Origin of the sequence: Shewanella sp. 1CM18E (assembly GCF_023161665.1) — a bacterium.
GTDB lineage: Bacteria > Pseudomonadota > Gammaproteobacteria > Enterobacterales > Shewanellaceae > Shewanella.
This window is the reverse complement of record NZ_JALNTW010000011.1, coordinates 57,672-115,342: the sequence shown is the minus strand read 5'-3', so window position 1 is coordinate 115,342 and position 57,671 is coordinate 57,672. Positions and strand designations below refer to the sequence as shown.

The window sequence follows — 57,671 nt, the reverse complement described above, 5'->3', positions numbered from 1 at the left end:
TGTTACTGGTATTCGCCCTGGCCAATATTGTGAGCCTAAGATGACCTCTGTAGGTTCGCAAGATACTACAGGTCCTATGACTCGTGATGAGCTAAAAGATTTAGCATGTCTTGGTTTCAGCGCTGACTTAACCATGCAGTCTTTCTGTCACACTGCGGCATATCCAAAGCCTGTTGACGTAAATACTCACCACACACTTCCTGATTTCATCATGAACCGCGGCGGTGTTGCACTGCGTCCTGGTGACGGTGTAATTCACTCGTGGTTAAACCGCATGCTACTGCCTGATACTGTAGGTACAGGTGGTGACTCGCATACGCGTTTCCCTATTGGTATTTCATTCCCTGCAGGTTCTGGTCTAGTAGCATTTGCTGCTGCAACTGGCGTGATGCCACTGGATATGCCTGAGTCGGTATTAGTTCGCTTTAAAGGTGAAATGCAGCCAGGTATTACGCTACGTGATTTAGTTCATGCTATTCCGCACAAAGCGATTGAAATGGGTCTGTTGACTGTTGAGAAGAAAGGCAAGATCAACGCTTTCTCTGGTCGCGTACTTGAAATTGAAGGTCTTGAGCAGCTTAAAGTTGAGCAAGCATTCGAGCTTTCTGATGCATCGGCAGAGCGAAGCGCTGCAGGTTGTACCATTAAGTTAGGTAAAGATCCTATTATCGAATACCTAAACTCAAACATCGTTATGCTTAAGTGGATGATCAGCGAAGGTTATGGCGATCGCCGTACAATTGAGCGCCGTATCACTGCGATGCAAGAGTGGTTAGCAAACCCTGAGCTAATGGAAGCGGATAGCGATGCAGAATATGCTGAAGTTATCGAAATCGATTTGAATGAAATCAAAGAGCCAATTCTTTGTGCACCAAACGATCCAGATGATGCGATTCTACTGTCATCAGTAGTTGATACTAAGATTGACGAAGTATTCGTTGGTTCTTGTATGACTAACATCGGTCACTTCCGTGCAACAGGTAAGATGCTAGATAAGTTCGCATCAACCTTACCAACACGCCTATGGATTGCGCCGCCAACTAAGATGGACCGTGATCAGCTAACTGAAGAAGGTTACTACGCTATCTTCGGTCGTGTCGGTGCGCGTATCGAGATCCCTGGTTGTTCACTGTGTATGGGTAACCAAGCACGTGTGGCTGAAGGTGCAACCGTAGTGTCTACCTCTACGCGTAACTTCCCTAACCGTCTAGGTACAGGTGCTAACGTTTACTTGGCTTCTGCTGAGTTAGCTGCAGTTGCTGCACTACTTGGTCGTTTACCATCACCTGATGAGTATCAGACATACGCTAAAGAGTTAGATGCAACAGCAGCTGACACTTATCGTTACCTGAACTTCGATCAAATTGCATCGTACACGGCAAAAGCAGATGAAGTGATTTTCCAATCAGCAGTGTAAGCTAGATTGGAGCACTAAAAAGGCCAGCTAATCAGCTGGCCTTTTCGTTAATTCGTTATACTCTTTGCTAGAAGCTAGAACTGTGTTTGCTTGTTACTTTTCTAGCAGGACGCAGTCCGACCTAGCAGCGTAGCGTCCTAGTACCTTCTTTAAGTCTTAAGAGTGTTTGCTGTGAAGCACTTCTAGCAATTTATCTTCAAGTGCAAAGCGAGTTTCCATTGCATGACCTAAAGACGATAGGTCTTTATCTAAATGGAACAGCACTTTTTCATCATCAGCTTCGGTGTATTTGTCGTTGAAGTCTAATGCAGTGTCAGTGGTTTCACTGATCTGAGGAACTAGCTGCTGAGCGAGCGCCTGGCTTGAGTGACCATTCTTCTCGCAGGCGGCAACTACCTGATTGTAGATCTCGAAATGTCCTTCAGAAACATAGTCCATCAGTTGATCGCAAAACTGTTTGACTGAATCGAATGCAGGTAATGACTTATCAGTTACTTCATACGGCGGGATCCCAGCAATCTGGCAATAGTTGATAAGTAGGTTACGACGATTGTTTAACCACTGATCTATAAGCGTATTTGAACCGCCCCATTTTTGTTCGGCTTTCTCTAGCTTTCTTAGCATGGTTTTCCCCGATTAAAATCCGTCTCTGTACCTCTAATGTAGGGGAAGAATACGGTTTTGATCAACCATTTTTAAAGGAAATATGCGTAAATACTGAACGAGGGGTTTACTGTAAGACTTGTAAACAAAGTGCTATAAAATAAAATGCCCAGCGATAGAAATCTATCGCTGGGCGAGTAAAGTTTTTTGCGGGCTCGATGCGACGAGCTTCTTGATTGTTCTTGCTAGCGCAGACTTTTTATACCAAAGCTAACTAAGAGGTGCAACTTTTTTCTGTCACATTGCGAGCCATACAGCTTAGGTTAAGCTCTGATGTGAATCTGTTTCACGTTTTCATCTCAAGCTGTGAACTGTGATTTGTCGCCATAAAATAACCAGTCTGAATATACCAATAATGTTACCTATCTCAGAGTTGGTGGATTTAGTCGCGTTACTTGTCACATTATTTTACCGTTACAGGTTACTTTATTAACGTAAATGCTAAACTACTGACCCAAGCGGATATCACTATAAGTTTAGGAATCAAGCCAAATGGCAGAATTAAAGAATGATCGTTATTTACGTGCGTTATTAAAACAGCCTGTCGACAGAACTCCTGTCTGGATGATGCGTCAAGCTGGTCGTTATCTTCCAGAATATAAAGCCACCCGCGCTGAAGCTGGCGACTTCATGTCTCTTTGTAAGAACCAAGACTTAGCTTGTGAAGTGACCCTACAGCCACTACGTCGTTACGACTTAGATGCTGCAATCTTGTTCTCAGACATTCTTACTGTTCCTGATGCAATGGGCTTAGGCCTGTATTTTGAAGCTGGCGAAGGTCCACGTTTCGAACGTCCTACCGACACCATCGACTCAATCAAAAAGCTTTGCATTCCAGATCCAGAAGATGAACTTGGCTATGTAATGCGTGCTGTAAGCACTATCCGTCGTGAACTTAAAGGCGAAGTACCGTTAATCGGTTTCTCAGGTTCACCTTGGACTCTAGCCACTTACATGGTTGAAGGCGGTTCTAGCAAAGCGTTTGAAAAGATTAAAAAGATGGCTTACGAAGAGCCAGCTACTTTGCATATGCTACTAGACAAGCTAGCTGACTCAGTGACTTTGTACTTGAACGCGCAAGTTGCTAACGGTGCTCAGTCACTAATGATTTTCGATTCATGGGGTGGCGCGCTTTCTCACCACGCATACCGTGAATTCTCTCTACGCTACATGCAAAAGATTGTTGATGGCCTAACTCGCCATGCAGACGGTCGCCAAGTTCCAGTGACTCTGTTCACTAAAGGTGGCGGACTATGGCTAGAGTCTATGGCTGAAACTGGCTGTGATGCACTAGGTCTAGACTGGACTGTAGATATCGGTGATGCACGTCGCCGTGTAGGTCATAAAGTTGCACTACAAGGCAACATGGATCCATCAGTACTTTACGGTACACCAGAGCGTATTCATCAAGAAGTGGATCAAATTCTATCTGCTTATGGTGAAGGTACTGGCCACGTATTTAACTTGGGCCACGGTATTCACCAGCACGTTGATCCAGAGCGTGCAGGTTCGTTCATTAACTCAGTCCATGAGTTATCGGCTAAATACCACAAGTAATCGATTCGCTTAACAGCATATCGTTAACGATGAATAAAGGCTCAGTTTACTGGGCCTTTATTGTTTCTGTCATTTGAAAGCTCGGATTATTATTGGGTCTTATGCTTGCGCAACTGGTGGGGTAAATTTGTAGCCAACTCCCCATACGGTTCTGACCAGTTTTGAGGTGAGATCATTGCGAGAAAGTTTAGATCGTAAACGGTTTACATGACTATTCACAGTATGCTCATAACCTGAGTAAGAATAACCCCAAACAGCTTCTAATAACTGCATACGGCTAAATACTTGTTTAGGATGCTGGGCAAGATAAAGCAATAGATCGAACTCTCTGGCTGTGAGTTCGAGCACTTCGTTAAAGGCGATCACCTCTCGGGTATTACAATCTATGGTAATGCCTTCAAATTTTAGTGCATGCTCTTGTTTCTCTGCTAGTTTTGAGCGGCGTATTAAAGCTTTTACTCGTGCTCTAAGCTCCAACAGGCTAAAAGGTTTAACTAGATAATCGTCGGCGCCAGACTCAAGGCCCAAAACGATATCGGCTTCTGAGTTTTTAGTGCTGAGCATCATGCAAGGCAATTCGTTTCCGGCATCACGAAACTGTTGGCACAAGGTAATTGCGTCGCCATCAGGTAGCATTCTGTCCATCAAAATCAAATCTATTTTGCTATTACGCAAACATTGCTGCGCCTGTTGCAGTGTGGTGCAATGGATCACATCATGATTCATACTTTTTAGATTTAGCATTACTAGCTTGGCTAAGTCTTGCTCACCCTCAACAAGTAAGATTTGCTTATTAGCAATATGATCATTGCTTGTGCTTGCTCCGTTCATGCTTAGCTCCCAAAGGCGAGTCCTTGCCAACAAGACCCGCCAATAGAAACATTTATTGCGTACTATTTTTAATCTACATTAGTTAATACTTATTCGGTGCGGCTTATTTTGATAAGTAGTGTTGGATTATCAAAGCGATGTGAAGCATTGAGTACTGAGTCACTTAGGCCGTCATCGCTGCTAATAACTCCCGGGTGAGCGTGCACTTTATCTGTGTCATCTCGGGCTGCATTAAATCCTTCTCCACCGTCAGCGGGACCTGGGATCGTGCCTTTGGCTTCGCTATTGGCTTCTGTACCTGCATCATAGGTTATCACTCTAAATACCATAGACTCATCAACGGCTAAACTGCTTAAGTCATAACCGGTAAAGCCGGCAAAGGCATCGTTAGTATTAACCAACATTGTCACTACAGATAAGTCAGCAACAGAATTTGAGTCAAGACTTAAGCTTATCTCTTCACTCGCCCCAGGCATTAAAATGCCTGCGCCACTAACAAGTTCTGTCACTCCGGTTTCGTCAGTTAAGCCACTAGCATCACCTGATTCCGCTAAGGTTTCTAGTGCCAAGCTTGCGCTTTCACCGCTGCTCCAAAGCACGCTATCAGCCTCGTGCGTGACAACCGCGATTGGCGACATGGGTTGGTTAGCTGTTAGGTTTGTAACGCTAATAGTGTAGTCCTGCATTGTTGGCGTTACTGCAGGTGGAGTAACTGGGGCTGGGCTTGTGTGATCGTTATCAGAACAGCCACCCAGTAATAACGCACCTACACTTAGTGCAGCGAGACTACTTGTTTTGAATCTTAGTTTGGAGATATTCATGGTTAACCTCCTACTTCACGGTAACTGTGACGCGAGCAACAGGATTTAACCAGCGATGCACTCGACTATCAAGGTCGCTCATGCCGCCTTGTAAATCGGTGTCACCTAGCACGCCTGGGTGGATATGCACTTTATCATTACTGCTCATGTCCATTACGCCAGTAGCGTTCATACCGCCATCACCTCCAGGGGCTGCTGGGATCCCGGGAACGCCTGACATGCCTCCGCCATTAACGATTTCATCATTGGCTTCGGTGCCTGCATCATAAGCATTCAGCGTAAAGGTATAGCTACCCGCTTCAGTTGGGATTTTCCAAGCATCTAGGCCAACAAAGGCGTCATTAGTTGGTAGTACCATGGCTGTGATTGATAGGTGGGTCATCTCCCCTGAATCTAGCATGATGGCATCAATTTTAGCGCTTGGTGCTAACAGTCCGCCTGCTGGATTGGTCACTGTAACGCCATTTGCACCCATAACAGCGGCATCTAAATCGCCGATATCACCACCTTCTGCCATTTTTTGTAGGGCACTAGTTGCCATTTCACCCACTTGAAAAAGATGACTATCTGCATCGTGTGCAGCAATTAATAGCGGGGTGAAATGGTTACCGTGGGTGAGATTAGTAATGCTTATTTCCAACTCTGCAGCAGACGCTGGTAGGCTAATAACACTGCTTAGAATGAGTAATTTGGTGACTTGATTTAGTTTCATAATATTGCTCCTTTGCTTTGTATGGTTTTAGTGTGGCAAAGGGTTATCACTGGAATATCGCCTAATTATCACAAAATTCTAACAATTGGTTTTTTACTGTTATGAAGGGCTTTGGTTGAGTCTTAATGTAAATCTTTACAATATTTTTGAGTAAGCGTGGCTAGGTTGTCGCTTTTATAAACGGCTGTTTAAAAGGTAGGTGTTATCTGTTGCAAAATGGGGTACTTTGCTAGCGCAAACCAAGTAGTAGCCAGAGTTTGGCTGGTTTTGAATTAGAGAAGTTGTCCTAAGATGCAAATTGGAAAAAAAATTGTATTGGTTACCTTCGGTGTCTGTGTCCCTTTGCTTGTTGCTGTTTTCTTAACAGGCATAACCTGGTTACGTGGTGAGATAGAAGTTGTTCGAACCAACGCTATCGAAAAATATATAATAAGCATTGAATCACAAATAACCAACGACTTAGATCACTTTCAGTTGACTATTGATTCTACTGAGTACAGCGCTGCGACTACATTGTCTAATCAAGTGTGGAGCAGTGGTGAGCTATTTAACGACACTCAAGTATTTTTACAAACAGGCAATCACTTAAGTCGAATAGATGGAAGTGAGCTTAAAAAGAACAACCCTTTTACCTATCTAAGCCCACGAAGTATCAAAAGGGGGATCTATTTTTCTCCTTCACTGGGACAGGCATTTTTTATTGCAACTAAGTCTGGTCAGCATTTAGGGGAGGAATTAATTTTTACTTCTCAGTTAACTGCTGAGTACTTCGAGTCACTTGGGTTAATTAACTTTGTGACCAATATTGAAGTTCTACAAGGCGCTCCAACGAGCAATTTATATAAATTCGGCGATGCAACGATTGCAGAGCTCAATTTACCTGCCTCACTCGGTACAGCCCCTGCACACTTGAAAGTGTCATTTTCTAATCCATTAATTTTGAAAATGGAGCAGGAGTACACACTGTTGAGTCTCGCTATATTCTTGCTGTTTATTATTTTGCAAATAGCAGGCTTATTTTGGCTGCGTTTAGGCCTAGTAAAACCATTTAAGAAATTAACCGCAGAGTTTGCCAGTTTAGATCCAAAGTCAGCTGAGCTTGTGCAAATACATAACCAAGGGGTGAAACAATTTACCCCGTTAACCAGCGGCATTAATAACTTTTTACAAGACATTTATCAGCATGAGCATCATTCCAAGATCACGTTAGCCGCAATTTCAGAAGCGGTAATACTGACAGATATTAACGCTAATGTTACCTATATCAATGCGTATGCAGAGCGTTTATTACAATGCGCTAATCAGCAAGCTATTGGTAAAAGTCCCGATGTGCTTTTGGGTATTAACCAAGGAATAACGCAGAGAGTGACAGGCTTTATGCAAAGTGGTGATCTTGCACAAAAGTCCCTGCCATTAACGATTAGCTCAAGTCCGTCGAAATTGATGAGTGGCACACTGAGTAACTTAACTAGCCATTCAGGGCAGGTTGTAGGTGCCGTTTTAGTGATAAAAGATACCACTCGAGAAATGCTATTGGTGCGCCAGCTCAAGCGAAGTGTGCATTTTGATAGAGTCACAGGTCTGCTAAATCGAACCGCTTTTGAAGAACGTTTGCCTAGCTATATCGAAGGGACAAAATCACTGGCAGCTGTGTATTTAGATCTTGAGCAGTTTAAATTGATTAATGAATCTTTAGGCTTTGCTGTTGGTGACAAAATGCTGTGCCAAGTGGCAAAAGCGTTAGAAGCTTGTCTCAGTCAAAATGAGCTATTGGGGCGTTTGGGAGGGGACGAATTTTGTTTTGTCATAAAAGATACCTCAGCACTAGAGATCGCTAAGTTAACCAAGCGAATTATTGCCAGTATTCATAGCCAAGTCATCACAGACAAAGGAACCAGTTATCGAGTTGGAGTGAGTGTTGGCGTGGCGCTCGCGCGTTTACGTGATATTGATGATGTTTGCGAACTGCTAAAAGATGCCAATGTTGCTTGTTTGGCAGCAAAGAAGAAGGGCAGCAATCAAATACATTTTTATGACAGTCGTGATAGAGAGCTTAGTTCCCAACGTAATGCACCGGCTTGGGCTTTGCGTATTGTACAGGCTATCGAAAATAACGAGCTGATCCTGTACTACCAAAAAATCAAACGGCTTTCTTCCCATAGTCACCGTCAACGAATGGAAATTTTGTTGCGGATCCAAGACGCCTCTGGGCGGGTATTACCGCCAGCACAATTTATTGCTGCTGCCGAGCGATTCAAGTTGATTGTAGAGGTGGATAAAGAGGTTATCCGAAAAGCCTTTTTATGGCTGTCGTTAAACGAGCAGGTCTGGAACGACCACTGTTTATCGATTAATTTGTCTGGCAATAGTCTTGGTGCTGAGGGCATGGTTAATTATATCTTGCAGCAACAAGCCCGTTTTGGCATACCAAGTAGCTGTGTGTGTTTTGAAATTACCGAAACCAGTGCAATTCAAAATCATAGCCGAGCGATGAAAATGTTATTTGAACTGCGTAAGCGTGGTTTTGCATTCGCTCTTGACGACTTTGGTAGTGGCTTTGCCTCTTACGGCTATTTAAAAGAGATGCCAGTAGACTACGTAAAAATAGACGGCTGCTTTGTGAAGCACTTGGCGAGTAACGCCAAAGATTACGCTATCGTAAAGTCGGTCAGTGATGTTTGCCGAGTGATGGGGATTGAGACAGTGGCAGAATTTGTTGAAAACCAAGAGATTATCGACAAACTTGAAATTATCGGGGTTAATTATGCCCAAGGTTACGGCATTGGTCGGCCTCAGCCTCTCAATAGTTATAAATACGAGGTATTGTTAGAGCAGTCGATTGCCTAAATTTGCGCTTGAGTGATTAATATGTGAGGTTGATGGTTATCCATAATTAACCGAGCGTAGATCACCATGCCGTATACTAATCAGCTCCTCAATGATGAACTAGTAAGTAAGTTAACTGGTAAGGTCATTGTTATTACTGGCGCGTCTGAAGGCATTGGTCGCGCATTAGCTTTGGCCTTAGCACTGTTTGATTGTCACTTAGTGATAAGTGCGCGTAATCTTGAGCGACTTAATAGTTTAGCGGCAGAGTTGACGCTATTGGGGAATCCACCGCTAGTGCATGTCGCTGATGTGGCCGTTCAAAGTCAATGTTGCGGCTTAATTAAGGCCTGTATCGACAAGTTTTCAAAGTTAGATATCTTAATCAATAACGCGGGTATGACCATGTGGTCGCGCTTTGATGAACTAGAAGACTTAAGCGTTTTATCGCAAATTATGCAGGTTAATTATTTAGGTCCAGCCTATCTTACCCATGCAGCCATTCCTTATCTTAAGCAAACCCAAGGGCAAATCGTTGCTGTTGCCTCGTTAGCAGGAATGACAGGTGTGCCAACACGTTCTGGCTATGCGGCCTCTAAGCACGCCATGATTGGCTTTTTTGATTCCCTGCGGATTGAACTCAGCGATGACAAGGTTGCGGTAACGGTTATTTGCCCAGACTTTGTTGTCAGTGAAATCCATAAACGTGCGCTTGATGAGCAGGGTAAACCTTTGGGCGATACACCAATGCAAGAAAGTAAGATTATGACCGCAGAGCAGTGCGCAAATATGATGCTACCGGTAATTGCTAAGCGGCAGCGTTTGTTAGTGACTTCGTTACGAGGGCGAGTTGGGCGTTGGTTTAAGATTATCGCCCCCAGCTTAATTGATAAGATAGCACGTAGGGCGATAGATTCTGGTAGTTAATTCAAGGCTAACTAACTGTTTTACTTATTAAGGTGTTTAACTATGGCTTCAGCCGCTTCGTTTTTTGTGGCTTTGTCGGCAGCGGGTTCTATGTGTGCAGCGGCGTTATGACCTGTCATATCTTCGGCGATATGCAGCCAATCTGGGTGCCAGTAAAAAGAGGAACCTGACAGTGTGTCCCAGTTATGTACACCAGATGTTTCGCCTTGGTAGATAAGATCGCTTACTGAATATTTCATTGTCTAACCCCAGTTTGTTAAGTTTAATTCTTGGCAATGTATCGATTCACTCTGCTTAATATTTCTCTTTCTAATTTACGTGGATCTATTGCTGCTGGATTTAGCATGCACTTTCAAGTCACGCTTTTGTGCTGCATAGATCACAAAAATGCCGATTAGTTGATATTGGTTTGCAAGCTGACTGCGGGAGTAGGGGCTATCAACAGAGAATAAGCGAAGCCACCGGTTCTGCAGTTTGGCGTATGAGTATTTAGGGAGGGAGCGACATAGCAGACATAAAAAAGCCCTGAATTAACAGGGCTCTTAGATTCACTCGCTAATGAAGAGGCTATTAACCTTCGCCGTTTTCACGAGCTATCGCACGGTAAGCGATGTCAGTTCTAAAGTAGACATCATCCCAGTGAATTGCATCAACTAAGCTATAGGCTGCTTGCTGTGCTTCGGTCACTGTATTACCTAGTGCTGTTGCGCATAATACGCGGCCGCCGTTCGTCACTACGTGACCGTCTTGCATACTAGTACCCGCATGGAACACTTTAGCGTCGTGATTACCAAGAGACAGACCATCAATCACATCGTGCTTGCGGTATGCATCAGGGTAGCCGCCTGCAGCAAGTACTACACCTACAGCAGCGCGTGCATCAAACTCAGCGGTCACTTGATCAAGCTCGCCGCGGGTCGATGCTAGGCAAAGCTCCACCAGATCAGATTTAAGACGCATCATAATGGGTTGAGTTTCTGGGTCGCCAAAGCGGCAGTTGTACTCAAGTACTTTGGCGCTGCCATCCGGTGCAATCATCAAGCCTGCGTATAAGAAACCTGTGTAAACATTACCTTCAGCTGCCATGCCATCAACAGTTGGGCGAATCACATGCTCAATAGTCCAGTCGTGAACCGCTTGGGTAACAACTGGCGCTGGAGAGTACGCGCCCATACCGCCAGTGTTTGGACCATGATCGCCGTTATCACGGGCTTTATGATCTTGGCTGGTGGCCATTGCTAGAATATTCTTACCGTCTACCATCACAATGAAGCTGGCTTCTTCGCCAGTAAGGAACTCTTCGACAACCACGCGAGAGCCCGCTTCACCAAACTTGTTGCCCGCCAGCATATCTTCAATCGCAGCATCAGCTTCACTTTGATCTGCGGCGATGATCACGCCTTTACCTGCCGCGAGGCCGTCAGCCTTAATCACGATAGGGAAACCCGTTAAGCCAGTCACTTGCTTAACATAGGCTTTAGCTGGCTCAATCTCAGTAAAGTTTGAGTAAGCTGCCGTTGGAATATCGTGACGAGCTAAAAAGTCTTTAGTGAAAGCTTTAGAAGACTCTAACTGCGCAGCACCTTTGGTTGGACCAAAGATAGGCAGGCCTGCTTCATTAAAGGCATCAACTACGCCTAGCGCCAATGGCACTTCTGGGCCAACAATGGTGATAGCCACTTTTTGCTCTTCGGCAAATGCCACTAACGCTGAGATCTCTTCAACATTAATCGCCACGTTTTCAAGCTTTGGCTCTAGTGCAGTGCCAGCGTTACCTGGTGCTACAAAAACAGTTTCAACTTGCGTTGATTGTGCAGCCTTCCACGCCAATGCATGTTCGCGACCGCCGCCGCCAATAATCAATACTTTCATTTTTTAATCCTTAATCGCTTCTTCATCGGTCCTTGAACTGCATCAAACATACTCATGTATTGGCATACATTCCGTGTGTTTTCTTTGTTCAATAACCGATGACTTTGCGCTAAACGTTAAAAATCAATTTTTAGAAGCTTGAGGTAAGATTCCTAAGGACCTAAAACCTAAAGCTTCATATAAATTAATGACGGAAGTGACGCATACCGGTAAATACCATTGCCATGCCGTGCTCGTCTGCCGCTGCGATGATCTCTTCATCGCGGATAGAGCCGCCTGGCTGGATGATACAACTGATGCCAGCAGCTGCGGCAGCGTCGATACCATCGCGGAATGGGAAGAATGCATCTGATGCCATGACTGAGTCTTGAACTTCTAGACCTTCGTCAGCGGCTTTAATGCCAGCAACTTTAGCACTGTAGACGCGGCTCATTTGGCCTGCGCCGACACCGATAGTCATGCTGTTCTTGGCGTAAACAATCGCGTTTGATTTAACAAACTTGGCTACTTTCCAGCAGAACATTAAGTCTTTCATCTCTTCAGCTGTTGGCTGACGCTTAGAAACTACTTTAACGTCATTAAGGCCAACCATGCCTTGGTCGCGATCTTGCAGCAATAAGCCACCGTTTACGCGCTTGTAATCTAGGCTGGTGGTCTTAGCTGCCCACTCACCACATTCAAGTAAGCGTACGTTAGCTTTAGCGGCAACAATATCACGTGCTGCTTGGCTCACTTTCGGGGCAATGATCACTTCAACAAACTGACGCTCAACAATCGCGCTTGCTGTTGCTGCATCTAGTTCGCCGTTAAAGGCGATGATGCCACCGAACGCTGATGTTGGGTCAGTTTGGAATGCACGGTTATAAGCTTCAAGCAGGTTTTCACCAATTGCTACACCACATGGGTTAGCGTGCTTAACAATCACACATGCTGGCTCGTCGAACTCTTTTACGCACTCTAGTGCAGAGTCTGTATCGGCAATGTTGTTGTATGAAAGTGCTTTACCTTGCAGCTGAACTGCAGTAGCAACTGAGGCTTCATCAAGGTTGGTATCAACGTAGAAAGCGGCTGTTTGATGGCTATTTTCGCCATAGCGCAGATCTTGCTTTTTAACTAGCTGAGTGTTGTAAGTGCGTGGGAACTTAGAATCTGCATGACACTCATCTTTGCTGTGAGCTGGCACTTTAGTGCCGAAGTAGTTAGCAATCATGCCATCGTATGCAGCAGTGTGCTCAAATGCGGCTATCGCTAAATCAAAGCGAGTTTCAAGAGTGGTGCTACCTTCGTTCGCTTGCATCTCGGCAATGACGCGGCCGTAGTCGTTAGCGTTAACGATGATAGTGGTGTCTTTGTGGTTTTTAGCAGTAGAGCGAACCATAGTTGGGCCGCCGATATCGATGTTCTCGATAGCGTCTGCAAGCGTGCAGCCTTCTTGAGCTACAGTTGCCGCGAATGGGTACAAGTTAACCGCTACCAAGTCGATAGGCTTGATATTGTTTTGTTCCATTACGATTTCGTCGATACCGCGACGCGCTAAAATGCCGCCATGCACTTTAGGGTGCAGGGTTTTAACGCGGCCATCCATGATCTCTGGGTGACCAGTATAATCTGACACTTCAATGACAGGCACACCATTATCAGCCAGAAGGCGTGCGGTGCCACCAGTAGAAAGTAGTTCAACACCTTGAGCATGCAACGCTTGTGCAAACTCTAGGATTCCGGTTTTATCTGAAACGCTTAACAGCGCGCGACGAATAGGTCTGGCATTATTCATTGTAGGTACAGGGTCCAGTAGTTATTTTTAAGGATCTTTCGGAAAACAGAACAGTCTCAAACGATAAATGCCTACACTGCTTTCCAAAAGTCCCTCAATTTTTATACCCATCGTCACAGCGCGCGTATTTTATCGTAAATTTACCTCCGGCGGTGTTTTTTTCTGCGCGATTTCACAATACGTTCTACCGAACAAGCTTTCTTTATTATATAGGTGCAGAATAAGCCTTGACCTTGGATACAACTCCAAGGTTTATACTTTAGCGACTGAAGTGAATAAGCCGGTGTTTTTTGGGTTTATTCATCTCTGATTTTTTTAATAGGTTTTGCAGCGAAAGTTGTATTGGTTATCGACCTTGATTGCCAAATAGGTTTGGAGCTAAGCATGTATCGAATTGGTGAACTTGCACAGTTATGTGAAGTAAAGGCTGACACGCTGCGCTTTTATGAAAAGCATGGTTTGCTTGCGCCATCATCGCGCACTGAGTCGGGTTACCGTATTTATACCGAGGCGGATGCCGAACGCTTGCGTTTTATTCTGCGCGCCAAAGCGGTGGGGTTTACCCTTGCCGAGATCACCGAGCTGTTATCGATTGAGCTGGATAAATCCAATTGGGCCTGCGCCGATGTAAAAGGCATGGTCGATGACAAACTGGCTAACGTTGAAGCAAAAATCGCTGAGTTAAACCATTTTCAGTTGTCGCTGCAAAGATTGTCTCAAGCTTGCTGCGGTGGCCCAGAAAGTGCGGAGCATTGCTCGATTCTTGAGGCATTAGAATCCAATACCGACAGCATCCGTTGTGAAAACGATAAGCATAGTCATGACGAACGGCAGTTCACCAAAAACTGCAACGATAAATCACATACTTAAAAATACACGTGAGAAGTAGTTATGTTATTAGAGAACTTTATTGAGCTGTTTCTAGAGTCAGCTCCATGGTTACTATTGGGTTTGGTGTTAGCAGGCATGTTGAAGATGTTCGTGCCTATGGCTTGGATGCAGAAGCAACTGGGTGGGCATGGTTTTAAAACCACAGTTAAAGCTGCTGTGCTAGGCGCGCCGCTGCCATTATGTTCTTGCGGTGTCATTCCCGCTGCCGTTGGTTTGCGCCGCAGTGGCGCCTCTAAAGCGGCAACCACTTCATTTTTAGTGTCGACGCCTGAAACCGGCGTTGATTCAGTCACGGTTTCTTACGTATTGCTAGGGCCATTTATGGCGATTGTTAGACCGATTGCCGCGGTAACCAGTGCTATCGTTGCAGGTCTGTTAGTTGGTCGTGATGACGATGATGAACAAGCTGCGAGTCAGTCCGCAGAATCTAACGCCAAAGCTGCACCAGCAGCCTCTTGCTGTAGCAGTAAAAAGGTTGAGCCTAAAGCTGAAGCTGTGAGCTCATGCTGCAGTAGCAAAAAAGCCGAGCCAAGAGTTGCAGCGGTGACTTCTTGTTGCAGCAGTAAAAAAGCACTTGAAACTGTTGCACCTAAAGCTGAAAAATCTAAAGCCGAAAAGTCTTCGTGCTGCTCAACTAAAGCGTCTAAGGTAGCAACTGTAACTGCAGAAAAGTCATCTTGCTGTAGCAGCAAAAAAACCGCTACAGCGACTCAAGCTCGCAGCCATAACCACAGCGATAGCGAAGCGGGCAGTTGCTGTGAGTCGACTAAAGATATTGCTACTGAGTTGAAAGGTACCTCAGTTATTAGTCGTATAGGTAAAGGCTTACATTACGCGGCAACGGACTTAGTGCGTGATACAACGATCTGGTTGCTAATCGGTTTATTCTTCGCGGCATTAGTACAAACCTATGTGCCAGCCGACTTTATGGCTAAATGGGGCGATGGCATTTTAGCTATGTTAGTGATGGTGCTGATCTCTGTGCCTATGTATATCTGCGCCACGGCATCAACGCCAATTGCAGCAGGTTTACTATTAGCGGGTGTGTCACCAGGTGCGGTATTAGTGTTTATGCTAGCGGGTCCAGCAACCAACATCGCCACCTTAGGCGTGGTAACTAAGGAACTTGGTAAACGCGCTCTATATGGCTACTTAGGTGGCGTGTTAGGTGTGGCGTTAGTGTCTGGCATCTTGGTTAACTACCTAGTGGATACCTTTGGCTTCGTGGTAATGCCACAAATTGGTGAGCAGCATGAGCTATTACCAGCAGGTATCGTTTACACCTCTGGAGTGATCCTGGCGATACTAATGGCGAAAGTGTTCTTAGATAAGCTACCTAAAAACTGGTGGCGCCGAGATTGCTGCTCTTAAATGCTTTAACAATAGTTTTATCTGCATTATAAAGAGGCGCTCATTGAGCGCCTCTTTGTTTTTTAGCGCTAAACCGTGTTAGAAAGAAAGCATCGGGATAAATAGTGTTGAAGAGAAGCTGGATTGCAAAAGAGTACTGAACAAAATGCTGTGGTGATCTTCGATGGCGCTTGCAATCTATGTGATGGCGCGGTCAGCGTCATTACAAGGCATGATCCTCATAAGGTATTTGAACTGGTGGCGTTGCAATCGAACCAAGGGAAAGCGCTGTTAAGCCAATATCAATTAACGGATGTGGCAATGGATAGCGTGATCTTGATAAAGCAGGAACAGTGCTATTTACGTAGCGATGCCGTTATTGAAATTGTAAAACGACTCCAGGGCTGGCCTTGTTTACTAAGACATACAGCTTTACTTCCAAGGGGATTGCGCAACGCGATCTATAACTTTATTGCCAAACACCGTTATCGTTTGTTTGGTCAAAAAGCAATTTGTCAGCTACCTAAGAAGTAATGACCTCAAGCTTTCTTAAAAGCTGCCTTATTTCAAGCGTACTTCAAGCTCTGTTTAACCAGCCATCTCGGCTTTTACTCAAGTAGTAGCACAAGCTGTGCAACCAAGTTTGTGCATTGTTTGTTGAAAATCCCCACTATTTACTGTGCCAAAATGGGGCAAAAAGACTTTATCGGTAAAACAGGGTTAAATTGCTATAACGGCAAATTCAGCTATTTTTAGGCGCAAAACAATAATGCCTTAAGTTTTGTACGGTTTTTGGTTGTGCCATATTGTCTAAAACTAAACTTAAAACCTAGCAAATCAATGCTAGGTTACGTAGGAGTTAATTGCTTTCATCGCTCTTCCCCCCTTATTTCAAGCGCTTCTCTGCTCTTTTTGAGTGCTGTAAAGCCTCAAGTCTATTCATCTATTTAACATCTTAAAGTCGTTGCGAGTGAGACATAATGTCTTTTCTTGTTGAGACATAAAGTCCTTTTTGTTCTAGGTTGGCTTTTGTGGTTTTAAGTTCTGATTTTGTGCGCAAATTGCCTGTTTATTGGTTTTTTATTCTTTTATTTGCTCTCTGGTTCGCTGCTTATTCTGTTCCGTTTTTTGTGTGATTTGGATCATGTGTAATAAATTGTTCGTTTAGCTGACTTTGGGGATAATCTTTTCGCGTTAATAAGTCTGCTTCAGCCTTATAAATTTGAGTCTTTTATTTTACGTCAGTAAAAATATAGATCTGTTATCCAAGGCTGCAGGCTCATTTAACAAAAACCAAAACTACGTGCCGAAGATGAGATAGTCGGTCAGTGTAGCAATACTAATTGTGTGAGGGTGATATGGACAGACGACAGTTTTTTAAACTGTGTGCCTGCGGAGCGACCACATCGGCAATATCAGCGTTGGGATTAATGCCCGGCACTGCGATGGCTGCGCCTCGTGAGTATAAGTTGTTGAAAGCAAAAGAAACCCGCAATAACTGCTGTTATTGCTCAGTGGGTTGTGGCTTGTTGATGTACAGCCATGGCAGCAACGGTAAAAACGCCGAAAAAGCGATTTTCCACATTGAAGGCGACGCAGACCATCCGGTTAACCGCGGCGCACTATGTCCTAAAGGTGCCGGTCTAGTTGACTATGTAAATAGCCCTAACCGTAACCATTTCCCAGAAGTACGCGAGCCAGGCTCTAACGAGTGGAAGCGTATTAGCTGGAATGAGGCATTCAGCCGTATCGCCCGTTTGATGAAAGACGACCGCGATGAAAACTTTATTGAAAAAAATAGTGATGGCACCACAGTAAACCGTTGGTTGAGTACCGGCATGATGACTTCATCTGCACAGCCAAACGAAGGTGGTTTTATTACTCACAAGTTTGCTCGTTCTCTTGGCCTAGTAGCCATCGACACTATTGCGCGTAACTGACACTCCCCAACGGTAGCAAGTCTTGCTCCAACATTTGGGCGCGGTGCCATGACCAACCACTGGATCGATATTAAGAACTCAAATGTCGTGGTGATCATGGGCGGTAATGCCGCTGAAGCACATCCTGTCGGTTTCGGTTGGGTAACGGAAGCTATGGAACACAATAACGCCAAGCTGGTGGTTGTGGATCCACGCTTTAACCGCAGTGCAGCATTAGCTGACTGCTATGCACCACTTCGTAGTGGTACTGATATCGCATTCCTTTTAGGTCTATGTCGATACCTCATTGAGACTAAACAAGTTAACTACGAGTATGTAAAAGCGTACACCAACGCGAGTTACATCATTCGTGAAGATTTCGAATTCAATGAAGGCCTATTTAGTGGTTTTGATGACAAGAGCCGTACTTACGATAAAGACTCTTGGTACTACGAATTAGATGAAGATGGTTATGCCAAAGTTGATGAAACCTATGAGCACCCACGTTGTGTGTGGAACTTATTAAAGCATCACGTTGACCGTTACGACTTTGAAACAGTAAGCAATATTACCGGTACGCCAGTTGAAGATTATGAAAAAGTTTGTGCGCTAATTGGTAGCACACACGTTCATGATAAAGCGGCGACTTTCATGTATGCATTGGGCTGGACCCACCACACTAAAGGCGCACAGAACATCCGTTCTATGGCATTAGTGCAGTTGCTACTGGGTAATATCGGCGTATTGGGTGGTGGTGTTAACGCACTACGTGGTCACTCAAACGTACAGGGCGCAACCGATATGGGTCTGCTATGTCAGAACCTACCAGGTTACTTAAAGCTACCAAATGATAACGATACAGATTTAAGCACATATCTAAATAACTATACGCCTAAGGCGTTGCGTCCGGGCCAAACCAACTACTGGTCTAACTATCCTAAGTTCTTTATCTCACAGATGAAGAGTTTCTGGGGCGAGCACGCAACTGCGGCCAATAGCTTTGGTTATGACTGGTTACCTAAGTGGGACTTACAGTACGACTTCACCAAGCACATCGACATGATGTACAAGGGCCAAGTGAACGGTTACTTCGTGCAAGGGGTTAACGCGATTAACTCTATGCCAAACCGTAACAAGACTTTAGCTGCATTATGCAAGCTGAAGTACCTAGTGGTGATGGATCCGTTAGCGACAGAAACCTCAGTATTCTGGCAAAAAGCCGGTGAGTTTAACGACGTACAACCAAGCGAAATTCAAACGCAAGTGTTCCGTCTACCGACAACACTATTTGCTGAAGAAGAAGGCTGTATTGTTAACTCAGGTCGCTGGATGCAGTGGCACTGGAAGGGCGCGAATCCACCGGGCGAGTCTAAGCCTGATGCCGAAATTTTATCAGGCATCTTAATGAAGCTGCGCGAGCTGTATAAAGCTGAAGGTGGCGTGCTACCAGAGCCGATAGAAGCGGTGAACTGGGCAGGCTACCACAACCCATACTTCCCACACGGTGAAGAAGTGGCAAAAGAGCTTAACGGTATCGATCTTAAAACCGGTAAGCAGCTTGATAGCTTTAGCCAGCTAAAAGATGACGGTAGTACGTCATGTGGTTGCTGGATCTACTCTGGTAGCTGGACCGAAGCCGGCAACATGATGGCGCGTCGTGATAACTCTGATACGTCAGGCAAGGGTATCACTCCAGGTTGGGCGTTCTCTTGGCCGCAAAACCGCCGCGTACTTTACAACCGCGCATCTTGTGATGTTAACGGTAAGCCTTGGGATCCAAAACGCATGATCGTTGAGTGGAACCACGGCAAATGGCACGGCATCGACGTGGGTGACTTCAATATGACGTTACCACCAAAAGAGTCTGCGCATCCGTTCATTATGCAGCCTGAGGGTGTGGGTCGTTTCTTCTCGCTAAAGCTATTAGCAGAAGGTCCGTTCCCAGAGCATTACGAGCCGATGGAATCGCCAATTGGTACTAACCCATTACACCCTAATGTGGTCAGTAACCCGGCGGTACGTTTGTTAGAGGGCGTGGAAGATACGCTAGGTTCACATACGGAATTCCCATATGTGTGTACCACTTACTCGTTAACTGAGCACTTTAACTTCTGGACGATTCATTGTCGTTTAGCAGCGATTTCTATGCCTGAAACTTTCGTTGAATTAGACGAAATTTTAGCGGCGAAGAAAGGCATTGCGAATGGTGATTGGGTCAAGGTGAGCTCTAAGCGCGGTAGCTTGTTAACTAAAGCATTAGTGACTAAGCGTCTGCAGCCACTGAAAGTTCATGGCCAGATGGTGCACACCGTAGGTCTACCTCGTCATGGTGGCCACAACGCACTCACACGTAGAAGTTATAGCTGTAACGTACTGACCACAGAAGTGGGCGATGCGAATACCCAGGTACCTGAATTTAAGGCGTTCCTAGTGGATATCGCTAAGGCTGAGGGAGTTTAATCATGTCTGCTCAAGATATCATTTTAAGCTCTGGCACATCAGAGCTCACTCCTGCGGCGCAGGTACGACGTAAGTTAAGTAAGGTGGCTAAGTTATTCGACGCCACTAAGTGTAATGGCTGTAAAGCGTGTCAGGTTTCGTGTTCTGAATGGAACGATCTGCGTGCACCAGTGGGTAGCTTCCAAGGTTCTTACCAGAACCCAATGGACCTGTCTTCTGAGTGTTGGACGCTGATGAAGTACCAAGAAGTTGAGCGAGATAACAAGCTAAATTGGCGTTTCGCCCATAGCGCATGTATGCACTGTGACGATCCAGCCTGTTTAACCGCTTGTTCGACTAAAGGTGCCATTGTGCAGCGTGCAAACGGTGTGGTGGATTTTGACTCTGATAAGTGTACGGGTTGTGGCTACTGCGTGTCGGCTTGTCCGTTCGATGTACCAAGACTCGACCCTATCGATCAAAAGGCCTACAAGTGCACCATGTGTTCAGACCGTATTCAAGTGGGCCAAGAGCCAGCTTGTGTTAAGTCTTGTATTACAGGCGCACTGAAGTACGGCACCCGTGAAGACATGCTGTTTATTGCCGACTTACGAATTAAAGAACTGCGTAAGCGTGGCTATGTTAATGCCGGCCTATACAACCCTGAAGGTGTGGGTGGTACAGGCATGATCATGATTTTGCATGACATTAATAAGCCGCAAGACTATGGCTTACCAGCGGATCCGAAAACGAGTGTGCCAGTTAAGTTATGGCAAGACGTGGTTAAACCATTGGGTGCGGCGGGCATCATGGCAACAGTTGCTGTTGCTTGCTTACACCGCATTACAGTGGGTCGTAACCTTGTTGAAGAGGACGAGCCAGCTGCGTTCGACCACACTCACTCAGATAAGTCAGATAAGGAGTAACGCTCATGCATAAGCAGAATATGATTTTGCGCCATAAGTTGTTCGACCGCATCTGTCACTGGTTTGTGGTTGCAGCAGGTTTGGTGACATTCCTAACTGGTTTTGCTTTCTTCTTCCCATCATTTCAATGGTTGGGAGCGATTGCAGGTACGCCACAAATGGCGCGCTTTGTTCACCCTATTGCCGGCTTGCTGATGTGCCTGCCGCTAATGTTGATGTTGGTGCGCTATTACCACCATAACAAGTGGGAAAAGAACGACCTAACATGGATGTTAGCTATCAAGGACGTGATGTTCGAAAACGAGGACAAAATCCCTGCAATCGGCCATTACAACCCAGGTCAAAAAGTGCTGTTCCGTACCTTCGTGGTGACCTCAATCGCATTGACGATTACCGGCATCATGATGTGGCAGCCTTACTTTGCCCCTTACTTTGATGCAATTGCTATTCAGTGGGCCATTTTAATCCACGCAATCTGCGCCGTGATCATGTTGATCTTCGTGATTGTGCACTTTTGGATGGCAACGTGGGTAGAAGGATCGGTTGCCGGCATGTTGTACGGCTATGTGTCGCGGGCTTGGTGCAAGAAGCATCACCCTAACATGCTAAACGATCCTGAATTAAAGACTAATAAGTAGGAAAAACACTAATTATGAGCACAGCAATACTCGACGCTGAAAAGATCCCTGGTCAGTCATTGGACATTAAAACCGTGATCGCAGCTGACCCAAAAGCCGTTTATCAATTTCGCGCTAAGCGACTTGCAGAGCTCGCCGAAGAATCTGGATTAACAGAATACTTTGGTTTGCTTGAGCAGTTAGTTGGCGCCCAAGAAAAGGTAGCGGCACTTTACGGTGAGGCGGCAAAGAGCTGCTTTGGCCCTAAGCCAGAGTTAGATCTCAACCAAGCTCAGCCTATGGCGCAGCAGCATTTTGAGTGGGGCAATTATTGGCAGTCGGTATTGCTGGAACTTGTTAGTGAGCTTATGCCTAAAGTCAGTACTGACTTGCATGTAGTGCTAAAGGAACTAGCCAAAGCGGAAGCTGATGTACTGCAAGGTTACGCCAAGTCGATGTTAGGTGGTCACTTTGCTGAAGTGCCAGCACAGTACAGCCTGTTTATTTGGGCATCGTTATCTGTTTACTGGTCACATTGGGCAGTGGATGTTGCCCAAACTTTGGCTGATAAAGGTGAGGCGCATAAGCGTTTATGCCCAGTGTGTGGCAGTCACCCAGTGGGTAGCGTTATCAAGGAAGAACCACGTGTTGGCCTGCGTTACTTGCATTGCAGCTTGTGTGAAACCGAGTGGCATGAAGTGCGCGCCGAGTGCACCTCATGCGGCGAGAGCAAGGGCGTGTTCTTGTGGGCTGAAACCGAAACTAATGCCGCTATTCGGGTAGAAAGCTGCGACACCTGTAAGGGGTATACCAAGATGTTCTTTACCGACATCAACCCAAGACTGGAAGTGGCAGCCGACGACTTGGCGACCTTGGTGATGGACAGCCATTTGGTTGAGCAAGGATACAGCGCAACCACGGTGAACCCATTGCTACTTGCTCATGAGCAAGAGCCTATGGAGTCCGAGCCTCAGCTTAAAGTCGGTGATATTCATTAGCCAGCTTTAACCACGTAAGTCGAACAAGAGCCGCATTGCGCTGCGGCTCTTTTATTAACCTAAATATCTAACATCATTGAACTAACTAGACGAAGACCTATGACTCAAGCTATCAACTCCACTCAAGCTCTTTACCGTTGTTTACCTGCAATGGACAGCTTGCTGCTGATACCTCAAGTGATAGGTTTTATTGACCAGCAGGGTAAATCTTGGATTAAATCCTTATTGACGCAAATGCTTGACGATGCACGTCAGCAAATCACCAACAGTCAAAGCTTACCAAACTGGTGCTTAGATTCCGCGAATATTACAACCGAGTTAGCCAGCCGTATTAGCAAAGCCCAGCGTCAAAGCATGACCCCTGTTATTAATTTAACAGGCACCATATTGCACACCAACCTCGGGAGATCGCAGATGTGTGAAGCGGCGATTGATGCGGTCACTCAAGTGATGCGCAGTCCTGTGCCGCTTGAGTTTGATATGGGCCAAGGTAAACGTGGTCACCGCGACAGTGCAATATCCGCACTAATTAATGAGCTAACGGGAGCTGACAGTTGCTGCATCGTTAACAACAACGCCGCCGCAGTTTTATTGATGCTGGCCGCAACCTCTGCCGGTAAAGAGGTGATAGTTTCTCGCGGTGAGCTGGTGGAGATTGGCGGCGCGTTTCGGATCCCAGACATTATGGCTCAAGCCGGTTGCAAGCTGGTGGAAGTGGGTTGTACTAACCGCACTCATCTTAAAGATTACGCCGCCGCGATTACTGAAAACACTGCGGCAATTATGAAGGTGCATACCAGTAATTATCATATTAGTGGTTTTACTAAGGTCACCGAAGAGGCTGAGCTTGCGGCTTTATGTAAAGGCAAAGGTATCGCACTGATCTCCGATCTTGGCAGCGGCGCGCTCACCGACTTGTCGCGCTTTGGTTTATCAAAAGAACCCATGCCGCAGCAGATGCTAAAAGATGGCGTTAATCTGGTGAGTTTTTCTGGCGACAAGCTGCTCGGCGGGCCGCAAGCCGGCTTAGTGGTGGGCGATCGCGAACTGATTGCTAAGCTACAAGCACATCCACTAAAGCGTGCACTGCGCTGCGATAAAATGACGCTAGCCGCACTTGAAGCGACCTTGATGCAGTACCGTAATCCACAAACGCTAGATAGCCAATTACCTATTTTTAGAAAGCTCTCCCGTCCTTTGGTTGAACTTGAACAGCTTGCACAAACACTGCAGCAATTAGCTGATAGCGTCAATGGCAGCCTATTTGATGTAACAATTCAAGCTTGCCAAACCCAAGTAGGCAGCGGCTCGCAACCTGATGTACTGCTTGATTCTGTGGCGCTGTGTCTTGCTGTTAATACTAACGCTAGCAAACAGAAGCACTCGCCAAGCGTGTTGCAGCTGGATAAGCATTTTAAAGCCGCCAGCATGCCAATTATTGGCCGCATTACTGCTAATCAGTTGTGGCTAGACTTGCGCGGCGCTGACAGTGACAGCCAGTTAATCGAAGTCCTGACAACAAGCCTGCTCGACTTTGAGCAAGTGCCTAGTCAAACGCCTGCAACAAGCCTGGAGGCCGTATCATGATTATTGTTACCGCAGGTCATGTGGATCACGGCAAAACCAGCCTCATTCAAGCACTAACAGGTACTGATGCCGACCGATTACCGGAAGAAAAAAAGCGCGGCATGACTATCGAGCTGGGTTACGCCTTTATGGATTTAGCCGGCGGCGAGCGTCTAGCCTTTGTTGATGTGCCGGGTCACAGCAAGTTTATTAATACCATGTTGGCAGGGGTGAGCTGCGCCAAACATGCGCTATTGATTATCGCTTGTGATGATGGGGTGATGCCGCAAACCCATGAGCATTTAGCTATTTTACAACTGCTTAATCTTGAACACTTAATTGTGGTGCTCACCAAGCAAGATAAAGTCGACAGTGAACGCGTTGAGATGGTTAAGCTTGAGGTGAGTGAGCTACTGGCAACACATCAAAGGCAAACTGATATCTATGTGGTCTCGGCGCAAACTGGCTTTGGTATTAGTGAGTTAAACGATGCGATTACTCAGCTTGCGCAAATGCAAATAACCAAGCTTAAACAGACTCGCGAGCAAGCCAGTTTTCGCATGGCAATCGACCGAGCTTTTAGCGTAAAAGGCGCGGGTCTTGTAGTCACAGGTACTGTGATTAGCGGTCACGTCAGCCAAGGGCAAAACCTGTATCTATCGGGTCAGCGAAAACCGGTCAAAGTCAGAACGCTACATAGCCAAGGTCGAGTAAGTGATAACGCCCATCATTGTCAGCGGGTGGCTCTCAACATCACTGGCGTAGATGCGCATCGCGGCGCTGAGCGCGGTGACTGGTTAACCGAGCTTGATCATGTCGTAGCAACAATCGAAGCGCCAAAAGTCATTTGTGGTGTTTTTGAATCTGTATTGCCATTTAAGCACTGGCAAAGCGTGCAAGTGCATCTTGGTAATCGCCACACCACGGCGCGCTTAGGTTTGCTGCAAAACCTTACTGACGGCAGCGCTTTAGTTGAGCTGCAATGTGAGCAGGCACTTGGTTGTGTCGAGCAAGATAGGATCATTGTGCGTGACAGTGCCGCCAAAACCACATTAGGGGCGCTGCGGGTATTAGATCTGAATCCGCCAACTCGCGCTAAGCGCAGTGATGAGCGTTTAGCTTACTTAGAAAAGCTTAAACAGTGTGACTCGCTAACGGCGAGTTTAAAGGCGCAAATAAACCATCACTGCGTGTCAAAGTCGGCTTTTATGTGGGCCAATCAGTTAACTGAGCAAGCCGCCTGTTTGACAGATGAGCAGCTGATAAACCTTGATGGTTATCTGTTATCAAGTGCATTGCAGCAGCAGATTGAAGCGCAACTACTGGCTCTTATCGCCGATTATCATCAGCAATCTCCTGAGCTATTAGGTTTGAGTATTAACCGCCTGCAGCGCATGACTCACAACCACTATCCATTGCCAGTGCTCTTGAAACTCACCGATGGGCTTAGAGAACAAAAGCTACTGCAGAGCACCCGCGGTTTATTGCACCTACCACGCCACAATTTAGCGTTGTCAGATGTTGAGCAGCTTTTGTGGTCGCAAATAAAGCAGCAACTAATTAGCGCTAAAGGGCCGTTATGGTCGTCAGATTTAGCAACTGAATTAAACCTAGATCTGACAGTTGTTCGCGGCCTGTGCCGTAAGCTTATTCAGCTGGGTTATCTGTCAGCGATTATTAAAGACCGCTTTATGCTAACCGAAAGTCTGTATTTCTACGCCGATGTTATTCGTAATCAAATCAACACCAGTGGTGAGATCAAAACTGCTGATTTCAACTCAATTATTAAGCTTGGCCGCAAAGCCAGTATTCAGTTGTTGGAGTTTTATGACCGCAGTGGATTAACGTGGCGCAAGAAGAAAGACAATTCGAGAGTAATTAGAGATGGCAGCATATTTATATCGAGTGATTTGGCGGAAGAACATAGGAGTTGAACCTACCCGGGACTGCTGGCAGCCCCACCTGGATTTGAAATCCAGACGTTTCACCGGAAACGACGTTCTTCCGTATCACTTGCGGCGAATAATAGGTAATTGTTTTTAGCTAAACAATATCATTGGCTTGTTAACTTTATTAACTGTGAGTGCAAATACTATTTATCGGCAATAACGGTGAAGAGTGGGACATTATTTACCAAATAGTTGCAGCATAGCTCAAGGGATGTGGTGTTTTTATAAATGATATTAATCGACTTATATGTTTGGTAAATGTGACTCCTATTTACATCTATCCATATTGGCAATATTAACGCCCCTAGTGTGGTCTTATTTAATAGAAGAGATGGAACAGCTTTATGACGGAACTTGTATGTGGCTTAAATAATATTACTGAGCAAGCTTCAGTGACGTGTTTTCGTAATGACAGAGAGCAGTCATTAATAGAGACGGTGGCGAAAGAGGTCAGAGTCGCACTGATTTACAATGGTATTTCTCATGTAGTGATGATGGCGTGCCCAACCGCATTAAAAGAGTTTGCTATTGGATTTAGCTTGTCAGAATCGATTATTGAAAGCGTACGTGATATCCGTTCGATTGAAATTGAAACCATAGCCAGTGGTGTATTGGTACATATTGAGGTGTCGCAGCGTTGTTTTATGCAGCTCAAACAGCATAGACGTAGTCTTGCAGGGCGCACTGGTTGTGGTCTTTGCGGCATAGAGCAGATAGAGCAAACGCTTAAACCGATTGTAAAAGTCACAGACACTGCAAGATTCAACCTAAACAGCTTGAAGTTGGCTTTATCTAACCTGCATAAGCATCAAAATGCATTTAATTTGACCGGTGCCACACATGCTGCTGCCATGTTGTCGGCAGAAGGTGATATTATGTGCTGCTTCGAAGATGTGGGGCGTCATGTCGCACTCGATAAATTAATTGGTCATATCAATATCGATAACCAGACTCGTCATTCTGCGTTGTTATTAACCAGTCGAGCCAGTTTTGAGATGGTGCAAAAAGCCGCCATTTCAAATATTAGTATTATATTTGCAATTTCTTCAGCAACTTCGTTAGCGATTGATATCGCGCATAAATCAAATATTACTTTGGTTGGGTTTTGCCGTGAAAATAGGGTGACAATATATACCCATCCTGAAAGGTTGTATTTATGTAATGAAACGCAAGCTAATGTTGAAAATAATAACTTAGCAGTGATCTAGTTAAGGCCTTATTTTCACTATTGGCGTGTGTTTTGGTTTTAGCATTTAATTTAAGCGTAATAAAATAAGTGTTTAGAGAGATTACTTGGCTTAACTTGGTTTCGTTTAACTTAGTTTCGTTTTACTGGGTTTAGCTTAGTAATAAGTCTAGTGCTTAGCTTAAACGCTTAAATTAAGTGTTTCATATTACTTGGTAAGTTTTAAATATGTGGTTAACGTTTAAAAATCAGTTTTTTATTAAATTCTGGTCGCCTTTTGCTGCCGTTATTGCGGCGGGTATATTGTCGACTTATTTCTTTGGCCTTACCGGCTCTTTGTGGGCGGTAACTGGCGAATTTACTCGCTGGGGCGGCCATGTACTGCAGTGGTTTGGGGCTGAGCCGGAAACTTGGCAGTACTTTAAGATTATCGGCCTTAATGGCACGCCGCTAGATCGTGTCGGCGGCGTGATGATCTTAGGCATGTTTGGTGGCTGTATGGCTGCGGTGCTGTGGGCGAATAATTTAAAGCTGCGTATGCCAAGCTCGAAAAAGCGCATTGCTCAAGCATTGATTGGCGGCATGATTGCAGGCTTTGGTGCGCGTCTTGCTATGGGGTGTAACTTGGCGGCTTTCTTTACCGGTATTCCGCAGTTTACCTTGCATGCGTGGATCTTTGCTTTTGCCGCTGCCGCAGGTACTTACATTGGCGCTAAGATCACTTTGTTACCGTTTTTCCGTTCAACTGCCACGCTAAAAGCAGGCGGACTGAAGAAAATTGCTAAGCCTAATCCGAACCAAGTGCAAAACCGTTTTCGCCTAGGCTGGCTGGTGTTTGCCGCTATGGTCGCGCTGTCGCTGTATATCATGCAAAGCTCTACCAAGCTTGGCATTGCCATGTTAATGGGGATTATCTTTGGTTTATTGATTGAACGTGCGCAGATCTGTTTTACTTCAGCGTTTAGAGATATGTGGATCACTGGCCGTACCCATATGGCTAAGGCGATTATCTTAGGTATGGCGGTGAGTGTTATTGGTATCTATAGCTATGTGCAGCTAGGTATGACGCCTAAAACCTTATGGGCTGGCCCAAATGCAGTGATTGGTGGTTTGCTGTTTGGTATCGGTATCGTTATCGCGGGTGGTTGTGAAACCGGCTGGATGTACCGCGCATTAGAAGGTCAAGTGCACTTTTGGTGGGTGGGTATTGGTAATATCGTTGGTGCAACCATATTAGCTTATTACTGGGACGTGGTGGCTGAACCATTAGCGACTAGCTGGGATAAGGTAAACCTGCTAGATGTATTTGGGCCGCTTGGTGGCTTAGCGGTGACTTATCTATTGCTGGGCTTATCTTTTGTGCTGATTTTAATCTGGGAGCAGCGCTTTTTTAATAAGCAGAAGCGTGACCAGCAACAACTCGCGGCAAAGCTTGCCGAATTAAAAGTTGCTCCAGCGGCTACAGCAACACAAGCTTAAAGACCTGTTATTAGAAGTAACGAATTGATTTATATGTTTTGTATTCGGCTCAAGCGATTTGAGCCAATTTATTGCTGAGGAGCAGTTTATGCCAGCATCTATCGTACCTGATTACAATTTAGAGATTTACGGTGAGCCTTGTCCATACCCAGCGGTTGCCACGCTTGAAGCGATGCAATCATTGAAAGCGGGTGAAGTATTGGAAGTGATTACCGACTGCTCGCAATCGATTAACAACATTCCTAATGATGCAAAGAACCATGGCTACGAGGTTTTAGACATCAGCCAGCAAGGCGTGATGCTGCGTTATTTGCTTAAGAAGTAGTTGAAAAATAGTTAAACAGCTTTGTCACGAGTGGTTTGGGTAATCGATTAATAACATTATTTTTTCAAGCGATGCAAAGAACCATGGCTACGAGGTTTTAGATATTAGCCAACAGGGCGTGATGCTGCGTTATTTGCTTAAGAAGTAGCTAAAGAAATAAGTTAAAAGCTAAGCCCAAATGATGCTGCTAATTATTAAGAGCTACACGGCTATGAGGTTTTAGATATCAGCCAGCAAGGCGTGATGCTGCGTTATTTGCTAAAGAAATAAGCTTGTTTACGAGCAATAAAAAGGCACTCAATGAGTGCCTTTTTGCTGAGTCGCGTTTAGCGAGTCAGTAGCGAGTATGTCGTGTTTGTTTACTCTGGAAGTTCTGCGTTGTGGTAAACGTTTTGCACGTCATCACAATCTTCAAGTGCCGCTAGGAACTTCTCGAACTGCTCAATTTCTTCAGCATCAGTAATTGCTGTCATTGTTTGCGGAACGAATGTGATCTCTTCCATCACATAGTCAGTGTCTTCTGGTAGCTCAGCTGCTAATGCAGTTTTGACTTTGAAGAACTCTGTGTGCGGTGCGTAAACGCTGATCATGCCATCTTCTAGTTCAACGTCAGATACATCAACGTCAGCCATCATTAGCATTTCTAGAATTGCATCTTCGTCGTCGCCAGCGAATACGAATACCGCTTGGTGATCGAACATGTGACCAACAGTACCTGGGCCACCTAGCTTAGCATCGTTTTTAACGAATGCTTGGCGAACTTCAGTGAAAGTACGTTTTACGTTGTCAGTTAAGCAGTCAGCAATAACCATACAGCCGCCAGGACCAAAGCCTTCATAACGCGCAGTTTCGTAGTCTTCACCACCACCGCCTTTGGCTTTTTCAATTGCACGTTCAATAACGTGTGCTGGTACTTGGTCTTTCTTGGCTTTGGCAATCATGGTGCGAAGTGCAAGGTTGCCATCAGGATCGAAGCCACCGTTCTTGGCGCAAACGTACAACTCTTTCCCGTAACGAGAATAAAGTCTAGTTTTTTGCCCAGCAGTTTTCGCCATGGATTCTTTTTTGTTTTGGTATGCTCTACCCATCTTGATCTTTCTCACTAAGCTTAAAAAATTGCCAGCAATGTTAGCAGCTTTATCGAAACAAATCAGGTGCAGGCCTTTAAAAATGCTAATCGCAGCGATTAATTTTGTTTTATATCTGCATCTAATGCTCTAAACCATAGCGAGTTAGGCTTTTTGTCAGCCATTTGTCTAACCGTTAGTGTCTACTCTTGAAAGGATTCCACTAGCGCATCAATGGTTTTTTTGATTAACAGCGGCGGTGTACGGCCAAAATCATGCAAGGCATACACACTGTTTAGTGGGCATTGATGACTGGCGATGAGTTCAACGAGTGAGGGCTGCTGCTTAAATACAAAATCAGGTAATAAGGCCACACCTAAGCCTGCTTTTGCTAATGACAGCACAGCAGATGAAGTATCGGCAAAGCGATTAGCACTAAAGCTTAGGGTGAGGGCTGCCTCTGTTTTATTGGCTTTAGTTTGTAGTTGGTGCTCGATATTTTGTCCCTGCCAAGAGTTAGCGATGTAATCTAATTCTTGCCATTGCTCGGCGGCTATTTGTTGTTGATGCTGCGCAATAAAAGCGGGGCTGGCGCAAAGCACATCGCGAAACTCGCCGACTTTGCGCTGGATTAAATTGCTCGATGCTAACTTACCGACTCGCACCGCGAGGTCGATATCTTGTCCAAGCAGATCAATACGGCGATCTTGCACCTGAATACTCGGCCTAATCATAGGGTTGCCTTGGCATAGCTTGCCAATAGTTGGCGCAATAAAGTCGTCAACTAAAGCGTGGGGGGAGCTGATTGTAATTGGTCCCGCTAGCTTGTCGGCACTTTCTCTAGCTTGCTGCCACGCTAGGTTAGAGATATTGGCTAATTCACCGCAGCGCTGGTAAAAATCTTTACCTGCAGGAGTAAGTTGTTGTTTACGAGTGGTTCTATGCAATAGCTGCACACCCACCGCTAGCTCTAGTGATTTTAAATGGTGACTGACCACAGATTTAGACAGACTGAGTTTATCGGCTGCAGCGCTTATCGAGCCGCTATCGACGATTTGTTTAAATATGGCCATATGTCGCAGATGATCCATATTGCTTTCCTTATCTGTGATCTGATGATTATCTAGTTTAATTGTTCTGTTTAGTCGAACACTTATTGCAGTTTTACCTAGGTTATCAATGCTAATTGTCGCTGTAAACTGATGGCATAAATTGATAACTAATACAGGTTCACACTATGTCTCAGAAATTACTCGATGCGGTAAAGCTTGCCAGCGCCACTTGGATGCAAGGTTTTAATACTCAAAATGCAGCACTGTGCGCGGCACAATATGCTGCCGATGCACCAATGCTAGCTCGTCCTTTTGGCGAGTTTGTAGGCCGCGAAGCGATTCAAGCATTTTGGCAAAACTTGATTGAGCAAGGCTATTGCGATGTTGAATACACTAGCCCTGAATTTAAAGTGCTAGATGAAAAATCGGTATTGCTGACAACTGCTTGGAAAATGAATAAAGCCCATGGCGTAGTCCACAAAGAAATTTGGGTGCTGCAAGATGATGGTACGGCTAAGCTGGTGGATGATGAGTTTGAAGTCCTAGGTTAGGCGGCATAGCTGCTGTTATACCCACTATATCAACAAGCAAATATTGATATGTATAAGTTCAAGTAAGCGAACTTGCTTGAGCTTATATCAATCAGTAAATCGATTTAGTTACAGCCTATTATTTCTGCATATTAACGCTCAAGTCACTATCGTTTTTTACCGCACGCCACTCGCTTAATTTTTCATTAATTTGCGATTTCCCCTTAGCCATTAATATTGGCTTTTTTTGGGTTGTTTCCCTTGTTAGTTGTTGTTAATAAAACTGTTTTTCTAAAGAGTGCTTTCGGGTGCTAATTAATTGAATCTTAATTTGTTTTTAGGCTGTTTTTGTTTTTTTATTTATGTGAACCATACCTCTAAAGAAGTATGTTGGTGAGAATTTAGTCACATAAAAGCCCTAGTTGAAACTTTAAGGTAATGACGGGGGAGTAAAAGGTCACGACTTAATAAAAATTATGGAGTGATGATGAGAAAATTTAATAAATGCAGTGTGGCGTTAATCGTCGCAACCGCTTTCGGTCTAGCAGCCTGTAGCGATGGCAAAGATGGTAGTGACGGTGAAGATGGCACCAGCCCGCTACCGCCAGTAGTTGAAGTGACTGAAACCACCAATGTTGAAATGCTCAGTCATACCTTGGAAGAGGGCGCTGTGCGCTTCGAATTTGAAGTCACTAACGAGGAAGGTTTGTTAGTTAGCGGACTCGAAAAGGTGAGTGCTGAAGTGGCAGCGCTAACCGATAAAGGTATTGCTCGTAGTCGTCCAGACTTTGAGGGCACTATTGTCGGTGGCAGTGCCTCGGATGAAACCGAAGGTGCAAGCCTGACGATGACTGAAGATGGTCGTTATGAGTTCTTAGCGCCGATGCCTGCGGTGAATTCGGGTACTGAAAGTATCATTCGTATTGCAGTGGGCGGTAGCGAAAAAATCGCTAAATCTGCTTATATCGTGGTTGATAAATCTGAAGGTTTACACACTACTTCAACGGCAACTTGTCATGGTTGTCATGTCGATTACGCCGCATCTAATCTAAAACATCCAAGCTACACCGCAATTAACACTGACGGTGAAACCGATCTCGTGGCCGGTTGTATGGTGTGTCACGGTAATGTGGTCCGTGATGAAGGTGGTTATGCCCGCAACTCAATGCAAAAAATTGGTCATATCAATCACCAGAAGTTTGAAAAAGACTTTGATGCTGCTAACTGTTATACCTGTCACGCAGAGCCTATCACTAAAGTGAATAGCATGAGTACTTGTACTGACTGCCATGACGCTGCTGGCGTCGGTACAACGGCTGTCGCGATGACATACACTGGCTTTAGCGAGTCTGATGATGTGCGTCTATTCCATAAAAAAGTTGCTGAAAAAGCGACAGTACGCGATGAGCATTCATCGACGATTTCTGCGCCATACATGAGCGCAGATGCGGGTTACTGTACCGATATCGCCTTGTTTAAAGGTGAAGAGCAACTGAATCTTGAGACCTTACTTGCCGATGGCACTGTGTCTTATCTTGGCGCATACCTACATGGCTATGATAACGGTTCAATTGTTGGCCGTGCGGCACGTACTGCAACGACCACATTTGATGCTAACGGCACCGCAGCGGTATGTTTCGCAACGCTAGATGCGACTTTCCCAGAGTTAATGGCAAGCTCGCGCATTACCTTTAACTTTGGTGAAGACGCGAGTTATGACGGTGTCACCTTGCATGGTTACTCTGACATGATGTCAGGTACGCTATATGAGCGTCGCCATAGCGTCACCATGGATAGCTGTAGCACTTGTCACAACAACGAAACCAACTACCACAAAAATGGCAGCTACGCTGATGGCGGTTTAGGTTGTGTTGCTTGTCATAACAACGGTCAAGATCGTAGCTCTAAAAACTCTGCACCTGGCTTTGGCCCTATGGTTCATAGCATGCACTGGGGCGTAGGTAGCTCAGCAATTACTGGCGAGCCAAACTCGGCGACTCAGCTTAATGCTGAAAACTGCGTTGCATGTCATGCCGAAGGTATCGACTTAAATGCGGTACCTAATCAGTACATGCTATCGAAAGCCTTTAATGGTGGCACTGCTGGTGTGGCTTCAAGCCCAGTAACGGCTAACTGTTTTGCATGTCACGATAGTGACCAAGCGCTTAACCACATGAAGTCGAATGGCGGCGAAATCAATACTCCGGTTGATCATACTGGCGATTGGTTCAGCCAAGGCACTTCAGAGTCGTGCGCAACTTGTCACGCAGAAGGTCGCTCATACGGTATTGAAAAGTACCACGTGTTTGACCGTAAAGAATAAAAAGTAACGGTTAGCTGCTCCCTGCAACTGGCTAGCCGGCCACTTTTTTAGGGCTCCATATTGGGGCCCTTTTTTAGTTACTGATCAAAATCAGGTCGCTGGATAAAGTCTGGCACATCTAACACTCTATTTTGCCAATTAGCGAAAAGCGCTTCATAGAGAAACTCAATAAACACCCGGTAACGGCGTGGTAAATAAACCCGCTGTGGCATGCTCATAGTCACTAAGCTTTGCTTCATAGGAAAGTCATTTAAGACGGTGACCAGCTCTTGTTTCTCTAGGGCATTATGGGCAATGACCATAGGGATTGCTGCGATCCCAAGGCCTTCAATGGCTGCCTCACGCATTAAGGTAATGTTGTTGGTTTCTAGTCGAGACTCGGGCTCTATTGTTATCCATTGCTGGCCATTAAATAGCGTCCAACTGCCGTCGATATGGGGTGAGCCAAGACGAATACATTGATGTGCGCTCAGTTGTTCTGGCGTAGCGGGTTTACCGTATTTTTCGATATATTTGGGGCTCGCCATTAAGATTTTAGGCGTATTAATTAAGGCGTAAGTTTGCAAGCGGTCATCGGTTTGCTCGGTGATCTGAAACAGCATGTCTATGCCTTCACCAATCACATCCACTTGTCGATTCGTTAGCTCTGCTTCAATGGTGATATCTGGATACAGCGCCAAAAATCTCGCAAAGATCCGTCCGAAATACAGCTGACCCATTTCGATAGGGCAGACAATTTTTAAGTGCCCCTTAATGGTTTGCTGCCTAGCACTGAGCTGGTCTTCGGCATTGGTTAAGTCCACTAAAATGCGATTAACTTTATGGTAGTAATCCGCGCCAGCTTCTGTGAGTTTGAGTGCACGAGTCGTGCGATAGAGTAACTGTACGCCGGCATCAGCTTCGAGTTCAGCTACCTTACGGCTTACGGTGGCTTTGGTCAGACCTAAAGCATTAGCAGCCTTAGTGAAGCTACCTTGTTCGACCACTTGAACAAACATTTGGATGCGGTTGAGATCTATCATTGTTACACCTGTGAAACAGTGGGTAATATTTTAGCTATCTAATAACTATGTTGAGACAGTAGTAAACTATGACTCACTAATCAAGGAGTCATTCATGTCAAAAACTAAGTTATATTTCGGGATTCCTGTACTTATTATTGCGTTAGTCGCTGGCGGTTATTACTGGTGGACTCAAGTACGTAATTTTGAATCTACCGATAACGCCTATGTAGAAGCCGATATTTCTCATATTAGCGTTAAAGTCCCGGGCTATGTAACGGCCACATTTGTTACAGATAATCAGCATGTTGAGCAAGGCCAGCTATTGGCTCAACTCGAAGATAGTCAGTTTGCGGCCAAGGTTGCGCAAAGCCAAGCATCATTGTCTAGCGCTAAAGCACAGGGTCAAACATTGCATGCGCAAGTTGATTTGCAACAGGCGTTAATTTCACAAGCTAAAGCCAGTGTCGTGGCAGCAGAAGCAGAGCAAGTTCGTAGCCAGCAGCAATTAAGCCGCGCATCAAAGTTAAAAGTGAAAAACTATAGCTCGCAAGATGCGGTTGATGAAGCGCAAGCTGGGTTTGAGTCCGCTAGCGCCCATGTTGATGAAGCTAAAGCGGCGCTCGTTGCTAAGCAGCGTGAGCTTAAAGTGCTAACGGCGCAATTAGTTGAAGCAGATTCTAGCGTTGAGCAAGCCAAAGCTGGCTTAGCTTTGGCGCAAATTCAACTCGCTGATACCAAAATTACCGCGCCGTTTAGCGGCATTATTGGTAAACGTGGTGCTCAGCAAGGCCAATATGTACAGCCAGGGCAAGCCATTTACAGCTTAGTGCCAGATGAAGCTGTGTGGATCACTGCCAACTTTAAAGAAACCCAAATTGCCCAAATGCATGCAGGGCAATCGGTGGCGATAGAGCTCGATGCGTTTTCCGGTAAGCATTTTACTGGCGTTATCGACAGTTTAGCACCAGCATCTGGGGCCAAATTCAGCCTATTGCCAGCAGAAAATGCCACAGGCAACTTTACTAAGATTGTACAAAGGATCCCGGTGCGTATTCGTTTAGATAGCGACTCTGCCACGCAACTTGAGCATGGCAGAATTGTTCCAGGGCTGAGTGCTTTGGTGAAGGTGGATACTGCGAGTGATGTACTGAGCACGGATGTTGTTGCTAACAGAGCGCAATACTAATGTCTGCGGCTAAAGCTGAAACCTTGCATCCATTTGAGCAAGTTGAGCCTGGCAGTCGCCGCGCTTGGATAGCTGTTTTTGGCGGGCTTATCGGCGCATTTATGGCGATTTTGGATATCCAAATCACCAATGCCTCGATGAAAGAGATCCAAGGCGGCTTAGGGGCAACACTAGAGGAAGGCTCTTGGATCGCGACTGCTTATCTCGTCGCAGAGATGATTGCCATTCCACTATCAGGCTGGCTCAGTAAAGGGCTAGATATTCGTCGCTATATGCTATGGAATTGCGCGATATTTATCTTGGCGTCACTGCTTTGCTCGGTCGCTTGGAACCTTGAGTCTATGATCGCCTTTAGGGCGATGCAGGGCTTTTTTGGTGGCGCACTTATTCCTATGGCCTTTAGGCTGATTTTAGAGTACTTACCCGACAGTAAACGCGCGGTAGGCATGGCGCTTTTTGGCATTACCGCGACTTTTGCGCCATCAATAGGCCCAACATTAGGTGGTTGGCTCACCGAGCAATTTAGTTGGCACTATCTGTTTTACATCAATGTGCCACCTGGGCTCGTGGTGATGTCGATGCTAGCTTACGGCTTAGTTAAAAAGCCAATTAATTGGCCAGAGCTTAAAAATGTTGATGTGACCAGCGTGGTGACTATGGCTCTTGGCATGGGCTGCCTAGAAGTGGTGCTTGAAGAGGGTAATCGTAAAGACTGGTTTGGCTCAGATCTTATCCGTAACTTAGCGATTGTAGCGGCGGTAAATATTGCGATTTTCGTTTATCTACAATTTAAGAAAAAAGATCCATTGGTCAACTTACGATTACTGGCAAATCGCGACTTTAGCTTATCGACCATAGCTTATTTTTTACTGGGCTTAGCGCTGTTTTCATCGATTTATATGGTGCCGCTTTACCTGTCGCAAATTCAAAATTACAACTCATTAGAAATTGGCGAAGTGTTAATGTGGCTCGGCTTTCCACAGTTATTGATTTTGCCGTTTATGCCCAAGCTAATGCAGCGTTTTGATAATCGTTATTTAGCCGGCTTTGGCTTTTTTATGTTTGGCGTGAGTTATTACATGAACTGCCATATGACAGCAGACTTTGCCGGTCCGCAATTGATTGCTTCTATGGTTGTTAGAGCCATTGGCCAGCCGTTTATTATGGTGCCAATCGGCATGTTGGCAACCTCGAGACTGCTAAAGTCTGAAAATGCGTCAGCGTCGACAGTGCTAAATGTGGTGCGTAACCTCGGCGGCGCAGTGGGTATCGCTTTAGTGTCGACTTTGACCGACAACTTAGGTCGAGTGCATTTGGCGCAGATTAAAGAAACCTTACCGGCAGTGAGCCCACTTGCTAATGGATATTTACAGCAAACTGCGGGCATGTTGCAGGCGGCGGGATCTGATCCAATAACCGCGAGCCAACAAGCATCAGCTTTGCTTGGGCAAACCATGCAGCAACAAGCTATGGTGCAGGCCTATAACGATGTGTTCTTTATTATGGCAGCTTTGCTGATGGTGGCAGTGGTGTCTGTGTTATCGATACGCAAACCTATCGCTCAAGCGCCAGCAAGTCACTAATTGATAAAGCCCCTAATTAATAAAGTTGCTAAATCTAAATTCAAATTACTCTACTGAGTTTACGATTTAGCGCCTGTTTTTATCATACTGAAGTGCTAGACTGCTGCTCTACTAAGTTGTTTTGGAGTGTTTCCTATGCTGTGGAAATCCCTGTCTTTTTCTGAACTTTCATTGAATGAGTTGTACGATCTACTGAAGCTGAGGGTGGACGTGTTTGTGGTCGAGCAAAACTGCCCCTATCCAGAGCTTGATAATAAAGATCGTCACGCTCAAACTCAGCATCTTTTAGGCATCGATGAGCAAGGTGTTATTCAAGCGTATGCACGCGTGTTAGCGCCAGGAGTGAGTTATCCTGATGCCAGTATTGGCCGCGTTATTGTGGCTGAAGCGGTGCGTGGTGGTGGCGTAGCGCATACCTTGATGCAAAAGGCGATAGCGATTTCTAACAAGCGCTGGCCTGAGCATAATATTCAGCTAGGCGGGCAAGAGCACCTTAAAGGTTTTTACCAACAGCAGGGATTTGAACCTGTGTCTGAGATGTACTTAGAAGACGGTATTCCGCACATTGATATGCTGCGAGTGAACACAGTAGAAGCTTAATCTTGGCTGATATGCTGGCTGAATTGATATAGCGCTATGAAGGAGTGAGTCGTGCTTAACTATATTGAACCTGTATTTCGTCCACCATCGGAGTGGAAGTCTCTGATCCTGCAAGTCACTAATGGTTGCAGCTGGAATCAATGTAGCTTTTGCGACATGTACACCGAGCCACAAAAACGCTTTCGAGCACAAAAGGCCGATAAGATAGAGCAAGATCTTTTGGCGCTGGCTAACTCTAAAGCGCATATCAGCCGAGTATTTTTGGCTGATGGTGATGCGATGACCTTGCCTTTTGCACGCTTAGAAGCTATCTGTTTGTTGATAAAACAATACCTACCTAACGTGACTCGTATTAGCAGTTATTGCTTACCACGTAACATCAATAACAAAACGCCACAGCAGCTGCAGCGCTTAAGAGAGCTAGGGCTAAGCTTGCTTTATATCGGTTGTGAAAGTGGCGATGACGAAGTGCTTACACGGATTAAAAAAGGTGAAACCTACGCCTCTTCTTTAGCGGCGCTGCAAAAAATTAAAGCCGCGGGTATTAAGGCTTCAGTAATGATATTAAATGGTTTAGGTGGCGTTGAGCTATCTAAGCAGCATGCTGAAAACTCTGCCAAATTAATGAATGCAGCCCAGCCAGAATACTTGTCGACCTTAGTGGTGACTCTGCCTTTAGGCACCGAGTGTATGGACGCCTCTTTTGACGGTCATTTTCAGTTACCGAATCAAGCGCAGTTATTTACTGAGATGCATATCTTGCTGAGCCATCTAGAGCTAGGTAAAACCGTGTTTCGCTCAGATCACGCATCTAATTATTTAGTACTTAAAGGCATACTAGGTAAAGACAAAGCTAGCCTAGTCGCCCAAGTTGAAGCGGCAATGACAACACCGGAGCGTATTGCTTTACGCCAAGAGTGGCAAAGAGGATTATAGCTAATTAGCAAAAGAGCAGCCTTAGCTGCTCTTTTTTGAATGAGGCGGATTGATTTACAGATGCTCTTGAATTTGGACCTGTTTAACAGGGCAAGGGATCTCGATATTCGCCTGCTTTAAAGCTTTAAAAAGTTCTGCATTAGTTTGGTACTTATCTTGGAAGTAGCTTTCGGTTGGTACCCAATAGCGAATACCAATCTCAATACCGATACTATTGAAATCATTAATACCCACTTGGGCTTTATCGCCCTCAAATACTCTTGGGCTATCGGCGAGCACTTTAGCGAGCATGGCGATGACTTCTTCAGTATTTGCCTGATAACTGATATTAAACTTGGTCTCAACTAACTTGTTGGCAAAAGAGTTATGCAAGATTTCGCCAACTATGTGCTTGTTAGGGATATTAATCTCTTCGCCTTCTTCGTTAGTTAATACTGTCATCCCCAAGTGGATATCTTTAACCAGCCCACCTACGCCTTTAATCTCGATAGTATTGCCGACAATAAAAGGGCGAGTAACAATAATGGTAATACCTGCGGCGTAATTAGCCAGCATGCCTTGTAGGGCTAAACCGGCACCTAATGATGCGGCACCAATTGCAGCAACCATAGGGGTGACGCTAATACCTAATTTACCTAGTGCAATGACCCCGACCATTACAATAATGAGTATACGAACAAAGTTACTGGTGAAGTTACTTAGGGTGATATCTATTTCATGCTTTTCAAAAATGCGGGTAACAAGGTTGGCCACCTTAGACGCTATCCATAGGCCAATTAAGAAGATAATAATGGCACCAAGAATACTAAAACTATACTGCACTAAAAATTCAGTTATAGCGGTATAGGCATTCTGTAACTGCGCTATTTCTTGGTCTAATCCTTGCTCTTCCATTTTTGTATCCCTTATGACAACGTCTGCTAATTAGATTACTGAATAAACAGGATTTTGTAACTTAGAATTTATATATGTATAGCGAAAGACTTGATTCATTAATGACTGAAAAACCTTTGCGTGAAGAGGATCAAGCTTTGCCGCGAAGTTTACTGTAGCTATTTCAATAATAGGTTATTCTTTCTGCTAATTCTAATTTGTCGAGTCCAATTATGAGAGCACTTATTTTCGCTTTATGTAGCCTGTTTACCACATCTGTTTTGGCTAATACTTATCAGGTTGGCGATCAAATCACTGATATCAATTTGCAAGATCAGCACGAAGCGGTTTACAACGTTGATAGCAGCACCACTAAAGTGCTCTTTAGCCGCAGTATGGATGGCGGAACCTTGATTCAAGAAGCGCTAGAAGCGGAACCTGAATTAGTCAGCGACACTGGATTAATTTATGTGGCAGACATCAGTGGTATGCCGTCTTTGATTGCACGTTTTGTTGCATTACCTCAGTTTAAAAAGTTTCCTTACCGAGTCGCACTAGACAATGAAGGTGAGCAAACTAAGCCGTTACCTGCAGAAAAAGATCAGGCGACTTTGATTGAGCTAAACAATAACCAAATCACTAAGATTACATTCTTTGCAACGACAACTGATTTACTTGCTGCATTGAAATAGTAGGCTAAAAACATCTAAAAAGGGCGCTTAGCGCCCTTTTTTATTGCCTTAAAAATGGCAACTTAGCTGGAGTGACCTTTTAAAATATCGTAGATCTCTTCTTTTAAATGTAGCTTTTTCACTTTTAGTTCATGCACTTCAGATGTGTAATCGCTAGCGTTACTCTTTTCCAGGTTTTTTATCTCCTCATCGAGTTCATTATGCTTGTTAAACTTCTTTTGGAAGTGTGCGTCAGATGTTTTTAATTGGCTGATAAGTTCTCGGTACTCTGGAAACATGCAGGCGTCCTTTTGGCTGTTTTGGTGCGGATTAATCATTTACTTCACTTTTAAACTAGCGCGATTATTGAGCGTTAAATGTGATGCTGATCGAATAATGAGCGATTAAGTTGTTAACTTTTTAGAAGGGGATTTGTCAGCGTTTTTAAGGTGAAAAATGTGGCTGGTAAACAAGAAAAACGCAGCAAATAGTGAGTACCATTTCTAAGCCTTTTGGCTAGCTAAGTTGTTGCTAATATTCTATATAATTATTATCAATACACATTGAATTTAGCTTTGTAAAGGTGGGGGCTTTAAGCTGGCAGTATCAGTTGTAACTGCTATATTTTAGCTCTGTTGATTTGATGTGTTGGTAACTAGATTACGACATTTCATTGACTCTTGGCTGGAAAAGTGTGATCTAGTTAACCTTTTATGGGTGGCGACTAGGTTAAAGTCGCTTTAATCCGATTATTAATATCAAAAATGAAAGGGGTTTTCACGATGTCTGATGTATTTCATTTAGGCTTAACTAAAGAGATGTTAGATGGTGCTAGCTTAGCGATCGTGCCAGGTGATCCTGAACGCGTTAAGCGTATTGCCGAGTTAATGGAAAATGCGACCTTTTTAGCAAGTCACCGTGAATATACCAGTTATTTGGCTTATATCGACGGCAAACCCGTAGTTGTGTGTTCAACCGGCATTGGTGGTCCATCTACCTCTATTGCAATTGAAGAACTGGCTCAACTTGGTGTGCGTACTTTCTTACGTGTTGGTACAACAGGGGCAATTCAACCACATGTGAATGTGGGTGATGTTATCGTTACTCAAGCCTCTGTGCGTTTAGATGGCGCGAGCTTGCACTTTGCACCAATGGAATACCCAGCGGTAGCCAACTTTGATTGTACTACAGCTATGGTTGCAGCAAGTCGTGAAGCGGGCCTTGAGCCTCACATCGGTATTACGGCATCGTCAGATACCTTCTACCCAGGCCAAGAGCGTTATGACACAGTATCTGGCCGCGTAACGCGTCAGTTCAAAGGCTCAATGCAAGAATGGCAGGACTTAGGCGTGCTTAACTACGAGATGGAATCTTCAACGCTATTTACCATGTGTGCTTCACAAGGTTGGCGTGCAGCATGTGTTGCGGGCGTGATTGTAAACCGTACTCAGCAAGAGATCCCTGATGAAGCTACCATGAAGAAAACCGAAGTGAGTGCGGTTTCTATCGTGGTTGCAGCAGCAAAGAAACTATTGGCTTAACTTTTGGCTTAGCTTTGGGTTGAGCTTATTGGCTTAGTTTTACCCACAAAAAAGGCGCTTTCAGCGCCTTTTTTAATGCTTAATTGCTTGCTCAAATTTAGAAATGGTACTTAGCAATCACAGAGTAAGTGTTTTGATCTATGCCATTAACACCATATTTGTTTTGCCAGTAATCATACTCGATACCAACAAACAGCTTGTTCTTTTGGTGCTCACCTAACACAACCGCGCCTAAGTCATACTTGAGCTGTGGGTTGAAATGGAAGTTGCTCTCATAGGCAGCTTCGTCAGTGGCAAATACCCAATCGATATAACCATCAAGTACGATGTTTGAGTTGCCAACTGGAAAGTCCATTCTAAACGACGGTGATAACTGCCAGCCATCACTGATGTTTTCACTACCAGAAGCATGACGACGGTAAGTATTTAGCTGGAAGTAGCTGAAATAAGGTACGTTAATATCCATACCAATACCGTATAAAAAGCTCTTAACTGGGCCTTCGCCTTCTTCTAACGCTAGCGCTAGTGATAAGTCAGTTACAGGGCCAAAGCCAATTTGCTTACCTAAAATCTTGCCAGCACTTAAGCGGGTCGAGATCTCGCCGTAGGTCGTATCGTCTTTGCCGCCATTTGCTCCATTAAAAAATATAACATCTTGGAAAGCGAACCAGTCGCCATATTTCCAGTCACCTGCAGTTTCAAAAGTCAGCGTGGTTTGCTTGTCAGAAGGAGCTAAATCGTAATTCTCACCATGTAGAGCGGTAACACTAACGTCCCACCAATTAACCAAGTTATCGGCCATTGCAGCAGGGCTAGCGAGTAAAGCTAGACATAGAAGTTTGTTGTTCATCATAACGCCTTTATTTTTATTGAGGTCGAAGATCTAGGTATATAAACCCCTGCTAAAGCATGGGTTTTATTCGCGGGGAATATAGGCGTTTTGCTGACAATGTTCAAAGAGTTTGTGAGTGTTTTTTCTTTAATCAAATTTTCTACCGCTTAACCCTATGAAGCAAAAGGCTTTAGTTATTTTTATTTGCTTGTTCATTATCCCTTTTAGCAAACGTTGTTAATCACTCTTACTGACTTTTACTCTTGATTATGCCCATGTTAGTGTGGGCGCAGTAAACCTGCTGGATGGTTTTTGTTACAGTTTGGGGTGGAAGATGTTGACATAATATGTCGTATTATTCAGCTGCAACTGATATAGTCGTTGTAGATTTTCCATTTTCAGGGGGAAATATGGAGTTTTCAAATCCTATTCTAATCTGGGCATGTATAGGCATCTTGCTTATGCTGGCTGAGATCATTTTACCCGGTGGTATAGTGATCTTTTTAGGTGCGGCTTGCTTAATCGTTGCTGGCGCTTTGACTATAGGTTTAGTTGAAGGAATAACTCAAAGTCTAACGCTTTGGTTTATCGCATCTATGGTTCTTCTACTGGCGTTTCGTCAGGTCACGCAAAAGTTAGTCGGCGGCGATGCCCATGTCGATAACACTGATGAAGAGTTAGATATTTACAATCAACTCGCCATCGTCAAACAAACCATAGGTCCAGCGCAACAGTTGGGGCGTATTGAATTTCAAGGCAGTGAATGGCCTGCTTTAGGAGATGGTAGCGAGATTGCTGCTGGCTCTCAGGTGAGGATTATTTGCCGCGACAACATCGCCTTAGTGGTCGAGCCGATTACGGCTGATAGTGAGCACTTTTCGCCTAAAAGCCATTGATTTAAAAAGGAAGGAATCTATTTATGTTCGGAATTACACTGTTTGTTCTGTTTGTGTTTTTTATTCTCTACAAATTACTGCTTATTGTGCCTATGCGTGAGGTCAATGTGATTGAGCGCCTTGGTAAATTTCGCACCGTATTACAGCCAGGTTTTCACTTTCTAATTCCATTTTTCGACCGCGTTGCTTATAAGCATGAGATCCGTGAACAAGTACTTGATGTACCGCCACAAAGCTGTATTTCAAAAGATAACACTCAGCTAGAAGTTGACGGTTTAGTCTATCTAAAAGTGATGGATGGCAAGCTTGCCAGTTACGGTATTGAAGATTATCGCCGCGCGGCAGTGAATCTGGCGCAAACCACCATGCGATCTGAAATTGGTAAGCTAAGTCTTAGCCAAACCTTCTCTGAGCGAGACAGTCTTAACGAGTCTATTGTGCGTGAAATTGATAAAGCCTCTGATCCTTGGGGCATTAAAGTACTGCGCTACGAGATTAAAAACATTACCCCATCACGTAAAGTTATTCATACCCTTGAAAAGCAAATGGAAGCTGAGCGTAGCAAGCGTGCAGAAATTACCTTAGCGAATGCTGAAAAGGCGGCCATGATTAACCTTTCTGAAGGTGAGCGCCAAGAGGCTATCAACCTGTCTGAAGGTGAAAAGCAGCGTCGAATTAACGAGGCAAAAGGTACCGCACAGGAAATTGCGATAATTGCTCGGGCAAAGGCTGAGGGTATGGAGCTGGTATCTGCTGCACTAGCAAAAGATGGCGGCAACGAAGCGATGAATATGCAGCTTAAAGAGCAGTTTATTGCGCAAGTCGGTAAAATCTTAGGTGAAGCTGATGTGTCGGTAGTACCTGCAGAGCTGGCTAAAATCGAAGGTTTTTTTGAAGGCATGGAGCAGGTTACTAGCGCAGTAACAGCCAACTCAGCAAAAGGAGCACGCTAATGATTGCAGGCATTAATACCGATATGATCGTCATGGCCATTTGGGGCTTAATTTTTGCTATCTTTGTGATTAAGCTGTTTCAGTCGATTCGCTTAGTTCCAACAAAATCAGCTTACATTGTCGAGCGTTTAGGTAAGTACCACTCAACCTTAGATGCAGGTTTTCATGCATTAGTACCATTCGTTGATAAAGTGGCTTACATCCACGACCTAAAAGAGGAAACCATTGATGTGCCGCCACAGGAGTGTTTCTCTTGTGATGAAGTCAATGTTGAAGTTGACGGGGTTATCTATATCTCTGTGGTTGATCCGGTTAAAGCAAGTTACGGGGTAACTGATTACCGCTATGCAGCTATTCAGTTGGCACAAACCACAACGCGAAGCGTGATTGGTACGCTAGATTTGGACCGTACCTTTGAAGAGCGTGATGTGATCAGCGCGAAAGTGGTTGAAGTGCTAGATCAAGCCGGTGCTATGTGGGGCATTCGTGTACACCGTTACGAGATTAAAAACATTACCCCACCAGAAACGGTTAAAAACGCCATGGAAATGCAAGTAAATGCCGAGCGTGAACGCCGTGCATTACTGGCAAAAAGTGAAGGTGACAAACAGAGCAAAATTAACCGCTCTGAAGGTATTAAAACCGAAACCATTAACCACTCTGAAGGTGAAATGCAGCGCCGTATCAACGAGGCTGAAGGTAAAGGTGAAGAGATCTTAACGATTGCTCGAGCGACCGCTGAGTCGATTGAGCGTATGGCTACCGTAATTGCCGCACCGGGCGGTAAAAATGTAGTGCGTATGCAGTTGGGTGCGCAATATCTCAAGCAGCTTGATGGTGTTAGCAGTGGCCAAAGCAAAGTTATTTTGCCTGGTAACATGATGGACTTTGACCATTGGATGAACAGCATAGGTTTGGAAGAAACACCAAAACCAAAGTAAATGCGCGATACAGTTTTGTCGCCATGTTTGTTTAGCAAGTGCTATAGCTAACGAAAAAACGAAAGTGTTAGTCCTCTATGGGATTAACACTTTTTTTGGTATTAGTTAAGCTAGAGATAATGGCGGACAGCAAATGATACCAATTGATATTAAAGGTAGGCATATGGCATTTAATGATAAGTTCCGCCTGAGCAGTCATGCGGTGATTATTGAGCAAGGTGAGACAGAGCCCAAAGTGCTATTGCTTAAAGCGACTTATGGTCATTGTGACTGGGGTCTACCGGGTGGAGCTTTGGAGCCTGGGGAAACTATTCATGAGGCCTTGCTGCGTGAATGTTTAGAAGAGCTTGGTGCAGCGGTTACAGTTAACTACCTTAGCGGTGTTTGTTATCATCAAGCCTATGATTCACAAGCGTTTATCTTTAAATGTGAGTTGGCCGAAGCTGCAAATATTACCCTGAGTGATGAGCACAGCGAGTACCGTTTTATACCTGTGTCTAGCCTTAGCGCTGTGCAAAAACAGCGAATCGAAGATTGTCTAAATTATAGTGGCGTGGTGAAAAGCCGTAAGTTTTAGTTATAGACCACTTACGGCATTTGTAGTGTGGCGTTTTAGCTTGTTATTGAAGCTAGTTTTTTTAAGGCAAGTACTTCAAGTAAGCGTCTAAAGTTAGCATTGGAAATAAGTACTTTGCACTTATATCACCTTGAGAGTGTGATTATTCTGCTGCACTAACTTTTGGTGCAATGCCTGATATTTCTCGCCAATTATAAGTAACTCATCAAAAGCTGCTGGCTTGCTAATTAAAAAGCCCTGAGCGTAATCACACATCATAAAGCAGAGTTCATCTAGCTGCTTTTGAGTTTCAACCCCCTCTGCAATCACCTGTATACCTAACGCATGTGCCATCTCAATGGTCGCGATGATCAGCTCTTTACTCTTATCATCCTTATTCATGTCGTTAATGAAGCTGCGATCGATCTTAAGGATTTTAAATGGGTAAGTGCGCAAGTAACTCAGTGATGAGTAGCCAGTACCAAAGTCATCCATAGAGATACAAAAGCCGGCTTTACTCAATTGCATTAAGGCATCTAAGGTATAAGCATGGCCACTCAGCAGCACTCCTTCAGTGATTTCTAGCTCTAAATCTGCCGGTTTCATACCTGCTTCTGCGACTTTGTCTTTAATTGATTGTACTAGGTTTGGATTTCTAAACTGTCTAGGTGATAAGTTAATTGCCACCCTAAAGTTGTCATTAAATGTTTGCTGCCAAGTGCGTGCCGCTTCAAGTGAGCGCTGCAAAATAAAATCACCCATAGGTTCGATGACACCTGTTTGCTCAGCAATAGGAATAAACTCTGCCGGTGACACACTGCCCAATGTCGGGTTATCCCAGCGCAGGAGTGCCTCGGCTCCCATAATGGTGCCGTCACGAATGTCGAGCTGAATTTGGTAATGTACCGTTAGCTCATTGCGAGCTAAAGCGCCATGGATCTGCTCCTCAATGGCTAGGCGGCGAGATACTTCTTTGTTCATTGCATGGGTGAAGTATGAATAGGTATTTCGGCCAATACTCTTAGTGTGGTACATGGCTGAGTCAGCGTTGCGCAGCAGCTCTGATGGGGTTTTACCGTCATTGGGGTAAATCGCAATACCAATGCTGGCAGTCAAAATTAGCTGGCGATTATCAATGTAAAATGGCTTTCTAAAGCCTGCAATAAGGTTTTCAGCCAAAGGCTGGGCATCATTGGCGCTAGAGAGCCCATCGAGCAAAATAATAAATTCGTCGCCACCTAAGCGGCCAACAGTGTCTTCGGCGCGAGTGGCTTTGAGCAATCGCTCTGATGCGGTGATAAGCAGTTGGTCTCCGGCTTCATGACCGAGTGAGTCATTAATCTTCTTGAAATCGTCCAGGTCTAAAAAGATCACAGCAATCATCTGCTCGTTGCGTTCACTGGCCTCAACCAGTTGTTCAAGTCTCTTTAGTGCCAAGAATCGGTTTGGTAGATCGGTGAGGGTATCGTAGTGAGCTTGATGGCGAATAAGTGCCTCAGCTTCTAAACGTTCGCTGTTATCGTAAAAAGAGATCACTGCGCCTTTATGTTGCTCACCTAAGTCCAGAGGTTGTGACTTATATTCAACAGGAAAGCTACTACCGTCTGCGCGCCAAAATGTGTCTTCTTTAATATCCTGAATGGTAAGGTCGATACAGCTTTGAGCGGCATTTTGATCGATGATTTGTCGCATATTGACATTAAGCAGGTCGGCTGGGGTGCTATAACCCAATAACTGAGCACATTGCGGGTTGGCATAGATACAGGTACCGGAACTATCTACGGCGTAAACCGCTACGGCTGCCGAGTCTAAAATAGCTGATAAAAGTTGGCCGTTTTCTTGTGGTTGCTGCTGTTTTGAGGAGCGCGATAACTCGTTACTAAGGTGTTGGCTTAATTGTTGGACGTTGACTTCGAGCTTACCTAATGGATCCTGGTCGTGAGCAGATTCTGTTTTATGGTTTTGCGACTTTAAAAAGCTATTGGCTATGTGAGTACTGAGTTGAGAGACTCGACTCGATTGTTGGCGGAACCTCAGCCAAATACCCGCGGCAATAACTATGTTAGCCACTAGAAATGATGGAATAATCAATTCAAGCGCAGGCTGCTGCTGAAATAAGTTTAACGTCCAGCATATGCCAGTAACTATTGATGCGATAAGCATAACTAGGCATAAATGAGTAAGAGTTATTGGGGGCTTTTTATTTGCTTGCATAGCTTTGCTCCTAGAATGCCTGTGTACAACTAACGATGAATAATCGTTGCAAGCTGCGGTGGCGTTTAGAGCGACTAGATTGGTAGCGAATGGACCAGGTAACCCAAGGAGTGCTTACGCGAGAGATAAAGCTGAGAGGGGCGTTGAAATAAGTCATGTTTAGTCCTTTAAGCACGCAGAAAATCAAATCCGTTGATTACCTATTGTGTTTAAGTATAGGACTTTAAAAGCGAAATAGTAAATCATGCGAACGTATACAAAACATCCGTTTGAATCATAAGTATTTTTCATTGGAAAAATGTGTTTCGCTAGTTAGACTCTAGGCGGAAATTATATCGACACGCCTTTATAAATTGAGTTAATGAGCAAAATATGACTATTGAAAGAATCGAAACCGCAGCCCGCATGAGTCGCATTGTTAAGCATAACGGCACTATCTATTTATGTGGCCAGGTGGCAAAAGATGCCGAGCAAGACATCACTGAGCAAACGCGCACTATGCTGGAAAAAGTTGATGCTTTGCTAGAGCAAGCTGGTAGCGATAGAGAGCATATCTTGTCGGCAACGATATACATAAAAGACATGCAATACTTTGCAGAGATGAACGCAGTTTGGGATGCTTGGGTGCCAGCGGGTTTTGCACCAGCTCGTGCTTGTGTTGAAGCTAAGATGGCCCGTGAAGCCTTGTTGGTAGAGATTTCAGTGGTTGCTGCAGAAAAAGCGTAATAGCTAAGTGATTGCCAAGGCGACGTGTCGCTTTGGCAATAGCATGATTTTCACCATCGCGATCTCGCATATTCTATCCTGAGCTTCTCTGCATCTGTTATACTGCCCGCCTGATTTTTTGGAGGCAATAATGGACGTATCTTCTTTACTCGACGGCCTAAATGATAAGCAGCGCGAAGCTGTTGGTGCACCGCAATCTAGCATGTTAGTGCTAGCGGGCGCAGGTAGTGGCAAAACGCGGGTGTTAACCCACAGAATTGCTTGGTTAATGCAGGTTGAACAGCAAAGCCCTTATGCCATTTTAGCGGTAACCTTTACCAATAAAGCGGCCAAGGAGATGCGCGAGCGCGTTGAAAAAGTGGCTGGTGGCAATATGAGCCGCATGTGGATTGGTACTTTCCACGGCTTAGCTCATCGATTACTGCGCACCCATTACAAAGATGCCAATCTACCTGAAAGCTTCCAAATTTTAGATTCAGACGATCAGTTGCGTCTAATCAAACGTATTTTAAAAAGCCTTAACTTGGACGAGAAGCAATATCCGCCAAGACAAGCACAAGGCTATATCAATGGTAAGAAAGACTTAGGTCTGCGTCCATCGCACATCGATGCTGGCGGCTTTCCGATTGAACAAAACCTGCTAAAGATTTATCAAATCTATCAAGACTCGTGCGATCGCGCAGGCTTGGTCGATTTTGCTGAAATTCTGCTAAGAGCCCATGAACTGTGGCTTAACAAGCCGCATATTTTGGATCACTACCAAGACAGATTTAAACATATCTTGGTAGACGAATTCCAAGATACCAACGCCATCCAATATGCTTGGATCCGCGTGCTTGCGGGCTCAACGGCCAATGTGATGATTGTTGGTGATGACGATCAGTCTATTTATGGTTGGCGAGGCGCCCAGGTTGAGAACTTACATAAGTTTTTAGCTGACTTCCCTGCAGCACAAACCATTCGACTAGAACAAAACTACCGTTCTAGTGGCAATATCCTAAATGCCTCGAACGAGTTGATTGCCAATAACCCAGATCGTATGGGTAAAAAGCTATGGACCGACGATAAAGACGGTGAGCCAATTGGTCTGTACTGCGCCTTTAACGAAATGGACGAAGCACGCTTTATCGTTGGCCGTATCACTGACTGGCAAGACGAAGGTGGCAAGTTAGAAGATTGTGCTATTTTATATCGCTCTAACGCGCAGTCTCGTGTTTTGGAAGAGGCATTATTACATAAAGGTATCGCCTATCGAATTTATGGCGGCTTGCGCTTCTTCGAACGCCAAGAGATTAAAGATGCAATGGGTTATTTGCGTCTGATTAATAACAAGAATGATGATGCCGCCTTTGAGCGTGTGGTGAATACCCCAACTCGTGGTATTGGCGACCGCACCTTAGAGATTATTCGTACCACAGCGCGCCAACAGGAGATGACCTTGTGGGAAGCGAGTGTTCGCTTACTTGAAGAGAAAGTCCTCGCAGGCCGTGCAGCAAACGCTGTACGTGGCTTTATGGACTTGATTATTGCCATGCGTATGGACACTGACGAGCAATCTCTGCATCGCATGACAGATCATGTGATCCAAACCTCAGGGCTAAAGGCCATGTATGAAGCGGAGAAAAGTGAGAAAGCGCGTGCTCGTGTAGAAAACTTAGAAGAGTTAGTAACGGCTGCGCGTAGTTTTGTTATGCCAGAAGATCTTGAAGATATGGGCGAGCTAAATGCTTTCTTGTCTCATGCAGCATTAGAAGCGGGTGAAGGTCAAGCGGATGAGTTTACCGATGCGGTGCAGCTAATGACATTGCACTCGGCCAAAGGTCTAGAGTTCCCTATGGTGTTTATGGCGGGGGTAGAAGAAGGATTATTCCCAAGCCAAATGGCCATTGATGAAGGTGACCGCCTCGATGAAGAGCGCCGTCTTTGTTATGTGGGGATGACCCGCGCCATGCAAAAGCTCTATATCACCTATGCTGAATCACGCCGTATCTATGGTCGTGAAAGCTTTGCCAGACCATCGCGTTTTGTTAAGGAAATTCCAGAGCAATACGTACAAGAGATCCGCATGCGTACCCAAGTTTCAGCGCCTGCAGTGAGCACTCGCTTTGGTAAGCAAGATGATGCCTTTAATGATTCAGGCTTTAAGATTGGCCAACGTGTGATGCATCCTAAGTTTGGTGAAGGCACTGTGACTAACTATGAGGGCAGCGGTGCGCAGGCGCGTATTCAAGTTAACTTCTTGGATGTTGGTAGTAAGTGGTTAGTGATCGCTTACGCCCGTTTAGAGTCATTGTAAATCCTGGTTAGAAATTAAGGCTGAGCGTAGACTCAGCCTTATTTTTAGCCGATAACAGCGGTAGCAATTTTATTTATCTCAATACTGGTTGAATACTGTTACAGCTCAGTCATAATGCGGTTACAAAACTAAAGGCCGAAGACGTTGTAGGAGAGCCTGAACATGAATTTAAGGGATAAACTAGACGTTTATATGCGACTTGCGCGTATGGACCGTCCCATTGGTACCTTGTTATTGATGTGGCCATGTTTAATGGCACTGACCTTTGCTGCTGGTGGTTTACCAGATCTTAAAGTGTTTATTATCTTTGTGATTGGTGTTTTCTCAATGCGCGCCTGTGGCTGTATTATTAACGACTATGCCGATAGAAATCTTGACGCCCACGTTGAACGCACTAAATCTCGGCCGTTAGCCAGCGGTGAAATCTCCAGTAAAGAAGCTTTATTACTGTTCCTGGTTGTCGCTTTATTTTCATTTGGCCTAGTGCTGATGCTAAATCCTGTGGTGGTGCAGCTATCTGTTGTTGGCATCATTCTTACGATTATTTATCCCTTCACCAAGCGTTATACCAACATGCCGCAGATGTTTTTGGGCACGGTATGGAGCTGGTCTATCCCCATGGCTTATGCGGCGCAAACAGGTACGGTACCTACTGAAGCATGGTGGTTATTTGCAGCTAACTGGTGCTGGACGGTAGCGTACGACACGATGTACGCCATGGTTGATCGCGATGATGATTTAAAAATCGGTATTAAGTCGACCGCTATTTTATTTGGCCGTTTCGATCGTCACATCATTGGTGCATTTCAATTAGCAGCCTTAAGCTGTTTGATTGTTGCGGGTATGGTGGCTGGGCGGGGCGAAATTTATGCCTTAGGTATTTTGTCCTTTATCGGTTTTGGTTTGTACCAACAAAAGCTGATATTTGCTCGAGAGCGTGCAGATTGTTTTACAGCCTTTTTAAACAATAACTGGGCGGGTTTTGTATTGTATGCCGCACTGACTTTAGACTATCTCATTTTAGGTTAGTTATTGTTATTACAGTTAGTTAAGCGCCTCCAAGTGCACGCATTTGGAGGCGTTTTTTATGGCTGATTACAAAGTAATACATCGTTTATCTCAATAGCCTCGCAAAAATCCTGACTATACTTAATTTGAACAAAGATGTTAGGCACTGTAATGAAGGATCATTGCAGTGACATATTCATAGAGTAAGTTTATTTAAAAGCGCGAGCCGGTAGGGCTTTGCACCCATATGCAACAAATGGATTTGGTCGCTGCGGAGGGATTTATGTCATCTTGGATCACAGCGTATGAAGCCGGACAATGGGCTGATTACGAGTTAGCTTTACTGCTAATAGCGGCAGTTATTTTAGTGTTTTGGTTGTTGTTTTCTTACTTTAAACCGCAAGGCTTTGTTGCTTGGTCGCTGGCGGTTATTAGTTGTGTGGCATTAAGTGGCTTATGTCTTGCTAGCCGAGTAGATGCGCTGCAGCTCAACTCATTACTGACCAAAGGCCGCAATATCGAAGTGCTTAACGGCAACTATCGCTATGGTGAGTATCATTTTCCTCATAACTCGGCACATGGTGTCGACTTTCGTGAAATCCACATTGGCCAGCGTATGTTAAAGCTGTATCACAGCGGTTATTTACAGCACAATCGCTGCTATCGCCATTTTTATAACAGCAATCACTTTAACGACAATGTCGAGCTAAGGTTATATATACATTGGTATGAGCACGAGCTGACATATAAAAGCGCTAAAGTGCTGATTAGAACCCCCTGTATTTTAAAAATTGAGCAGAAAGGCATTAGCTAGCGGCCTTTATGTTTGTCGCTAGTCTCTAGTAGTTGCTTTGGTTGTTGATGCCTTTATTTATAATCTTTTTATATAGATGGCTGAAAACACTATGGCTAGTTAATGCATCAACTAGCTAAATACTAGCCCATCAACTGATTAGAAAATTGCTTTGCTAAAAGCTGCCGTCTACATGGCGCATTGTTTTATTGCTCTGCGAGCTTATCGCCTTGGGCAGGCTCTTACCTTGCTTATGATTAAATAACCAATCCATGCCATGAACCGCTGTGGTAGCAAAGGCCGTAGCATGATGGGCTTCGTTTATCACTAGCAGTTTAGTGTGTAAGGTTTGTTGCGGCTGAGGCTTTGCGGCTTTATCGAGTAAGGCTTTAAAGCGTTTAGCATCTGCTACCATATCAAACTCTGAATCGCCGCCCTTTCTATTGTGCTCCAGTGCACCAATGCCAACAAAAATATTCGCATTTAGCTTAGTCAGAGCATCACTATTGCTCTCTAACTGAGAGAGTAAGGTTTGCTGTTGCCACCAAAATGATGGACTGCCTAGCAAGTAATTGCGAAATAACTCAGGTTGTTTTAATAGAATATAGCCACCTAAAAGCCCGCCAAGAGAGTTACCCACATAAGTGCGTTGTTCGCTATCCGTCCGGTAGTTTTGCTCAACATAAGGAATGACTCTGTGTTTTAAAAACCTAATGTACCGGTCTGCGCCGCCAGTAACCTTGTTCCAACTATTATCGACCGTCGGTGTGTAATCTCGTACGCGGCTGGTGTCACCTTGCATACCTAGCTCCCACGAGATCCCCACAATAATTGCAGGTGCCATCTGTTTGGCATTCATTGGAAAGCGAGTTACACCAGACATAATTTGAAAGGTATACATAGCGTCAGTAAGGTAAATAACTGGGTAGTCAATGTCGCGATTTTTTGATGATTTATAACCTTTAGGTAGCTTGATATAAAGCTTATATGTGCGCTCTTTGTCTTGAATTTTAACCGTATGGCTACGAGGAATATTAAACGGACTATTGTGCATGACCGTAGCATCGATATTTTGCTGGTTTGCCATGCTTGTCGCAGGAAAAAAGCAGGCCAATAACAGGCTGCAAAACATTATTTTAATGAGTGTGGTGCTGCAGTTTTGATGTGACATTCTTGGCTCGACTTATCCATAAGTAGTGCAGATATATTAACCTACTCTAAGTATTCATTCCCATACATTCATTGATGAAAAAATCAGTTCTTTTAATCAGTTGTATGAGGTTTTATTGGTTCACTAAGTACATATGAATTGTTTGTATATTAGCCGCAACACTTGTTTTGTTATCAAGGCGTCACAATATCTGTAGTTACATTAGTTTAACAAGTCTCAAGGATCAGAGAATGCGCCGCAGTGTTAAATATCGATTACTGTTTCTACTTAGTGCCATAGTGGTTTATTGCGCAGGCTTTCAGTGGTTACCTGAATCAATGGAAGGAGCCAATGCATTAGCGCTAACCATTGCGGCAGCAGCGAGTTATTTTGTCATGCTGCCAGCTATGTATGCTTACTGCATCATTTATGTAGGCCAGCAGCACTGGTGGAAGATGCTCCTAGTGTTTAGTTTGAGCAGCTTGATGGCTCGCTTTAGCTTTCCGGCTGAACTCGCCAGTTATTTTGAGTTTATTGCTTGGTTGCGTTATCCGATTATCGCAGTACTCTTGATAATCGAGTTAGTGTTGGTGGTCAGTATTGTAAAAGCGCTATGGCAGGCTCGCAGTTTGAAGGGCGATCCGCGTTTGCACATTGTTGATAAGTATCAGGATGAAAAGAAGCGAACGTTGGCTTTGGTTCTGGCATCCGAACCTGCTAGTTGGTATTACGCTATTCCTTGGTTTTCACGCCACCACTGCTGTAATTTAGCCAATCTTAATCTGTATTCAGCCAAAGTGTGGCACTGGTTATTACTGCTTACGGCAACAGTGATGTTGTCCGCATTAAGCTATGTTCTTATAGCTACTTGGAGTGAGCTGCTGGCACTTATCGTGTCGAGCATCCTTGCTTATAGCTTGGTGTTTGTGACAGCGAATTACCGTGTTTCACGTCACTTCTCTGTTTACAGTCAAGACAATAAGCTAGTGCTTAATAACTCTATGTGGGGTTTTGTGGCGGTAAAATTCGATGATATAGAGTCAGTACAACATGGTGACTGGACTAATACGAGAATTCACACCAACACTAAGGTTCAACTCAGTAATAAGGCTGAAAGCGCTATTAAAAAACACACGAAATCTGCTGGTAAGCCTGAATCGGAATTCCTCCAATTTGGTAGAGGAAAAGCAGCCAATATATTACTGACATTTAAACAACCACAAACCTACTTTGGTGGGTTAGGGCAATTACCAGAACAGATTGAACAGGTTTACCTAGTGGTCGATAAACCGATAGAACTAATACAGTCCTTACAACCCTTGCTGAGTGAGTCAGGGCAGTTAGATAGTGAGTTAACTTTAGATACGGAGGTTAGCTCGGAGCAACAAGCCTTAAATAAGGTGAGCTAGTGGCAAGTAGAACCGCATGCCTAATTGATAAATAAGCAGAGCGTTGGCTCTGCTTATTTTTGTGTAAAACGATGATATTAAACTAGATGCAAAGCTTAAGCTTTTACCAATTTCTCTAAATCAGCTGGGCGGTAGTAAACCGATTTTAGTACCTTGCCTTGGCGAACCACTTTACCCGCCATATCAACGTCTTTTGCGCATTTGGCAATAATGAACTCGCCCTTAGTGCTACCCACAATTTCAACGCCTTGTTTAGCGTAGAACTCGATAGTCTCGTTAAGCTCTTGCTCGTTACGGCATACCTTGCTCATATTGCTTGAGTGCACTTCATCCCAACAAGTAATAAAGTCAATTTCGCGGTTTTTTGCTACATGTAATAGCAAGTCGATAACGTAGCTAATTTCAATTCTGTCAGTGACTTGAGTTGCACCTAAATGTACTAGACGACCCATTAATACATAGACTGAGTCAACAATGGCATCAGCTTGCTCAACACGGCTATCAGCTTCTGCAAGTTCAGTTAGCTCTTCAATTGCCAGTGAAGTGTGCAGCGTATCGGCTTTATCATCCAAGCTGCTGATATCTTCAATCGGCAGATCGAACGTTGCACGGAACTGTCGAATGTCGCGATATAAGTGATCGTATAGTGGTTGATCCAAAGCGGATAATTTCATGACAAGTATGCCTTTGCTGCTAAATAGAGTTAATTGCCCGCCATACTAAAGAAACAGTCCGTGAAATAAAAGCCTCAGGTTTATTTGGTAGCGACAAATTATCCCGCCAACTAAGTATTAGGCTGAATTAGCTTAGCTATGCCGCTTAAGTTTGCTAATCACTGCTTTAGAGCGTCTGCTGACCGCTTTACAAACCAAGATGGGCGTCGATTTCGCCGTCAAGTTGTTCAATAAGCTGCTGACTCCGATGATGGCTAACTTCAAGCTCAACCCAACCATCGCTGCCCATTATTTCAAGCTGGAATACCCGAATGTGGTGTTGAGTTGCTTGGCTGTCAGAATTCACTACTCCTTTGAGTTTGAAAATGCCCAGCCGGGTGTTTAAGCGACTAATAGTAAAGTGATGCATTTTACTCTCTAAAAATGTGATTATTTGATTAGGAGTAACATAAGGGCTCTCTGTGCGAAAGCACTCTTAAGTAAAAGCACTCCCAAGCAATAGCAATTAGCTAAGTTAGAGCTTTGCCGATTAGCCTGCAATTGGATAGGTTTTGTTGCTTTTTTGTTCCAAAAACACTTGGCTATGAATTTTTATCACTGGTAATTGCTGGTTGATTAAATGTGTATTAATTGAATATTAAGTTGTTATTGGTTGCTAGTGGTGAATGTCTAATCACTTATGTCTGTGTGTCGTTAAAACGGGCAGCTTGCGCAGTCATGGCTTGGCTAGATCTTGTTGTTAACTTTATGTAAGGATGTTGTTCCAGCTTGGCACGAATAGGCAGTTTAATAGCGCTGTTAATTTGCAAAGA

50 protein-coding genes and 1 tRNA gene (1 of these 51 only partly in view) are annotated in these 57,671 nt (G+C 44.6%); 33 read left to right on the top strand and 18 right to left on the bottom strand.

The genetic code is table 11. The features are described 5' to 3' along the window. A protein-coding gene (gene acnB / locus MSG37_RS14855; RefSeq protein WP_248471432.1) for a bifunctional aconitate hydratase 2/2-methylisocitrate dehydratase crosses the window boundary here: on the top strand, positions 1–1,417 show its 3' portion. It extends 1,181 nt beyond the left edge of the window; the window shows 1,417 of its 2,598 coding nt (coding positions 1,182–2,598); its start codon lies beyond the left edge, outside the window; its stop codon occupies positions 1,415–1,417. Between the two features lie 156 nt (positions 1,418–1,573). Here the strand turns inward: acnB and rsd are convergent, their stop codons facing one another. After that, the gene (gene rsd, locus MSG37_RS14850) at positions 1,574–2,041 is read right to left on the bottom strand and encodes a sigma D regulator (RefSeq protein ID WP_248471431.1); all 468 of its coding nucleotides are present in this window, start codon (positions 2,039–2,041) and stop codon (positions 1,574–1,576) included. A 531-nt stretch (positions 2,042–2,572) separates the two neighbouring features. Here rsd and hemE point away from each other — a divergent pair. Next, a complete protein-coding gene (gene hemE, locus MSG37_RS14845; protein WP_248471430.1) occupies positions 2,573–3,637 on the top strand; it encodes a uroporphyrinogen decarboxylase in 1,065 nt (354 codons plus the stop codon). A gap of 99 nt (positions 3,638–3,736) precedes the next feature. Here hemE and MSG37_RS14840 read toward each other — a convergent pair whose 3' ends face one another. From MSG37_RS14840 to MSG37_RS14830, 3 genes are all read right to left on the bottom strand, one after another. Beyond that, entirely contained in the window at positions 3,737–4,468 is a 732-nt protein-coding gene (locus MSG37_RS14840; RefSeq protein ID WP_248471429.1) for a response regulator transcription factor, read from the bottom strand. 89 nt (positions 4,469–4,557) lie between these two features. Then, positions 4,558–5,289, bottom strand: coding sequence for a spondin domain-containing protein (locus tag MSG37_RS14835; RefSeq protein ID WP_248471428.1), 732 nt, complete (start codon positions 5,287–5,289; stop codon positions 4,558–4,560). A gap of 10 nt (positions 5,290–5,299) precedes the next feature. After that, a complete protein-coding gene (locus MSG37_RS14830; protein ID WP_248471427.1) occupies positions 5,300–6,001 on the bottom strand; it encodes a spondin domain-containing protein in 702 nt (233 codons plus the stop codon). Positions 6,002–6,292: 291 nt separating this feature from the next. Here MSG37_RS14830 and MSG37_RS14825 point away from each other — a divergent pair, with 291 nt between their 5' ends. Beyond that, on the top strand, positions 6,293–8,848 hold the full coding sequence (locus MSG37_RS14825) for an EAL domain-containing protein (protein ID WP_248471426.1): 2,556 nt from the start codon (positions 6,293–6,295) through the stop codon (positions 8,846–8,848). A 66-nt stretch (positions 8,849–8,914) separates the two neighbouring features. Then, positions 8,915–9,754: an SDR family oxidoreductase gene (locus MSG37_RS14820; protein ID WP_248471425.1), complete on the top strand. Its 840-nt coding sequence runs from the start codon at positions 8,915–8,917 to the stop codon at positions 9,752–9,754. Positions 9,755–9,774: 20 nt separating this feature from the next. Here MSG37_RS14820 and MSG37_RS14815 read toward each other — a convergent pair whose 3' ends face one another. From MSG37_RS14815 to purH, 3 genes are all read right to left on the bottom strand, one after another. Beyond that, entirely contained in the window at positions 9,775–9,993 is a 219-nt protein-coding gene (locus tag MSG37_RS14815; protein WP_220782029.1) for a hypothetical protein, read from the bottom strand. Between the two features lie 331 nt (positions 9,994–10,324). After that, a complete protein-coding gene (gene purD, locus MSG37_RS14810) occupies positions 10,325–11,626 on the bottom strand; it encodes a phosphoribosylamine--glycine ligase (RefSeq protein WP_248471424.1) in 1,302 nt (433 codons plus the stop codon). Between the two features lie 184 nt (positions 11,627–11,810). Further along, entirely contained in the window at positions 11,811–13,400 is a 1,590-nt protein-coding gene (gene purH / locus MSG37_RS14805; RefSeq protein ID WP_248471423.1) for a bifunctional phosphoribosylaminoimidazolecarboxamide formyltransferase/IMP cyclohydrolase, read from the bottom strand. Between the two features lie 384 nt (positions 13,401–13,784). On the opposite strand from purH, the gene zntR reads away from it, so the two are divergent. The 9 genes from zntR (at position 13,785) to selB (ending at position 26,040) form a co-directional block, all read left to right on the top strand. Beyond that, the gene (gene zntR / locus MSG37_RS14800; protein ID WP_248471422.1) at positions 13,785–14,270 is read left to right on the top strand and encodes a Zn(2+)-responsive transcriptional regulator; all 486 of its coding nucleotides are present in this window, start codon (positions 13,785–13,787) and stop codon (positions 14,268–14,270) included. 21 nt (positions 14,271–14,291) lie between these two features. Next, positions 14,292–15,662 carry an SO_0444 family Cu/Zn efflux transporter gene (locus MSG37_RS14795; RefSeq protein ID WP_248471421.1) on the top strand — a complete coding sequence of 457 codons (1,371 nt, stop codon included), beginning with the start codon at positions 14,292–14,294 and terminating at the stop codon, positions 15,660–15,662. Positions 15,663–15,785: 123 nt separating this feature from the next. Further along, the gene (locus MSG37_RS14790; protein WP_248471420.1) at positions 15,786–16,175 is read left to right on the top strand and encodes a DCC1-like thiol-disulfide oxidoreductase family protein; all 390 of its coding nucleotides are present in this window, start codon (positions 15,786–15,788) and stop codon (positions 16,173–16,175) included. A gap of 824 nt (positions 16,176–16,999) precedes the next feature. After that, positions 17,000–20,020, top strand: a complete 3,021-nt coding sequence (gene fdnG / locus MSG37_RS14785; protein ID WP_248471419.1) for a formate dehydrogenase-N subunit alpha — start codon at positions 17,000–17,002, stop codon at positions 20,018–20,020. 2 nt (positions 20,021–20,022) lie between these two features. Next, complete coding sequence (gene fdxH / locus MSG37_RS14780; RefSeq protein ID WP_248471418.1) at positions 20,023–20,925, top strand: formate dehydrogenase subunit beta; 903 nt, start codon at positions 20,023–20,025, stop codon at positions 20,923–20,925. Positions 20,926–20,930: 5 nt separating this feature from the next. Continuing rightward, the gene (locus MSG37_RS14775; protein ID WP_248471417.1) at positions 20,931–21,563 is read left to right on the top strand and encodes a formate dehydrogenase subunit gamma; all 633 of its coding nucleotides are present in this window, start codon (positions 20,931–20,933) and stop codon (positions 21,561–21,563) included. Between the two features lie 14 nt (positions 21,564–21,577). Continuing rightward, on the top strand, positions 21,578–22,540 hold the full coding sequence (fdhE, locus tag MSG37_RS14770) for a formate dehydrogenase accessory protein FdhE (protein WP_248471416.1): 963 nt from the start codon (positions 21,578–21,580) through the stop codon (positions 22,538–22,540). Positions 22,541–22,639: 99 nt separating this feature from the next. Next, a complete protein-coding gene (selA, locus tag MSG37_RS14765) occupies positions 22,640–24,127 on the top strand; it encodes an L-seryl-tRNA(Sec) selenium transferase (protein WP_248471415.1) in 1,488 nt (495 codons plus the stop codon). Further along, positions 24,124–26,040 (top strand): selenocysteine-specific translation elongation factor, encoded by a 1,917-nt coding sequence (selB, locus tag MSG37_RS14760; RefSeq protein WP_248471414.1) that lies wholly within the window; start codon positions 24,124–24,126, stop codon positions 26,038–26,040. The genes selA and selB overlap by 4 nt, the downstream gene beginning before the upstream one ends. Here the strand turns inward: selB and MSG37_RS14755 are convergent. Further along, positions 26,018–26,112 (bottom strand) — tRNA-Sec (locus MSG37_RS14755). The two genes, selB and MSG37_RS14755, sit on opposite strands and share 23 nt — an antisense overlap. Positions 26,113–26,399: 287 nt before the next feature. On the opposite strand from MSG37_RS14755, the gene fdhD reads away from it, so the two are divergent. The 3 genes from fdhD (at position 26,400) to yedF (ending at position 29,045) form a co-directional block, all read left to right on the top strand. After that, positions 26,400–27,263 carry a formate dehydrogenase accessory sulfurtransferase FdhD gene (gene fdhD, locus MSG37_RS14750; RefSeq protein WP_248471413.1) on the top strand — a complete coding sequence of 288 codons (864 nt, stop codon included), beginning with the start codon at positions 26,400–26,402 and terminating at the stop codon, positions 27,261–27,263. A gap of 206 nt (positions 27,264–27,469) precedes the next feature. Further along, a complete protein-coding gene (yedE, locus tag MSG37_RS14745; protein ID WP_248471412.1) occupies positions 27,470–28,720 on the top strand; it encodes a selenium metabolism membrane protein YedE/FdhT in 1,251 nt (416 codons plus the stop codon). Between the two features lie 88 nt (positions 28,721–28,808). Beyond that, positions 28,809–29,045, top strand: coding sequence for a sulfurtransferase-like selenium metabolism protein YedF (gene yedF, locus MSG37_RS14740; RefSeq protein ID WP_012153712.1), 237 nt, complete (start codon positions 28,809–28,811; stop codon positions 29,043–29,045). 359 nt (positions 29,046–29,404) lie between these two features. On the opposite strand, the gene MSG37_RS14730 is transcribed toward yedF, so the two are convergent. Then, on the bottom strand, positions 29,405–30,133 hold the full coding sequence (locus MSG37_RS14730) for a YebC/PmpR family DNA-binding transcriptional regulator (protein ID WP_248471411.1): 729 nt from the start codon (positions 30,131–30,133) through the stop codon (positions 29,405–29,407). Positions 30,134–30,315: 182 nt separating this feature from the next. Further along, positions 30,316–31,203, bottom strand: a complete 888-nt coding sequence (locus MSG37_RS14725; protein WP_248471410.1) for a LysR family transcriptional regulator — start codon at positions 31,201–31,203, stop codon at positions 30,316–30,318. 146 nt (positions 31,204–31,349) lie between these two features. On the opposite strand from MSG37_RS14725, the gene MSG37_RS14720 reads away from it, so the two are divergent. Then, on the top strand, positions 31,350–31,715 hold the full coding sequence (locus MSG37_RS14720; RefSeq protein WP_248471409.1) for an isochorismatase: 366 nt from the start codon (positions 31,350–31,352) through the stop codon (positions 31,713–31,715). A 466-nt stretch (positions 31,716–32,181) separates the two neighbouring features. Next, positions 32,182–34,017, top strand: a complete 1,836-nt coding sequence (locus MSG37_RS14715; RefSeq protein ID WP_248471408.1) for a cytochrome c3 family protein — start codon at positions 32,182–32,184, stop codon at positions 34,015–34,017. A 77-nt stretch (positions 34,018–34,094) separates the two neighbouring features. Here the strand turns inward: MSG37_RS14715 and MSG37_RS14710 are convergent, their stop codons facing one another. Next, positions 34,095–35,039, bottom strand: a complete 945-nt coding sequence (locus MSG37_RS14710) for a LysR family transcriptional regulator (protein ID WP_248471407.1) — start codon at positions 35,037–35,039, stop codon at positions 34,095–34,097. A gap of 94 nt (positions 35,040–35,133) precedes the next feature. On the opposite strand from MSG37_RS14710, the gene MSG37_RS14705 reads away from it, so the two are divergent. From MSG37_RS14705 to MSG37_RS14690, 4 genes are all read left to right on the top strand, one after another. After that, on the top strand, positions 35,134–36,207 hold the full coding sequence (locus MSG37_RS14705; protein WP_248471406.1) for an HlyD family secretion protein: 1,074 nt from the start codon (positions 35,134–35,136) through the stop codon (positions 36,205–36,207). Then, positions 36,207–37,790: a DHA2 family efflux MFS transporter permease subunit gene (locus MSG37_RS14700; protein ID WP_248471405.1), complete on the top strand. Its 1,584-nt coding sequence runs from the start codon at positions 36,207–36,209 to the stop codon at positions 37,788–37,790. The genes MSG37_RS14705 and MSG37_RS14700 overlap by 1 nt, the downstream gene beginning before the upstream one ends. 135 nt (positions 37,791–37,925) lie before the next feature. Next, positions 37,926–38,390 (top strand): GNAT family N-acetyltransferase, encoded by a 465-nt coding sequence (locus MSG37_RS14695; RefSeq protein ID WP_248471404.1) that lies wholly within the window; start codon positions 37,926–37,928, stop codon positions 38,388–38,390. A 51-nt stretch (positions 38,391–38,441) separates the two neighbouring features. Then, on the top strand, positions 38,442–39,326 hold the full coding sequence (locus tag MSG37_RS14690) for a radical SAM protein (protein WP_248471403.1): 885 nt from the start codon (positions 38,442–38,444) through the stop codon (positions 39,324–39,326). 54 nt (positions 39,327–39,380) lie between these two features. On the opposite strand, the gene MSG37_RS14685 is transcribed toward MSG37_RS14690, so the two are convergent. Beyond that, positions 39,381–40,220, bottom strand: coding sequence for a mechanosensitive ion channel family protein (locus MSG37_RS14685; protein ID WP_248471402.1), 840 nt, complete (start codon positions 40,218–40,220; stop codon positions 39,381–39,383). A 212-nt stretch (positions 40,221–40,432) separates the two neighbouring features. Here MSG37_RS14685 and MSG37_RS14680 point away from each other — a divergent pair, with 212 nt between their 5' ends. Then, a complete protein-coding gene (locus MSG37_RS14680; protein WP_248471401.1) occupies positions 40,433–40,891 on the top strand; it encodes a hypothetical protein in 459 nt (152 codons plus the stop codon). A 62-nt stretch (positions 40,892–40,953) separates the two neighbouring features. Here MSG37_RS14680 and MSG37_RS14675 read toward each other — a convergent pair whose 3' ends face one another. Beyond that, the gene (locus MSG37_RS14675; RefSeq protein WP_248471451.1) at positions 40,954–41,169 is read right to left on the bottom strand and encodes a DUF465 domain-containing protein; all 216 of its coding nucleotides are present in this window, start codon (positions 41,167–41,169) and stop codon (positions 40,954–40,956) included. Positions 41,170–41,652: 483 nt separating this feature from the next. Between MSG37_RS14675 and udp the strand changes: the two genes are divergently transcribed. Further along, on the top strand, positions 41,653–42,411 hold the full coding sequence (udp, locus tag MSG37_RS14670) for a uridine phosphorylase (RefSeq protein ID WP_248471400.1): 759 nt from the start codon (positions 41,653–41,655) through the stop codon (positions 42,409–42,411). A gap of 97 nt (positions 42,412–42,508) precedes the next feature. Here udp and MSG37_RS14665 read toward each other — a convergent pair whose 3' ends face one another. Beyond that, positions 42,509–43,261, bottom strand: coding sequence for an ion channel protein Tsx (locus MSG37_RS14665; protein ID WP_248471399.1), 753 nt, complete (start codon positions 43,259–43,261; stop codon positions 42,509–42,511). Between the two features lie 392 nt (positions 43,262–43,653). On the opposite strand from MSG37_RS14665, the gene MSG37_RS14660 reads away from it, so the two are divergent. From MSG37_RS14660 to MSG37_RS14645, 4 genes are all read left to right on the top strand, one after another. After that, a complete protein-coding gene (locus MSG37_RS14660) occupies positions 43,654–44,139 on the top strand; it encodes an NfeD family protein (RefSeq protein ID WP_248471398.1) in 486 nt (161 codons plus the stop codon). 23 nt (positions 44,140–44,162) lie between these two features. Continuing rightward, positions 44,163–45,092, top strand: coding sequence for a slipin family protein (locus MSG37_RS14655; RefSeq protein WP_248471397.1), 930 nt, complete (start codon positions 44,163–44,165; stop codon positions 45,090–45,092). Further along, positions 45,092–46,033, top strand: a complete 942-nt coding sequence (locus tag MSG37_RS14650; protein ID WP_248471396.1) for a stomatin-like protein — start codon at positions 45,092–45,094, stop codon at positions 46,031–46,033. The genes MSG37_RS14655 and MSG37_RS14650 overlap by 1 nt, the downstream gene beginning before the upstream one ends. 163 nt (positions 46,034–46,196) lie before the next feature. Continuing rightward, a complete protein-coding gene (locus tag MSG37_RS14645; protein WP_248471395.1) occupies positions 46,197–46,610 on the top strand; it encodes an NUDIX domain-containing protein in 414 nt (137 codons plus the stop codon). A gap of 120 nt (positions 46,611–46,730) precedes the next feature. Here MSG37_RS14645 and MSG37_RS14640 read toward each other — a convergent pair whose 3' ends face one another. Next, a complete protein-coding gene (locus MSG37_RS14640; protein ID WP_248471394.1) occupies positions 46,731–48,803 on the bottom strand; it encodes an EAL domain-containing protein in 2,073 nt (690 codons plus the stop codon). Between the two features lie 372 nt (positions 48,804–49,175). Here MSG37_RS14640 and MSG37_RS14635 point away from each other — a divergent pair, with 372 nt between their 5' ends. From MSG37_RS14635 to MSG37_RS14620, 4 genes are all read left to right on the top strand, one after another. Beyond that, entirely contained in the window at positions 49,176–49,529 is a 354-nt protein-coding gene (locus tag MSG37_RS14635; RefSeq protein WP_248471393.1) for a RidA family protein, read from the top strand. A gap of 130 nt (positions 49,530–49,659) precedes the next feature. Further along, the gene (gene uvrD / locus MSG37_RS14630) at positions 49,660–51,825 is read left to right on the top strand and encodes a DNA helicase II (RefSeq protein ID WP_248471392.1); all 2,166 of its coding nucleotides are present in this window, start codon (positions 49,660–49,662) and stop codon (positions 51,823–51,825) included. A gap of 162 nt (positions 51,826–51,987) precedes the next feature. Continuing rightward, positions 51,988–52,854 (top strand): 4-hydroxybenzoate octaprenyltransferase, encoded by an 867-nt coding sequence (ubiA, locus tag MSG37_RS14625; protein WP_248471391.1) that lies wholly within the window; start codon positions 51,988–51,990, stop codon positions 52,852–52,854. 262 nt (positions 52,855–53,116) lie between these two features. Continuing rightward, complete coding sequence (locus tag MSG37_RS14620) at positions 53,117–53,647, top strand: hypothetical protein (RefSeq protein WP_248471390.1); 531 nt, start codon at positions 53,117–53,119, stop codon at positions 53,645–53,647. Positions 53,648–53,801: 154 nt separating this feature from the next. On the opposite strand, the gene MSG37_RS14615 is transcribed toward MSG37_RS14620, so the two are convergent. Then, entirely contained in the window at positions 53,802–54,713 is a 912-nt protein-coding gene (locus tag MSG37_RS14615) for an alpha/beta hydrolase-fold protein (protein ID WP_248471389.1), read from the bottom strand. A 314-nt stretch (positions 54,714–55,027) separates the two neighbouring features. Here MSG37_RS14615 and MSG37_RS14610 point away from each other — a divergent pair, with 314 nt between their 5' ends. Then, on the top strand, positions 55,028–56,185 hold the full coding sequence (locus MSG37_RS14610) for a hypothetical protein (protein ID WP_248471388.1): 1,158 nt from the start codon (positions 55,028–55,030) through the stop codon (positions 56,183–56,185). A gap of 95 nt (positions 56,186–56,280) precedes the next feature. On the opposite strand, the gene MSG37_RS14605 is transcribed toward MSG37_RS14610, so the two are convergent. Beyond that, complete coding sequence (locus MSG37_RS14605; protein WP_248471387.1) at positions 56,281–56,859, bottom strand: nucleoside triphosphate pyrophosphohydrolase family protein; 579 nt, start codon at positions 56,857–56,859, stop codon at positions 56,281–56,283. A 187-nt stretch (positions 56,860–57,046) separates the two neighbouring features. Further along, positions 57,047–57,205 carry a hypothetical protein gene (locus MSG37_RS14600; protein ID WP_248471386.1) on the bottom strand — a complete coding sequence of 53 codons (159 nt, stop codon included), beginning with the start codon at positions 57,203–57,205 and terminating at the stop codon, positions 57,047–57,049. Positions 57,206–57,671 lie beyond the last annotated feature (466 nt).

What these genes read in the sequence shown, in the direction of transcription:
- MSG37_RS14620 (WP_248471390.1), top strand. Translation starts at nt 53,117, where the DNA reads ATGTCATCTTGGATCACAGCGTATGAAGCCGGACAATGGGCTGATTAC.
- MSG37_RS14680 (WP_248471401.1), top strand. Translation starts at nt 40,433, where the DNA reads ATGAGAGCACTTATTTTCGCTTTATGTAGCCTGTTTACCACATCTGTT.
- MSG37_RS14715 (WP_248471408.1), top strand. Translation starts at nt 32,182, where the DNA reads ATGAGAAAATTTAATAAATGCAGTGTGGCGTTAATCGTCGCAACCGCT.
- fdxH (WP_248471418.1), top strand. Translation starts at nt 20,023, where the DNA reads ATGTCTGCTCAAGATATCATTTTAAGCTCTGGCACATCAGAGCTCACT.
- udp (WP_248471400.1), top strand. Translation starts at nt 41,653, where the DNA reads ATGTCTGATGTATTTCATTTAGGCTTAACTAAAGAGATGTTAGATGGT.
- purH (WP_248471423.1), bottom strand. Translation starts at nt 13,400, where the DNA reads ATGAATAATGCCAGACCTATTCGTCGCGCGCTGTTAAGCGTTTCAGAT.
- MSG37_RS14655 (WP_248471397.1), top strand. Translation starts at nt 44,163, where the DNA reads ATGTTCGGAATTACACTGTTTGTTCTGTTTGTGTTTTTTATTCTCTAC.
- MSG37_RS14705 (WP_248471406.1), top strand. Translation starts at nt 35,134, where the DNA reads ATGTCAAAAACTAAGTTATATTTCGGGATTCCTGTACTTATTATTGCG.
- MSG37_RS14660 (WP_248471398.1), top strand. Translation starts at nt 43,654, where the DNA reads ATGGAGTTTTCAAATCCTATTCTAATCTGGGCATGTATAGGCATCTTG.
- MSG37_RS14635 (WP_248471393.1), top strand. Translation starts at nt 49,176, where the DNA reads ATGACTATTGAAAGAATCGAAACCGCAGCCCGCATGAGTCGCATTGTT.
- yedE (WP_248471412.1), top strand. Translation starts at nt 27,470, where the DNA reads ATGTGGTTAACGTTTAAAAATCAGTTTTTTATTAAATTCTGGTCGCCT.
- MSG37_RS14605 (WP_248471387.1), bottom strand. Translation starts at nt 56,859, where the DNA reads ATGAAATTATCCGCTTTGGATCAACCACTATACGATCACTTATATCGC.
- MSG37_RS14825 (WP_248471426.1), top strand. Translation starts at nt 6,293, where the DNA reads ATGCAAATTGGAAAAAAAATTGTATTGGTTACCTTCGGTGTCTGTGTC.
- fdhD (WP_248471413.1), top strand. Translation starts at nt 26,400, where the DNA reads ATGACGGAACTTGTATGTGGCTTAAATAATATTACTGAGCAAGCTTCA.
- MSG37_RS14775 (WP_248471417.1), top strand. Translation starts at nt 20,931, where the DNA reads ATGCATAAGCAGAATATGATTTTGCGCCATAAGTTGTTCGACCGCATC.
- MSG37_RS14640 (WP_248471394.1), bottom strand. Translation starts at nt 48,803, where the DNA reads ATGCAAGCAAATAAAAAGCCCCCAATAACTCTTACTCATTTATGCCTA.
- purD (WP_248471424.1), bottom strand. Translation starts at nt 11,626, where the DNA reads ATGAAAGTATTGATTATTGGCGGCGGCGGTCGCGAACATGCATTGGCG.
- MSG37_RS14710 (WP_248471407.1), bottom strand. Translation starts at nt 35,039, where the DNA reads ATGATAGATCTCAACCGCATCCAAATGTTTGTTCAAGTGGTCGAACAA.
- MSG37_RS14695 (WP_248471404.1), top strand. Translation starts at nt 37,926, where the DNA reads ATGCTGTGGAAATCCCTGTCTTTTTCTGAACTTTCATTGAATGAGTTG.
- ubiA (WP_248471391.1), top strand. Translation starts at nt 51,988, where the DNA reads ATGAATTTAAGGGATAAACTAGACGTTTATATGCGACTTGCGCGTATG.
- MSG37_RS14840 (WP_248471429.1), bottom strand. Translation starts at nt 4,468, where the DNA reads ATGAACGGAGCAAGCACAAGCAATGATCATATTGCTAATAAGCAAATC.
- zntR (WP_248471422.1), top strand. Translation starts at nt 13,785, where the DNA reads ATGTATCGAATTGGTGAACTTGCACAGTTATGTGAAGTAAAGGCTGAC.
- rsd (WP_248471431.1), bottom strand. Translation starts at nt 2,041, where the DNA reads ATGCTAAGAAAGCTAGAGAAAGCCGAACAAAAATGGGGCGGTTCAAAT.
- MSG37_RS14820 (WP_248471425.1), top strand. Translation starts at nt 8,915, where the DNA reads ATGCCGTATACTAATCAGCTCCTCAATGATGAACTAGTAAGTAAGTTA.
- MSG37_RS14795 (WP_248471421.1), top strand. Translation starts at nt 14,292, where the DNA reads ATGTTATTAGAGAACTTTATTGAGCTGTTTCTAGAGTCAGCTCCATGG.
- MSG37_RS14665 (WP_248471399.1), bottom strand. Translation starts at nt 43,261, where the DNA reads ATGAACAACAAACTTCTATGTCTAGCTTTACTCGCTAGCCCTGCTGCA.
- MSG37_RS14730 (WP_248471411.1), bottom strand. Translation starts at nt 30,133, where the DNA reads ATGGGTAGAGCATACCAAAACAAAAAAGAATCCATGGCGAAAACTGCT.
- yedF (WP_012153712.1), top strand. Translation starts at nt 28,809, where the DNA reads ATGCCAGCATCTATCGTACCTGATTACAATTTAGAGATTTACGGTGAG.
- MSG37_RS14685 (WP_248471402.1), bottom strand. Translation starts at nt 40,220, where the DNA reads ATGGAAGAGCAAGGATTAGACCAAGAAATAGCGCAGTTACAGAATGCC.
- MSG37_RS14830 (WP_248471427.1), bottom strand. Translation starts at nt 6,001, where the DNA reads ATGAAACTAAATCAAGTCACCAAATTACTCATTCTAAGCAGTGTTATT.
- uvrD (WP_248471392.1), top strand. Translation starts at nt 49,660, where the DNA reads ATGGACGTATCTTCTTTACTCGACGGCCTAAATGATAAGCAGCGCGAA.
- selB (WP_248471414.1), top strand. Translation starts at nt 24,124, where the DNA reads ATGATTATTGTTACCGCAGGTCATGTGGATCACGGCAAAACCAGCCTC.
- MSG37_RS14725 (WP_248471410.1), bottom strand. Translation starts at nt 31,203, where the DNA reads ATGGATCATCTGCGACATATGGCCATATTTAAACAAATCGTCGATAGC.
- MSG37_RS14700 (WP_248471405.1), top strand. Translation starts at nt 36,207, where the DNA reads ATGTCTGCGGCTAAAGCTGAAACCTTGCATCCATTTGAGCAAGTTGAG.
- MSG37_RS14675 (WP_248471451.1), bottom strand. Translation starts at nt 41,169, where the DNA reads ATGTTTCCAGAGTACCGAGAACTTATCAGCCAATTAAAAACATCTGAC.
- selA (WP_248471415.1), top strand. Translation starts at nt 22,640, where the DNA reads ATGACTCAAGCTATCAACTCCACTCAAGCTCTTTACCGTTGTTTACCT.
- MSG37_RS14650 (WP_248471396.1), top strand. Translation starts at nt 45,092, where the DNA reads ATGATTGCAGGCATTAATACCGATATGATCGTCATGGCCATTTGGGGC.
- MSG37_RS14815 (WP_220782029.1), bottom strand. Translation starts at nt 9,993, where the DNA reads ATGAAATATTCAGTAAGCGATCTTATCTACCAAGGCGAAACATCTGGT.
- fdhE (WP_248471416.1), top strand. Translation starts at nt 21,578, where the DNA reads ATGAGCACAGCAATACTCGACGCTGAAAAGATCCCTGGTCAGTCATTG.
- MSG37_RS14720 (WP_248471409.1), top strand. Translation starts at nt 31,350, where the DNA reads ATGTCTCAGAAATTACTCGATGCGGTAAAGCTTGCCAGCGCCACTTGG.
- MSG37_RS14835 (WP_248471428.1), bottom strand. Translation starts at nt 5,289, where the DNA reads ATGAATATCTCCAAACTAAGATTCAAAACAAGTAGTCTCGCTGCACTA.
- MSG37_RS14610 (WP_248471388.1), top strand. Translation starts at nt 55,028, where the DNA reads ATGCGCCGCAGTGTTAAATATCGATTACTGTTTCTACTTAGTGCCATA.
- MSG37_RS14645 (WP_248471395.1), top strand. Translation starts at nt 46,197, where the DNA reads ATGGCATTTAATGATAAGTTCCGCCTGAGCAGTCATGCGGTGATTATT.
- hemE (WP_248471430.1), top strand. Translation starts at nt 2,573, where the DNA reads ATGGCAGAATTAAAGAATGATCGTTATTTACGTGCGTTATTAAAACAG.
- MSG37_RS14615 (WP_248471389.1), bottom strand. Translation starts at nt 54,713, where the DNA reads ATGGCAAACCAGCAAAATATCGATGCTACGGTCATGCACAATAGTCCG.